The organism is Desemzia sp. AGC72 (assembly GCF_057334175.1).
Genome location: NZ_JBHFIG010000001.1, coordinates 1 through 57,671 on the forward strand (window position 1 = coordinate 1; position 57,671 = coordinate 57,671).

The 57,671-nt window shown below is 36.8% G+C and carries 50 protein-coding genes and 1 tRNA gene; 37 read left to right on the plus strand and 14 right to left on the minus strand.

What is annotated here, in order from left to right:
- Positions 1-211 precede the first annotated feature (211 nt).
- Positions 212-1,033 (plus strand): ZIP family metal transporter, encoded by an 822-nt coding sequence (locus tag ACE025_RS00005; RefSeq protein WP_485936183.1) that lies wholly within the window; start codon positions 212-214, stop codon positions 1,031-1,033.
- A 75-nt stretch (positions 1,034-1,108) separates the two neighbouring features.
- On the opposite strand, the gene mnmG is transcribed toward ACE025_RS00005, so the two are convergent.
- Both mnmG and mnmE read right to left on the minus strand, forming a co-directional pair.
- Positions 1,109-2,998 carry a tRNA uridine-5-carboxymethylaminomethyl(34) synthesis enzyme MnmG gene (gene mnmG, locus ACE025_RS00010; protein ID WP_485936185.1) on the minus strand — a complete coding sequence of 630 codons (1,890 nt, stop codon included), beginning with the start codon at positions 2,996-2,998 and terminating at the stop codon, positions 1,109-1,111.
- 50 nt (positions 2,999-3,048) lie between these two features.
- Positions 3,049-4,437 (minus strand): tRNA uridine-5-carboxymethylaminomethyl(34) synthesis GTPase MnmE, encoded by a 1,389-nt coding sequence (mnmE, locus tag ACE025_RS00015; protein ID WP_485936187.1) that lies wholly within the window; start codon positions 4,435-4,437, stop codon positions 3,049-3,051.
- 328 nt (positions 4,438-4,765) lie between these two features.
- On the opposite strand from mnmE, the gene treR reads away from it, so the two are divergent.
- Positions 4,766-5,479: a trehalose operon repressor gene (treR, locus tag ACE025_RS00020; protein ID WP_485936189.1), complete on the plus strand. Its 714-nt coding sequence runs from the start codon at positions 4,766-4,768 to the stop codon at positions 5,477-5,479.
- Between the two features lie 117 nt (positions 5,480-5,596).
- Here the strand turns inward: treR and treC are convergent, their stop codons facing one another.
- The 6 genes from treC to rpmH form a co-directional block, all read right to left on the minus strand.
- Positions 5,597-7,252, minus strand: a complete 1,656-nt coding sequence (treC, locus tag ACE025_RS00025) for an alpha,alpha-phosphotrehalase (protein ID WP_485936191.1) — start codon at positions 7,250-7,252, stop codon at positions 5,597-5,599.
- A 36-nt stretch (positions 7,253-7,288) separates the two neighbouring features.
- Positions 7,289-8,797 carry a PTS system trehalose-specific EIIBC component gene (gene treP, locus ACE025_RS00030; protein WP_485936193.1) on the minus strand — a complete coding sequence of 503 codons (1,509 nt, stop codon included), beginning with the start codon at positions 8,795-8,797 and terminating at the stop codon, positions 7,289-7,291.
- A gap of 327 nt (positions 8,798-9,124) precedes the next feature.
- A complete protein-coding gene (gene jag, locus ACE025_RS00035; RefSeq protein WP_485936195.1) occupies positions 9,125-9,916 on the minus strand; it encodes an RNA-binding cell elongation regulator Jag/EloR in 792 nt (263 codons plus the stop codon).
- Between the two features lie 58 nt (positions 9,917-9,974).
- The gene (gene yidC / locus ACE025_RS00040) at positions 9,975-10,820 is read right to left on the minus strand and encodes a membrane protein insertase YidC (protein ID WP_485936197.1); all 846 of its coding nucleotides are present in this window, start codon (positions 10,818-10,820) and stop codon (positions 9,975-9,977) included.
- A gap of 31 nt (positions 10,821-10,851) precedes the next feature.
- Positions 10,852-11,193: a ribonuclease P protein component gene (gene rnpA / locus ACE025_RS00045; RefSeq protein ID WP_485936199.1), complete on the minus strand. Its 342-nt coding sequence runs from the start codon at positions 11,191-11,193 to the stop codon at positions 10,852-10,854.
- Positions 11,194-11,301: 108 nt separating this feature from the next.
- On the minus strand, positions 11,302-11,436 hold the full coding sequence (gene rpmH / locus ACE025_RS00050) for a 50S ribosomal protein L34 (protein WP_007725519.1): 135 nt from the start codon (positions 11,434-11,436) through the stop codon (positions 11,302-11,304).
- A gap of 1,123 nt (positions 11,437-12,559) precedes the next feature.
- Here rpmH and dnaA point away from each other — a divergent pair.
- From dnaA to ACE025_RS00140, 18 genes are all read left to right on the plus strand, one after another.
- The gene (gene dnaA, locus ACE025_RS00055) at positions 12,560-13,897 is read left to right on the plus strand and encodes a chromosomal replication initiator protein DnaA (protein WP_485936201.1); all 1,338 of its coding nucleotides are present in this window, start codon (positions 12,560-12,562) and stop codon (positions 13,895-13,897) included.
- 172 nt (positions 13,898-14,069) lie between these two features.
- A complete protein-coding gene (gene dnaN, locus ACE025_RS00060) occupies positions 14,070-15,212 on the plus strand; it encodes a DNA polymerase III subunit beta (RefSeq protein WP_485936203.1) in 1,143 nt (380 codons plus the stop codon).
- A gap of 272 nt (positions 15,213-15,484) precedes the next feature.
- On the plus strand, positions 15,485-15,733 hold the full coding sequence (gene yaaA / locus ACE025_RS00065; protein WP_485936205.1) for a S4 domain-containing protein YaaA: 249 nt from the start codon (positions 15,485-15,487) through the stop codon (positions 15,731-15,733).
- Complete coding sequence (recF, locus tag ACE025_RS00070; RefSeq protein WP_485936207.1) at positions 15,733-16,854, plus strand: DNA replication/repair protein RecF; 1,122 nt, start codon at positions 15,733-15,735, stop codon at positions 16,852-16,854. The genes yaaA and recF overlap by 1 nt, the downstream gene beginning before the upstream one ends.
- 2 nt (positions 16,855-16,856) lie before the next feature.
- Positions 16,857-18,794, plus strand: coding sequence for a DNA topoisomerase (ATP-hydrolyzing) subunit B (gyrB, locus tag ACE025_RS00075; RefSeq protein WP_485936209.1), 1,938 nt, complete (start codon positions 16,857-16,859; stop codon positions 18,792-18,794).
- Positions 18,795-18,867: 73 nt separating this feature from the next.
- Positions 18,868-21,375, plus strand: a complete 2,508-nt coding sequence (gene gyrA / locus ACE025_RS00080) for a DNA gyrase subunit A (RefSeq protein WP_485936750.1) — start codon at positions 18,868-18,870, stop codon at positions 21,373-21,375.
- Between the two features lie 250 nt (positions 21,376-21,625).
- Positions 21,626-21,925 carry a 30S ribosomal protein S6 gene (gene rpsF, locus ACE025_RS00085; protein WP_485936211.1) on the plus strand — a complete coding sequence of 100 codons (300 nt, stop codon included), beginning with the start codon at positions 21,626-21,628 and terminating at the stop codon, positions 21,923-21,925.
- A 42-nt stretch (positions 21,926-21,967) separates the two neighbouring features.
- Complete coding sequence (gene ssb, locus ACE025_RS00090; protein ID WP_485936213.1) at positions 21,968-22,483, plus strand: single-stranded DNA-binding protein; 516 nt, start codon at positions 21,968-21,970, stop codon at positions 22,481-22,483.
- 27 nt (positions 22,484-22,510) lie between these two features.
- On the plus strand, positions 22,511-22,747 hold the full coding sequence (rpsR, locus tag ACE025_RS00095; protein ID WP_485936215.1) for a 30S ribosomal protein S18: 237 nt from the start codon (positions 22,511-22,513) through the stop codon (positions 22,745-22,747).
- 273 nt (positions 22,748-23,020) lie between these two features.
- The gene (locus ACE025_RS00100) at positions 23,021-25,054 is read left to right on the plus strand and encodes a DHH family phosphoesterase (protein WP_485936217.1); all 2,034 of its coding nucleotides are present in this window, start codon (positions 23,021-23,023) and stop codon (positions 25,052-25,054) included.
- Positions 25,051-25,503: a 50S ribosomal protein L9 gene (gene rplI, locus ACE025_RS00105; protein WP_485936219.1), complete on the plus strand. Its 453-nt coding sequence runs from the start codon at positions 25,051-25,053 to the stop codon at positions 25,501-25,503. The genes ACE025_RS00100 and rplI overlap by 4 nt, the downstream gene beginning before the upstream one ends.
- A 214-nt stretch (positions 25,504-25,717) precedes the next feature.
- Positions 25,718-27,100, plus strand: a complete 1,383-nt coding sequence (gene dnaB, locus ACE025_RS00110; RefSeq protein WP_485936221.1) for a replicative DNA helicase — start codon at positions 25,718-25,720, stop codon at positions 27,098-27,100.
- Positions 27,101-27,287: 187 nt separating this feature from the next.
- The gene (locus tag ACE025_RS00115) at positions 27,288-28,580 is read left to right on the plus strand and encodes an adenylosuccinate synthase (protein WP_485936223.1); all 1,293 of its coding nucleotides are present in this window, start codon (positions 27,288-27,290) and stop codon (positions 28,578-28,580) included.
- A gap of 349 nt (positions 28,581-28,929) precedes the next feature.
- The gene (locus ACE025_RS00120) at positions 28,930-29,136 is read left to right on the plus strand and encodes a hypothetical protein (RefSeq protein ID WP_485936225.1); all 207 of its coding nucleotides are present in this window, start codon (positions 28,930-28,932) and stop codon (positions 29,134-29,136) included.
- 71 nt (positions 29,137-29,207) lie between these two features.
- Positions 29,208-29,280, plus strand: a tRNA-Lys gene (locus ACE025_RS00125).
- A gap of 352 nt (positions 29,281-29,632) precedes the next feature.
- Positions 29,633-30,985 (plus strand): Trk system potassium transporter TrkA, encoded by a 1,353-nt coding sequence (trkA, locus tag ACE025_RS00130; protein ID WP_485936227.1) that lies wholly within the window; start codon positions 29,633-29,635, stop codon positions 30,983-30,985.
- Between the two features lie 13 nt (positions 30,986-30,998).
- Positions 30,999-32,450, plus strand: a complete 1,452-nt coding sequence (locus ACE025_RS00135) for a TrkH family potassium uptake protein (protein ID WP_485936229.1) — start codon at positions 30,999-31,001, stop codon at positions 32,448-32,450.
- Between the two features lie 281 nt (positions 32,451-32,731).
- The gene (locus ACE025_RS00140; protein WP_485936231.1) at positions 32,732-34,186 is read left to right on the plus strand and encodes an alpha-amylase; all 1,455 of its coding nucleotides are present in this window, start codon (positions 32,732-32,734) and stop codon (positions 34,184-34,186) included.
- 97 nt (positions 34,187-34,283) lie between these two features.
- Here the strand turns inward: ACE025_RS00140 and ACE025_RS00145 are convergent, their stop codons facing one another.
- Together ACE025_RS00145 and ACE025_RS00150 are read right to left on the minus strand one after the other, a co-directional pair.
- Entirely contained in the window at positions 34,284-34,748 is a 465-nt protein-coding gene (locus ACE025_RS00145; protein WP_485936233.1) for a YtxH domain-containing protein, read from the minus strand.
- A 36-nt stretch (positions 34,749-34,784) separates the two neighbouring features.
- Positions 34,785-35,216, minus strand: a complete 432-nt coding sequence (locus ACE025_RS00150) for a hypothetical protein (protein ID WP_485936235.1) — start codon at positions 35,214-35,216, stop codon at positions 34,785-34,787.
- A gap of 299 nt (positions 35,217-35,515) precedes the next feature.
- Here ACE025_RS00150 and ACE025_RS00155 point away from each other — a divergent pair, with 299 nt between their 5' ends.
- The 11 genes from ACE025_RS00155 to rlmH all read left to right on the plus strand — a co-directional run bounded on the left by ACE025_RS00155 (position 35,516) and on the right by rlmH (position 47,328).
- Positions 35,516-36,031, plus strand: a complete 516-nt coding sequence (locus ACE025_RS00155) for a PTS sugar transporter subunit IIA (RefSeq protein WP_485936237.1) — start codon at positions 35,516-35,518, stop codon at positions 36,029-36,031.
- Between the two features lie 175 nt (positions 36,032-36,206).
- Entirely contained in the window at positions 36,207-36,911 is a 705-nt protein-coding gene (gene yycF, locus ACE025_RS00160; RefSeq protein ID WP_092480409.1) for a response regulator YycF, read from the plus strand.
- 2 nt (positions 36,912-36,913) lie between these two features.
- Positions 36,914-38,752, plus strand: a complete 1,839-nt coding sequence (gene walK, locus ACE025_RS00165) for a cell wall metabolism sensor histidine kinase WalK (protein WP_485936239.1) — start codon at positions 36,914-36,916, stop codon at positions 38,750-38,752.
- Positions 38,749-40,059, plus strand: coding sequence for a YycH family regulatory protein (locus tag ACE025_RS00170; RefSeq protein WP_485936241.1), 1,311 nt, complete (start codon positions 38,749-38,751; stop codon positions 40,057-40,059). The genes walK and ACE025_RS00170 overlap by 4 nt, the downstream gene beginning before the upstream one ends.
- Positions 40,049-40,897, plus strand: coding sequence for a two-component system regulatory protein YycI (locus tag ACE025_RS00175; protein ID WP_485936243.1), 849 nt, complete (start codon positions 40,049-40,051; stop codon positions 40,895-40,897). Before ACE025_RS00170 ends, ACE025_RS00175 begins: the two co-directional genes overlap by 11 nt.
- Positions 40,898-41,019: 122 nt before the next feature.
- Positions 41,020-41,829, plus strand: coding sequence for an MBL fold metallo-hydrolase (locus tag ACE025_RS00180; RefSeq protein WP_485936245.1), 810 nt, complete (start codon positions 41,020-41,022; stop codon positions 41,827-41,829).
- 642 nt (positions 41,830-42,471) lie between these two features.
- Positions 42,472-43,248 (plus strand): YveK family protein, encoded by a 777-nt coding sequence (locus ACE025_RS00185; protein ID WP_485936247.1) that lies wholly within the window; start codon positions 42,472-42,474, stop codon positions 43,246-43,248.
- Entirely contained in the window at positions 43,241-43,945 is a 705-nt protein-coding gene (locus ACE025_RS00190) for a CpsD/CapB family tyrosine-protein kinase (RefSeq protein ID WP_485936249.1), read from the plus strand. Before ACE025_RS00185 ends, ACE025_RS00190 begins: the two co-directional genes overlap by 8 nt.
- Positions 43,946-43,989: 44 nt before the next feature.
- Complete coding sequence (locus ACE025_RS00195; RefSeq protein ID WP_485936251.1) at positions 43,990-44,955, plus strand: glycosyltransferase family 2 protein; 966 nt, start codon at positions 43,990-43,992, stop codon at positions 44,953-44,955.
- Between the two features lie 292 nt (positions 44,956-45,247).
- Positions 45,248-46,420: a S1C family serine protease gene (locus ACE025_RS00200; protein ID WP_485936253.1), complete on the plus strand. Its 1,173-nt coding sequence runs from the start codon at positions 45,248-45,250 to the stop codon at positions 46,418-46,420.
- A 428-nt stretch (positions 46,421-46,848) separates the two neighbouring features.
- The gene (rlmH, locus tag ACE025_RS00205; protein WP_485936255.1) at positions 46,849-47,328 is read left to right on the plus strand and encodes a 23S rRNA (pseudouridine(1915)-N(3))-methyltransferase RlmH; all 480 of its coding nucleotides are present in this window, start codon (positions 46,849-46,851) and stop codon (positions 47,326-47,328) included.
- 91 nt (positions 47,329-47,419) lie between these two features.
- Here rlmH and ACE025_RS00210 read toward each other — a convergent pair whose 3' ends face one another.
- From ACE025_RS00210 to ACE025_RS00225, 4 genes are all read right to left on the minus strand, one after another.
- Entirely contained in the window at positions 47,420-48,328 is a 909-nt protein-coding gene (locus ACE025_RS00210; RefSeq protein WP_485936257.1) for a UbiA family prenyltransferase, read from the minus strand.
- Positions 48,318-49,328: a polyprenyl synthetase family protein gene (locus ACE025_RS00215; protein WP_485936259.1), complete on the minus strand. Its 1,011-nt coding sequence runs from the start codon at positions 49,326-49,328 to the stop codon at positions 48,318-48,320. The genes ACE025_RS00210 and ACE025_RS00215 overlap by 11 nt, the downstream gene beginning before the upstream one ends.
- Positions 49,329-49,549: 221 nt before the next feature.
- Complete coding sequence (gene gloA / locus ACE025_RS00220; protein ID WP_485936261.1) at positions 49,550-49,930, minus strand: lactoylglutathione lyase; 381 nt, start codon at positions 49,928-49,930, stop codon at positions 49,550-49,552.
- Between the two features lie 364 nt (positions 49,931-50,294).
- The gene (locus ACE025_RS00225) at positions 50,295-50,717 is read right to left on the minus strand and encodes a hypothetical protein (RefSeq protein ID WP_485936263.1); all 423 of its coding nucleotides are present in this window, start codon (positions 50,715-50,717) and stop codon (positions 50,295-50,297) included.
- 176 nt (positions 50,718-50,893) lie between these two features.
- Between ACE025_RS00225 and ACE025_RS00230 the strand changes: the two genes are divergently transcribed.
- The 6 genes from ACE025_RS00230 (at position 50,894) to ACE025_RS00255 (ending at position 57,550) form a co-directional block, all read left to right on the plus strand.
- Entirely contained in the window at positions 50,894-51,271 is a 378-nt protein-coding gene (locus ACE025_RS00230) for a DUF2254 family protein (protein ID WP_485936265.1), read from the plus strand.
- 29 nt (positions 51,272-51,300) lie between these two features.
- Complete coding sequence (locus ACE025_RS00235; protein ID WP_485936752.1) at positions 51,301-51,981, plus strand: DUF2254 family protein; 681 nt, start codon at positions 51,301-51,303, stop codon at positions 51,979-51,981.
- 230 nt (positions 51,982-52,211) lie between these two features.
- Positions 52,212-53,006 carry a glutathione-dependent disulfide-bond oxidoreductase gene (gene yghU, locus ACE025_RS00240; protein WP_485936267.1) on the plus strand — a complete coding sequence of 265 codons (795 nt, stop codon included), beginning with the start codon at positions 52,212-52,214 and terminating at the stop codon, positions 53,004-53,006.
- Positions 53,007-53,243: 237 nt separating this feature from the next.
- Positions 53,244-54,386, plus strand: coding sequence for a glycosyltransferase (locus ACE025_RS00245; RefSeq protein WP_485936269.1), 1,143 nt, complete (start codon positions 53,244-53,246; stop codon positions 54,384-54,386).
- A 12-nt stretch (positions 54,387-54,398) separates the two neighbouring features.
- Positions 54,399-55,526 carry a UDP-galactopyranose mutase gene (glf, locus tag ACE025_RS00250; RefSeq protein WP_485936271.1) on the plus strand — a complete coding sequence of 376 codons (1,128 nt, stop codon included), beginning with the start codon at positions 54,399-54,401 and terminating at the stop codon, positions 55,524-55,526.
- Positions 55,527-55,582: 56 nt separating this feature from the next.
- Positions 55,583-57,550, plus strand: a complete 1,968-nt coding sequence (locus ACE025_RS00255; protein WP_485936273.1) for a glycoside hydrolase family 43 protein — start codon at positions 55,583-55,585, stop codon at positions 57,548-57,550.
- The last annotated feature ends 121 nt before the right edge of the window (positions 57,551-57,671 follow it).

Genomic DNA, 57,671 nt, shown 5'->3' on the forward strand with positions numbered 1-57,671 from the left:
AAGGCACATTGGTTGACTCTATTTCTCAAAAAAAATACGATAATGTATGAATACCCCTTTAGAACATTTTTAGTCAGTATAGCTTGCAAAAAGAGGCTGCTAAGTTTAAAATCAATTTTAGACAAGCCTAAAACTGATTTTAAGGTTCTTTCTACGAAACATTTAAATACTTAATAATATATGATCTACATTCAAGGAGGAATAAAAGAATATGGTTGAGACTTTTCAATCGTTCAGTCCTGTATTGCAAGCTTTCTTAGCCGGCTTGTTTACTTGGGGCTGTACCATTTTTGGTGCATCTTTTGTGTTTTTATTCAAAGAAGTTAACCGCAAGTTTTTAGACATCATGAACGGCTTTGCAGCTGGCGTTATGATTGCAGCTTCATTTTGGTCTTTACTAGCTCCATCTATTTCGTATGCGGAACAAAACGGCTACGGAACTTGGTCATGGGTTCCAGCAGTAGTAGGGTTTCTAGCAGGTGGACTATTTTTAAGATTGATTGACGTGGTCATCCCCCATTTGCATTTTAATGAGCCTATAGAAAACAGAGAAGGACCTAAAACTAAAGCATCCAAAAACCTGCTTTTGTTTTTAGCTGTTACGATCCACAATATTCCTGAAGGTCTAGCTGTCGGGGTAGCATTTGGAGCAGTTGTTTCCGGAGCTGCTAATGGAGATGCCTTTTTAAGTGCTCTAGGATTAGCTTTAGGTATCGGTATTCAAAATATCCCTGAAGGTTCTGCCTTATCTATGCCGATTCGAGCAGCTGGAAGCAGTCGCTGGAGAGCATTTAACCTTGGTCAGTTATCTGCCATCGTAGAACCGATAGCGGCAGTAATTGGTGCTATCGCAGTTATTACGATGACTGCCATCTTACCATATGCCTTAGCGTTCGCAGCAGGTGCAATGATTTTCGTTGTGGTCGAGCAATTGATTCCTGAATCCCAAACAAACGGCAACAAAGATATCGCTACACTTTCCTTACTAGTAGGATTTAGCGTCATGATGGTTCTGGATGTAGCCTTAGGATAAATTTTAAATATATAGACAAAAAAATACCGTCTCATTAAGAAGTCAATCCTTAATGAGACGGTATTTTTTGATGATTTATACTTTAGCAATTTTTCCTTGTTCCACGTAAACCATTAAAATAGAGATATCTGCTGGATTCACACCACTGATTCGGCTAGCTTGAGCAATCGTTTCTGGTTGAATTTTGATCAACTTTTCTTTTGCTTCATTTGCTAATCCATTGATTGCACGGTAGTCGATATTTTCTGGAATACGTTTGTTTTCCATTCTTTTTTGCTTGTCTACTTTATTAGCAGCTTTTGCAATGTACCCTTCGTATTTTACTTGAATGGAGACTTGTTCTTGTACGTCTTCCGGCAATTCAACATCATTGCCCGCAAATTGCATCAATTCTGAATAACTGATTTCTGGACGACGCAAGAAATCAATCGCTAAGATTCCATCTCTCAATGGAGCATGACCTTTTTCCGTTAAGAAACGTTGGATTTCTTCTGTAGGTTTCAAACGAATTTGACTTAATCGTTCTATTTCTCCTTCGATTTGAGCTTTTTTGATTAAGAATTTGTCATAACGTTCTTTCGTCACCAAACCGATATCGTACCCCATTTGAGTTAAACGCAAGTCTGCATTATCATGACGCAGCAACAATCTATATTCTGCACGAGATGTTAGTAAACGATACGGTTCGTTAGTGCCTTTAGTGACTAAGTCATCGATCATTACTCCGATGTATCCTTCGCTACGTTTCAACACTAGAGGTTCTTTTCCTTGGACTTTCAATGCTGCATTGATTCCAGCCATGATTCCTTGTCCGGCTGCTTCTTCATACCCAGAAGTTCCGTTCATTTGTCCAGCTGTAAATAAATTGTTTACTTTCTTCGTTTCCAATGACGGGCGCAATTGATAAGGCGTCACAACATCATACTCGATTGCATAGCCAGTTCGCATCATACGAGCGTTTTCTAAACCAACGATAGAATGGATGATTTCTTCTTGGACGTCTTCTGGAAGGGAAGTTGACAACCCTTGAACATACACTTCTTCCGTATTGCGTCCTTCTGGTTCTAAGAACAACTGATGACGAGGCTTGTCGCTGAAACGAACAATTTTATCTTCGATTGAAGGACAGTAACGAGCTCCCACTCCTTCAACGATACCAGTAAACATCGGTGCACGATGCAAGTTATTTTGAATGATCTCATGCGTTTTTTCATTCGTGTACGTTAAGAAACAAGACAATTGATCTTTCAAATAAGCTTCATTGGGTGTTTCGTAACTGAAATGATTAGCTTCTTCATCTCCTGGTTGTTCAGAAGTCACACTGTAATCAATTGTTGACGCGTTTACACGAGGAGGAGTTCCTGTTTTGAATCGGTTCAATTCAAAACCATGCTCCAATAGATTTTCTGATAATTTGATCGACGGTTGAGAGTTATTCGGTCCTGAAGAATACTTCAATTCACCAATAATGATTTCCCCGCGAGAAGATGTCCCGGCAGTCAATACTACAGCTCCCGCACGGTAAATAGCACCAGTATTTGTAATGATCCCTTGAACAGTACCATCCTCGATCACTAATTCTTCTGCGATCCCTTGTTTCAAGTCTAAATTTTCTTGTTGTTCGATTGTTTTTTTCATTTCATTTGCATACATGAATTTGTCTGCTTGAGCACGCAATGCTCTAACTGCAGGTCCTTTTGACGTATTCAACATACGCATTTGAATATACGTTTTGTCGATGTTGCGTCCCATTTCTCCACCTAAAGCATCAATCTCACGAACTACGACTCCTTTCGCCGGTCCCCCGATAGACGGATTACATGGCATATAAGCAACCATATCTAAGTTGATCGTAATCAACATAGTCTTTGAACCCATGCGCGCTGCTGCTAAAGCTGCTTCTGATCCTGCGTGTCCAGCTCCTACAACAATGACATCATAATATCCTGCTTCATACTGATTCATCTAAACATCCTCTCTTTGTAAACTGCTCATTCGTTCTTTTTATTCTTTTCTTATTTTCCTAAACAGAATTGAGAAAACAGTTGTGTCAACAATTCATCTTGCACACTATCTCCTGTGATTTCTCCTAACAGATCCCAGCAACGAGTCATATCGATTTGAACAAGGTCGACCGGCATGCCAGATTCCACTCCATCTATCACATCGTCTAACGCTGATTCTGCATCGTTTAATAACGCGATATGGCGCACATTCGATACATAAGTAGCATCTTTTTCGCCAGTATTGCCTGAGAAGAACAAGTCCGCAATTTTACTTTCCAATACATCTACTCCTGATTGAGTCAACACAGATGTCTTAACGATTGCGTCTTTTCCGACTAAGAACTCTAATTCTTCCAAATCTAATTTATTCGGTAAATCCATTTTATTTAAAATGATGATACGGTGGTTTTGATTCGTCGCTTCAATTAACGCTTTATCCTCATCAGTCAAAGGTTCATTTTGATTGAACACCAATAAGATCAAATCTGCGTCTACTAAAGCTTTACGGCTCCGCTCAACTCCGATTTTTTCAATAATGTCTTCTGTTTCGCGGATCCCGGCTGTATCGATCAATCTCAACGGTACACCTTTGACACTGACGTATTCTTCGATAACATCACGTGTCGTTCCGGCAATATCCGTTACGATTGCTTTTTCTTCCCTCAGCAAGTAGTTCAGCAAGCTGGATTTCCCAACATTTGGACGACCAATGATCGCCGTAGCTAAACCTTCTCTTAGAATTTTACCCTGACTGGCTGTTTCCAACAATTGTTGAACAGCAGCTTTAACTTGCTTAGCTTTTTCGATCAGCAAGATAGAAGTCATTTCTTCTACATCATCGTATTCAGGATAATCGATATTTACTTCTACTTGAGCCAGAGTATCTAAGATCTCTGAGCGCAAGTTACGGATCAAATTAGATAGATTTCCATCCAATTGCTGCAAAGCTACATACATTGCTTTATCTGTTTTTGCGCGAATCAAGTCCATAACGGCTTCCGCTTGAGACAAATCGATTCGACCGTTCAGGAAAGCACGTTTTGTAAATTCACCAGGTTCAGCTAAACGAGCGCCATTTTGCAAAACAATCTGCAATACTTGATTCACCGCTAATATCCCGCCATGACAGTTGATTTCAACTACATCTTCTCTGGTAAATGTTTTTGGTGCACGCATGATCGTCACCATTACTTCGTCTACTGTGTCGTTGGTTTTGGGATTCACGATATTCCCATAGTGAATCGTATGACTCGTTTGGTCTGCTAGTTGTTTCGACCCTAATTTGTAAACACGATCTGCAACAGCTATTGCTTCCTCACCGCTTAAACGGACAATACCAATAGCTCCTTCACCAGGAGGCGTTGAAATGGCTGCAATAGTATCAAATTCAAATGACAAACTCGTTCACTCCTTTAATTTTTTGCACGAAAAAAGTGCCCACTCCACCCCTTGATTTGAATTACTCAAATTAGAAATGGATAAAGCACTTTGACTACTTTTTATCCTTGGATAAATATATTTAATTGACTTGCCCGTAGAATCACTTTGTATTCTACATCCTTAAAGCATGATACAAGGTCTCTAACTTTTTGTCAATAAGATTGAAAAAGTTTTTCTCTTTTCTGGTCCAAGTTTTCTTTTTTATTCAAAACCAGTGATAATAAAGGATTTAGCAGCCTAAATGTGCTAAACTAAGAGGGAACGAAAGATTGAGAGGTTAACGAAAATGAATAAATTTAATGAAATTTATTTGGACCTTGAGGCAGCAATTTTAAATCAACGATATAAGCCAGGCGACTTGTTGCCTAGTGAAAACACATTAGCTGCAACTTATAGTGTTTCACGCGAAACGATTCGAAAAGCACTCGTTTTGCTGCTCGAAAGCGGCTATATTCAAAAACAGCAAGGAAAAGGATCCATCGTTTTAGACGTTAAAAGATTTAATTTTCCAGTCTCGGGTTTGACCAGCTATAAAGAGATCCAAGATACTCAACACATCAAAGGCAAAACGATTCTTACAAAAAATGAACGTCAGTTGATGCCTCAGCACATTATCCAGCAATTCAGCCTTCCAACTGATACACAAGTGTATTATATTGAACGCCAACGGCAAGTAAACGGCGAGTCAGTGATCTTAGACAAAGACTACTTGCTTACGTCTATCATCCCTGAAATCCCCGATAAAGAAGCGGAGAATTCATTATACAACTATATTGAGCATACACTAGGCTTAGTTATTGGATACGCTCAAAAAGAGTTTACTGTCGAACCGATCACAAAAGAAGACAAACTACTGATGGATTTGCACAATGACTCTCATGTCGTAGTTGTCAGAAGTTCCGTTTATTTAGAAGACACACGCTTTTTCCAATATACAGAATCAAGACACCGTCTGGACAAATTCCGGTTTGTAGATTTTGCGCGAAGAAGAACTCCATAAAAAAGATAACCCGCTCTTCACTCAACCGTAATTTTTGAGTGACAAACGGGTTTTATACGCAAAAATGCCCCGTGAAAAGTGGACTAAACTCCTCTCTTCACGGGGCATTGCTATACTCTATTTTCCAAACAAATAAGCGACTGTTTCAAAAGCTTGTAAAGTAATGGATGAACCTAATTCTCGTTCTTTTCCGTTACCGATCAAATACTTGCTGCTGCGGTTTTGGAATTCCTCAGGCACTTCAATAGTAACCGGCTCTTCATAGAAATGGTTCAGAACCAGTAATTCTTCACCTTCATACTCACGTACATAAGCGTATACGCTTGGATGATCCATTAAGATCCCTCGGTAGTTTCCTTCAGAAATAACTTTCATTTCCTTGCGCAAAGCAATCAAGCGCTTGTAGTACTCTATTATAGAACCTTCTGACAATTCTTTTTCCACATTGATCTCATGATAATTATCTGCAACTTTCAGCCACGGTTCGCCCGTTGTAAATCCTGCGTGAAGGTCATTCGACCATTGCATCGGAGTACGGCTGTTGTCACGAGATTTTTCTCGAACAATGTTCATGATTTCTTCGTGTCCCAAGCCTTTTTCTTTTAGTTCTTCATAGGCATTGATAGTTTCGACATCAACAAAATCCCTAATATCTGAGTAGTTGGGATTCGTCATCCCGATTTCTTCACCTTGATAGATGTAAGGCGTCCCTCTAAGCAAATGAATCGTTTGAGCTTGCAGTTTAGCTGAAGCTTCAAAATGATTCACAGGATCCCCGAATCGGCTGGTGGCTCTAGGCTGGTCGTGGTTATTCCAGAACAGTGCGTTCCATCCATTCCCTTTAGACATACCTTCTTGCCATTCATCCAATATCTTCTTCAATTCCATAAAATCGTAATCAATCTTAGTCCATTTTTCTCCGTTTTCGTAGTCTACTTTTAAGTGGTGGAAACTGAAGATCATAGACAACTCTTCATTTTCCGGATTAGAATACTGCACTCCATTTGCTACAGTTGTAGAAGACATTTCTCCAACTGTCATAATATTTTCATATCGACCAAACGTGCGTTGATTCAACTCATGCAAAAATTCGTGTGTAATTGGGCGGTCAGTATAACGACCCTTACCAACTCCGTCTTCTGCATCCAATAAAACTTCATCTTTTCCGATCAGGTTGATTACATCAAATCTAAATCCAGTAACGCCTTTTTCCAACCAGAAATTCACAATTTTAAACATTTCTTCGCGTACTTCAGGGTTGCGCCAATCTAAATCGGCTTGAGTCACATCAAAAAGATGAAGGTAATATTGATCTGTATCTCCGAATTTTGCCCACGCTGAACCTCCAAATTTGGAGACCCAGTTCGTAGGTAAACTGCCATCTTCTTTTGCTTTTCTTAAAATATAGTAATCTTGATATTTTTTTTCTCCAGCTAAAGCTTTTTGGAACCATTCATGTTCTGTGGAAGTATGGTTTAATACCATATCCAGCATAAGACCCATGCCATTTTCTTTCGCTTTTGATACCAACTCATCAAAATCAGCCATTGTTCCAAATAACGGGTCTATTTCTGTATAATTTGCAACATCATAACCATTATCGTTTTGTGGTGAAATAAAGAATGGGTTAAGCCATAGCATTTCTACACCTAGTCCTGCTAAATATGGGATTTTTTCAATAATTCCCCTTAGATCCCCTACTCCGTTTCCGTCCGAATCATGGAATGACTTTGGATAGATTTGATAAACGACTTTTTCATGCATGTTACTCACAGAATCCCTGCCTTCTTCTAGTTGATTAATTTTTTATTATGATCCCAATTTAGGTTGTGGTAAATCATCAATACCCATTTTTTGGAATCTCTTATTTTTACTGAATGCAAATGTCAATACGATTGGTACAACGATTGCGATAACCATACAAACCAGGAAAATTCCCCAGTATTGGTTTTGAATAGAAAGAATACCAGGTAGTCCACCAACACCGATAGAGTTTGCAGTTACATTAAAGATTGTTGATACTAGACCAGCAATGCCTGAGCCAATCATAGCTGCAAAGAACGGGTATGCGTATTTGATATTGATACCGAACATAGCAGGCTCAGTAACTCCCAGGTAACAAGAAATAGCAGCTGGAATCGAAATGTCGCGTTCTTCTTTGTTTTTACGATTGATGAAGATGATTGCTACTACAGCAGAACCTTGAGCAATATTAGACAATGCAATCATCGGCCATAAGTTTGTTCCGCCAAAGTCAGCTACCAACTGCAAGTCGATCGCATTCGTCATGTGATGCAATCCGGTAATAACAAGTGGTGCATAGAATGTTCCGAATAGTAGACCGAACAACCAGCTCAGTGAACCTGTTAAACCAGAATATACAATGTTTGAAATCCAGTCGCCAATTTGCCATCCGATTGGTCCTAAAACAGTGTGTGCAATCAATACAGTTGGCACTAGAGCAAACAATGGAACAAAAATCATTGAAATAGCTTGCGGGATGATTTTACGCAGCCCTAACTCCAAGTATGCCAATAAGAACCCTGCCAACATAGCCGGTATAACTTGAGCTTGGTACCCAATCATGTCGATTTGGAAGAATCCAAAGTCCCAGAATGGAATATCAGCTGCTGCTGTTCCCGGTACTGCATACGCGTTCAATAATTGCGGCGATACTAAGGTGATCCCTAATACGATACCAAGAATTTGAGTAGACCCCATTTTCTTAGCAATACTCCATGTGATTCCTACTGGTAAGAAGTGGAAGATCGCTTCACCGATCAGCCATAAGAAAGAGTTTACCCCGTTCCAGAACTGACTGACATTCACAATCGTGTTGTACATGGGTTCCCCGGCTGCATTGACTTGCGGAACACCATCTACTACCATTTGACCAAGCGACTCCATCGGAATAGCTTCTAAAATATTACGGAACCCTAAAATAAGCCCCCCAACAACGATAGCTGGAATAATTGGAGAAAAGACTTCTGCCAACACCGACATTGCACGTTGCAATGGATTTTGGTTTTTCTTACTAGCTTGTTTTACCTCGTCTTTTGATACTCCAGATTTACCAGAGATTTTTTCAAATTCATTGTAAAAAGTTGCTACTTCGTTCCCAATAATGACTTGATATTGTCCTGCTTGAGTAAAAGTTCCTTTTACTGCTGGAATTTTTTCAATCTTTTTGTTATCTGCTTTCGATGGATCATTCAATACGAAACGCATACGTGTTGCACAATGAGTAACGGCTGAAATATTTTCTGGACCACCGATATCTTCCAGCAACTGCTTTGCATCTTGCTTAAAATCTACCATGTTACTTCCTCCTCAAAAAATAATGTAATAAGTGCTTGAGAATATTTACTTGTATATACAAGTTCATTATAGCGCTTTTTTCAATTATTGCAAGCGTTTTAAATAATGGTGTCGTTTTTCACTTCAGGAATCAACAGAAGAACATGAGACAAGCAATTGACGAGACGAAAAAGAACAATAAAAGCTAAATAAAGCATGGCAAACTTCTACTATGGACTAATCTTTCTACCCAACCTCCTTCTTTGATTTAAATGTAGCTTTACAGCTCTCTTTATGCAAAAAAAAAGTCCCAATCAAAGTAAGTTCTTTGATTGGGACAGCTGTTCTTCAAATTTGTTTTTCTGATGGTTCGACCACTAAATAGCGATGAGGCTCTCGACCTTCTGAATGAGTCGTTACCCATGTATCTTGACTCAGATAAAAATGGATGACTTTTCTTTCAAAAGCCGGCATTGGTTCTAAAAATACCGGTTGATTAGTTTCCTTTACTTTGTCAGCTGTTCTTTCTGCTAACCGTTTTAGGATAGCTTCTCGTCGTTCTCGATAATCGCCGATATTCACTATAGCAGCCATTTTTGATTTTGCATGTCTATGGAGTAAAACTTGTGCTAAAGATTGCAATGCATTCAATACTTTTCCATGCTTTCCAATCAGCACTCCAGCTTTTTCAGCGTCTAAATGAAAGACTACTTGTTTATCTTGCTGTTCTACCTTAATGGAAGCAGGAGCACCTAATGTTTCAGCTATATTAGTCAGATAATCAGCTACTAAATCTATAGCTTCTTCATCATTTCTAGTTCCAGCTTCTTCATTGATTATTTCTTCTGCATTTTGTTCAGTCGTTTTGTTTTCTTCCAGATTATGAGAAAAATCAGGTATCTGCGATTCGTCTTCTTCTGCTGGTTCCAGTTCTATTGGTGCAGTAGGAGCTTGTTTTGCTTCAGTCGCAATATGTTTAGTGACCTTTACAACAGCATCTTTTTGACCAAATCCAAGAAACCCTTTCTTTCCTTCTTCAATAACTTCAATGGAAGCTTCTTCTCTCTTCACTCCTAAAGTACGTAAAGCTTTTTCGATTGCTTCTTCAACAGTAGGAGCTTTTGCGGTGTATTTATCCATTTCTATCCTCCGTTCAAAACTGTTAGATATTTATAATGAATGCATAACTGTTTAGAGATTATTTTTTCTTTACATTTCGTTTCGTTTTTTGAGCCAGTTTTAAAGCTCGTTGACGATCTTTTTCACGTTTTCTTTCAGCTTCTTCTTTTTCACGGCGTTCTCTTTTGATCTTGAATGGATTATTCAAAATCAGTGTTTGCAGAACAGAGAATCCATTACTTACTACGAAGTACAAGGATACTGCACTTGGCAAAGAGATACTGATGAATAAGATCATGACCGGCATCATATAAGTCATGATTGCCATAGTAGGATTTGATCCTTCTTGACTCATGCTTGATAATTTAGAAGTTGCCAAAGTTAAAATGGCTGCTAAGACAGGGAAAATAAAGTATGGATCTGGTGATCCCAGATTTGCCCATAGGAAATCTCCCGATCTCAAAACTTCGGTACGACTAATCGCTTGATACAATGCAATCAATACAGGCATTTGAACCAATAACGGTAAACATCCCGCTGCAGGATTGACTCCCGCTTCTTCATATAATTGAGAAGTTGCAGCACGTAATTTTTCTTGTGTTTCAGCATCTTTAGAAGAATGCTCTTCTTGTAAAGCTTTCAGCTGAGGTTGAACATCCGTCATTTTACGACTGCTCTTTGTTTGATAATAAGTAAGAGGCAACAGGATGATTCTAATGATCAAAGTAAAAGCAATGATCCCTATCCCGTAATTTCCGCCTAATAAATTAGACAACCAAATGATAACTTGTGAAAAATTATAGATTATATATCGATCCCAAAAACCTGTACTTTCACTATTTATCGGTCCTGTACCACATGCTGCTAGAACTACTGTTAATGCTAACATCCCTAGTAAAAGAAGTAATCGCTTACGCTTTTTCACGCTTTTTTCCTCCGCTCTTATAAAAAAATTGTTACTTGTCTAACATTTTAGCTAATTTTAGAACGTGAATTAAACTTTTCTTTATTTCACTCATAGACATATCTGCTGTAGGCTTACGCGCTATGATGATGAAATCTTTGTCTGTTCTCAAATCTACTTTCAGCTCTGTAAGGCTTTGACGGATTCGACGTTTGACATAATTTCTCGTCACGGCATTTCCTACTTTTTTTCCAACAGAGATACCTACTCTAAAATGAGGTTGATTTTCTTTAGTTAACACGTAAACAACAAATTGACGATTTGCTGTGGATTTCCCGTGATGAAAGACTTTTTGAAATTCAGCTTCTTTTTTTACACGATACGCTTTCCTCATGATATTCATACCTCATCTTTATAACACTTTTTATTGAATTTTTTTATTAAAAAAAAAATTTGAATTTAAAAAAATAGAAAAAAAAGACCACTGAGACGGTCAGTGATCTTATGCAGACAATACTTTTCTGCCTTTGCGGCGTCTACTTTGCAATACATTACGTCCATTTTTTGTACTCATACGTTTACGGAAACCATGTACTTTTTGACGTTTACGCTTTTTAGGTTGGTAAGTTCTTTTCATGCGTGTTACACCTCCTGAAAAACTATCTTTCTTAAAATGGGTTGGGAATTTATAAAGACAGTCTTGAACATTTTAATGATAAAAACCAGACTTGTCAAGCCACAATCACCCAATCTAAATCATTCACTAAAATATCATACCATAAATATAAAAAACATAAAACAACTTTTTGTTTTTTTCTTATATTTGTCATTTTTTTAAGTTTTTTAGGGATAAAACTAGAAAATGAATTAAATTCTCCCTTTCTTATGACTCTATCATCCCGCCATTGATCAATTGTCTTCCAGTTTAATATGTTATCTAAACTTCAGCTAAGAATAGTGTGGCAGATTTAACAGGTCCAAAAATTTATTTCTTAATAATATAGTAATATTTAAGTTTACATGTTAACTAGTTGATATTTTTTGGCTTCATTTCGATATTCGAACCAATATCAATGGTTTATTCTTCTTTAACAATCACTGCTTTGGTTTGTGTATCAATTAACAACCGGTTGTTTGTTGATACACAAACTTTTTTTTAGTAGAAAGGTTTATTCCATCTTTAAATCTCTATTTAATTTATACTATTAGCCTGACGAAAACTTCCTTTTAACTCCTTAAGTTATCCACAATGTAAATTTGTTATCCCCTTTTCTTTTTCCTGCCTTTTTTTCTATTTTCTTCTCCACTGGCTTTTCCCCTATTTATCCACAAACTAACAAGCTGTTCACCGTTTCTATCCACCCTCTTAGTTTCTCTGTGGATAACTCTTTAATCAATTGGTACATCAACAGTTTTTTTGGATTTTTATCCACAATGGACTTTGGATTAAAAATGGTATTTCAAGTTACCCACATTATTTTTTAGTCTTGTGGATAACTTTATACACTACCTTTGGATATATTTTCAACAGGTGGAAAGTACTTGTGGAAAACTTTTATTTATCGTGCTAAAATAAAACAGACACTCGTAAAAATAGAGTTGAGTGATGATGAATGAATATATCTATAAATTTGCTGGTTCTTTAAAAATAGTTTTCAACAAGCTAAAGAATAGAATTAAGAGGTACATTATCTTACTGAGTACAATTGCGATATAAATACAATTTTTGTCTAACGTTATAAATAAAGGGAGGATTTCGGTTGGATGAATTACATTCTTTATGGAACTACTTAAAAGAAAGATTTAAAGACTCACTTTCTAAAGTAAGTTATGATACTTGGATTGAATCTGCAAATCCTATCAGAGTAACAGATCAGCATTTAATTGTTGAAGTTCCTTCTTCATTGCACAAAGAATATTGGGAAAATAATCTGACAACTAGAATCGTAGAAAATATTTACGAATTTTCCGGTCAAGAATTGTCGCCTATTTTTGTGATAAAAAATGAAGAAGAAGCTATAGCAGCACAAAAAAAATCACCATCTTCAGGAATCGAACAGAAAAATCCATTTAAGAAAAATGCTTTTTTAAACGACAAATATACTTTTGATACATTTGTTATTGGAAAAGGCAATCAGATGGCTCACGCAGCAGCTCTTGTTGTAGCTGAAGAACCAGGAACTATATACAATCCGCTGTTCTTCTATGGAGGGGTTGGATTGGGGAAAACCCATTTGATGCATGCAATCGGGCACCAGATGTTACTATTAAATCCTGATGCTAAGGTGAAATACGTCAGTAGTGAAACCTTTGCGAACGATTTTATCAATTCGATCCAAAATAAAACGCAAGAGAAGTTTCGCCAGGAATATAGAAGTGTTGACTTGTTATTAGTAGATGATATTCAATTTTTTGCAGACAAAGAAGGAACACAAGAAGAATTTTTCCATACTTTCAATGCATTATATGATGATCGAAAACAAATCGTATTAACAAGTGATCGTTTGCCAAATGAGATTCCTAAACTTCAAGAAAGATTGGTATCCCGTTTTGCTTGGGGATTATCAGTTGACATCACGCCGCCAGATCTGGAAACTAGAATCGCGATTTTACGCAAAAAAGCTAATGCAGAAAGGCTCGAAATTCCTGACGATACATTAAGCTACATTGCTGGTCAGATCGATTCGAATATTCGAGAACTTGAAGGAGCATTAGTACGCGTACAAGCTTATGCAGCCATTGAAAGTCGTGAAATCACTACAAGTTTAGCTGCTGATGCATTGAAAAGCATGCTGCCTTCTTCAAAACCAACCACTATTACAATCAAAGATATTCAAGCAGCTGTCAGCAAATACTATCAAATTTCCATGATTGATTTAAAAGGTAAGAAGCGTGTAAAATCTATCGTATTGCCGCGTCAAATCGCGATGTACTTATCAAGAGAGTTGACATCTTCATCTTTACCTAAAATAGGTGCTGAATTTGGTGGGAAAGATCATACGACCGTTATTCATGCTTATGAAAAAATTGCTCAAGCTCTAACAACAAATGATCAATTAAAAAAAGAAATCAGTGAACTTAAAAAAACATTTAGCTGATTGTCCGCTGTGTATAACTCAATAAGTTTTCCCGAAACTTTCCACAGGTTATCAACATGTGGAAAACCTTATGCTTCTAAGCTTATTTTCTGTTTTCCACAATATCAACAAGCCCTACTACTATTACTAAAGTAATTACTCTATTAAAATTAAACAGTCGGAGGTTCAATTTATGAAATTTACAATCAATCGAAGTGCTTTTTTAAACAGCTTGGCTGATGTCCAAAGAGCTATTTCATCCAAAACGACTATTCCTATCCTAACGGGTGTTAAAATAATCGTTAACGATGACGGACTTACATTAACAGGTAGTGATTCGGATATTTCAATCGAAGCATTTATCCCTGTTGAAGATGAAAAAAACCAATTAGAGATAATGAAAACGGGAGGGATTATTTTACAAGCTCGTTTCTTTAATGAAATCGTTCGTAAATTACCAGATGATAAAATGACTATTGAAGTATTAGATCATTTCCAAACATTGATCACATCAGCGTCAGCTTCATTTACGATCAATGGACTAGATCCAAACAATTATCCCCATTTGCCTGTTATTGACAGTAAAGAGTCTTTTGTTTTGAATGTTAATTTATTCAAACAAGTAATCTCTCAAACAGTTATTGCAACATCAACTCATGAAAGCCGCCCAATATTAACTGGTGTTAATATCGTTATTGAAAACAATACATTGTCAGCTGTTGCTACTGATAGTCATCGTTTAAGCCAAAGAATCATTCCTTTGACGATGAGTGAAGAACAAGCACAACAAAAATACAAAATCATTATCCCTGGAAAAAGTTTGATCGAGTTATCAAAAATTCTTGAAGAGGATGCAGAAACTGCAGAAATGATGATTACAGAAAACCAAGTTTTATTTAAAACAGAAAACTTGTATTTCTACACTCGTTTACTGGAAGGTATTTATCCTGAAACTCAGCGATTAATTCCGGATACTAGTTCTACCAGCGTAGTATTTAATGCTACTTCATTGCTGGGATCAATCGAACGTGCCTCATTGTTGTCCCACGAAGGTAAAAATAATGTGGTCAAATTATCTGTTTCAAAAGATAAAGTCGAGATTTCTGGGAACTCTCCTGAAGTTGGAAATGTTCAAGAAGAGATCAACTTCCAATCTTTCCAAGGCGAAGAGATTGAATTATCGTTTAATCCAGATTATATGAAAGACGCACTGCGTACTTTTGGACAATCTGATATTTTAGTGAAATTTACGTCGCCGATCCGCCCATTTGTGATCGTACCTTCTGAAGATGGAAAAGAATTTGTTCAGTTGATTACACCTGTACGAACATTTTAAAAACTAACAGCAAAAAAACACTGTTTGAGACAATTCCTCTCAAACAGTGTTTTTTTGTGCAAGTGGTTTTATATAGGCAAATTTTCCGTTTCTAGCTATTTTTATGCTTTTTGGCGATTTCCATCGTTTTTAATAAAAATCGAAAGAAACGTGCTTATTTTAAGATAAATTTGTAAAATACTTAAAAAAAGAGTATAATAGTAGTAAGACATTAAGAGATATGCGTGGATTTTTACGTTCCACGCTTATTTTATTGAAAAGCAGGTGAAACGATGAAAGAAACAATTTTAATAGACGGAGATTTTATTACACTTGGTCAATTGTTAAAAAACGTTGACATCATTTCCAGTGGAGGTATGGCGAAGCATTTTTTAGCTGAAAATACCGTATATCTGGACAATGAATTGGAAGATCGCAGAGGAAAAAAAGTTTATCCAGGATCTGTCGTTGAAGTTCCGGGAGAAGGCACTTACTTTATCCAAAAAGAAACTTCAGAGGACACATCTGAGGAAACGCGCTAATGTTCATAAAAGATATGAAACTGACTAATTACCGCAATTACCAAGAGGCTGAAGTACAATTTTCAGATGGTATCAATGTTTTTTTAGGGGAAAACGCCCAAGGAAAAACCAACTTGATGGAAGCTATCTATGTTCTGGCCATGGCTAGAAGTCATCGAACTTCCAGTGATAAAGAATTGATACAATGGGAAAAAGATTTTGCGAAAATCAGCGGGAGAGTTCAAAAGAAAAATTCTTCTTTTCCGCTGGAAATTGTATTGTCTAAAAAAGGGAAACAAGCTCGATTAAACCATTTAGAACAAAAGAAATTGAGTTCTTATATTGGAAATTTAAATGTGATTTTATTTGCTCCAGAAGATTTGTCGTTGGTAAAAGGCTCGCCTTCTGTACGAAGAAAATTTGTAGATATGGAATTAGGTCAAATGAGTCCGGTGTATCTTCATCATTTAGTAGAGTATCAGCATGTTTTAAAATCTCGAAATTTATATTTGAAACAACTCAGTATGAAACAAGCTTCTGACTTAACATTTTTAGAGGTGTTAACTGAACAAGTGGCAGCCCATGGTGCTTCGATTTTAGCGGAGCGTTTTTTATTTGTGGAGCAATTGCAAAACTGGGCACAGCCTATCCACCAAGAAATCTCTAAGCAAAAAGAGGTATTAGAGATTCAGTACCATTCTAATATTCAGTTAGATGATCCTACCAATAAAGATTCTAATTATTTGAATCTAATGGACGCCTATAAAACAAATAAAACTAGAGAATTGGAACAGCGTACGACACTCACTGGACCTCATCGAGATGATTTGAAATTTTATGTGAATGAAAGAAATGTGCAAACTTATGGATCTCAAGGTCAGCAGCGTACCACAGCTCTCAGTGTAAAATTGGCAGAAATCAATTTGATGCAAGAAATGACCGGTGAGTATCCAGTGCTGCTATTGGATGATGTTTTATCAGAGTTGGATGACAGCAGACAAACACATTTATTAAAGGCGATTCAAAATAAAGTCCAAACTTTTTTAACGACCACAAGTCTAGACGGCATTGAGAAAAACCTTATCGAAGCTCCAAGAGTATTTAACATTGATTACGGACAAGTAGAAATGGAGAGTGAATAAGAGTGGCAGAGGAAACAAGAAGCAGAGATGATTTAGCGAAAGATTACAATGCGAGTCAAATTCAGGTATTAGAGGGGCTAGAAGCCGTACGTAAACGTCCCGGGATGTACATCGGCTCAACGAGCAGCGAAGGATTGCATCACTTAGTATGGGAAATCGTAGACAACTCAATTGATGAAGCTTTAGCTGGATTTGCTGATCAAATCAGCGTCACGATAGAAGTTGATGAAAGTATCACAGTTGAAGATAATGGACGTGGGATTCCAGTCGATATTCAAGAAAAAACTGGACGTCCTGCTGTTGAAACAGTATTTACGATCTTGCATGCTGGAGGGAAATTCGGCGGCGGAGGATACAAAGTTTCCGGCGGACTTCATGGGGTAGGATCGTCTGTAGTTAATGCGTTATCTTCAGCTTTAGACGTATATATTCACAAAGATAGAAAAAAATATCATTTATCATTTGCAAGAGGAAAAGTCACGAGTGAACTAGAAGTAGTTGGCGAAACAGATCGTCATGGGACTACTGTTCACTTCACGCCAGATCCTCAAATTTTTAAGGAAACTACTACTTTTGATTTTAATAAATTAGCTGTTCGTGTCCGGGAATTAGCATTCTTGAACCGCGGATTATTTATTTCGATCGAAGATAAACGTAATCCTGAACAAGAAAAACTTGAGTATTTTTACGAAGGCGGAATCAAGAGTTATGTTGAGTTTTTAAATGAAAACAAAGAAGTTTTATATCCTGAGCCTATTTTCTTAGAAGGCGAGCAGGATGGGATCACTGTTGAAGTAGCTATGCAGCATACAGATGGATATCATTCTAATCTGATGAGTTTTGCAAATAATATTCATACTTACGAAGGTGGAACTCACGAATCTGGGTTTAAAACAGCGTTAACTCGTGTAGTGAATGACTATGCGCGTAAAAATAAATTGATGAAAGACAACGAAGACAACTTAAGCGGAGATGACGTGAGAGAAGGCTTGACGGTTGTCGTTTCGATCAAACATCCGGATCCTCAATTTGAAGGACAAACAAAGACCAAATTAGGAAACTCTGAAGCGCGTACCATTACAGACCGCTTGTTCTCAACACACTTTGACCGGTTCTTGATGGAAAACCCTCAAGTTGCTAAAAAAATCGTGGACAAAGGGTTGCTTGCTGCAAAAGCACGTTTAGCAGCTAAACGCGCGCGCGAAGTAACACGTAAGAAGAGCGGATTAGAGATCAGTAATTTACCAGGCAAATTAGCAGACTGCTCAAGCAAAAATCCAGAGATCAGCGAATTGTTTATTGTTGAGGGAGATTCAGCTGGAGGTTCTGCGAAACAAGGCCGTTCACGTATTTTCCAAGCTATTTTACCGATTCGTGGGAAAATATTGAACGTTGAAAAAGCTTCATTAGACCGTATTTTAGCAAACGAAGAGATTCGTTCATTATTTACAGCTATGGGGACTGGTTTTGGAGAAGAATTTGATGTTGCTAAAGCTCGTTACCATAAATTAGTTATCATGACTGATGCGGACGTCGACGGAGCCCACATCCGGACATTGTTATTAACATTGTTCTATCGTTTCATGCGTCCAGTTGTTGAAGCGGGGTATGTCTATATCGCTCAACCTCCTTTATACCAAGTAAAACAAGGTAAAAAAGTGGCTTATTTAGATAGTGATGAAGAGTTGGAAAACTATTTGGCAAGTATTCCGGCAAGTCCTAGACCAGGTATCCAACGATACAAAGGTTTGGGAGAAATGGATGCTGAACAATTATGGGATACAACAATGAACCCAGAAAATAGAAGAATGCTGCGTGTAACGGTTGAAGATGCAGCAGATGCAGATAAAGTATTAGATATGTTAATGGGAGACCGCGTAGAACCAAGACGAGAATTTATTGAAGATAACGCTAAGTATGTTCAAAACTTAGACATTTAATCAAGGAGGATGAAAAAAATTGGTAGAAAATCAATATGATGGAAAAGTAGAAGACATTAATCTATCGAAAGAGATGCGTAAGTCTTTCCTTGATTATGCGATGAGTGTTATCGTAGCCAGAGCATTACCAGATGTTCGTGATGGATTAAAACCAGTACACCGCCGTATTTTATACGGAATGAGCGAACTGGGGGTAACGCCGGATAAAGCTTATAAAAAATCGGCTCGTATTGTAGGGGACGTTATGGGGAAATACCATCCGCATGGGGATAGCGCGATTTATGAATCAATGGTTCGGATGTCTCAAGACTTTAGTTACCGTACTCCTTTAGTAGATGGACATGGAAACTTCGGTTCTGTCGATGGTGATGGGGCGGCAGCTATGCGTTATACAGAAGCTCGATTGTCTAAAGTTGCTATGGAGATGCTGCGTGACTTGAATAAAGACACCGTTGATTTTATCGATAATTATGATGGATCAGAACGCGAACCTGAGATCTTGCCGGCTCGTTTTCCAAACTTGCTGGTAAATGGTGCAACAGGGATTGCAGTTGGTATGGCGACGAATATCCCGCCGCATAACTTAGCAGAAATTATATCAGCATTACAAATATTAATGGACAACTCTGAAGCTACAACAGCTGATTTGATGGAAGTTGTTCCAGGTCCCGATTTTCCAACAGGTGGATTGGTTATAGGGAAATCCGGTATCAGAAAAGCTTATGAAACTGGTAAAGGTTCGATTACTTTACGAGCTAAAGTAGATATCGAAATATTGAAAAACGGAAAAGAACGCATCATTGTTTCTGAAATTCCTTACATGGTAAATAAAGCGAGATTAGTAGCGAAGATTGCTGAATTAGCTCGTGATAAACGATTAGAAGGTATTACAGATCTAGGTGACGAGTCTGACCGTGACGGAATGCGTATCGTTATTGATGTGCGCAGAGATGTCAGTGCTAGTGTAGTTTTAAATAACTTGTACAAAATGACTTCTTTACAAACCTCTTTTGGATTCAATATGCTTGCTATTGTTAACGGAGAACCTAAAGTATTAGGTTTGAAGAGCATTCTGGAAGAATATTTAAAACATCAAGAAGTCGTTATCCGCAGAAGAACGGCTTTTGATAAACGAAAAGCAGAAGCAAGAGCTCATATTTTAGAAGGTTTGAGAATCGCGTTAGATCATATTGATGAGATCATCGCTATTATCCGTGGTTCACAAACAGCCGATTTAGCTAAAGAAACATTGATCAGTCGTTTTGGACTATCTGAAAAACAAGCTCAAGCTATTTTAGATATGCGTATGGTTCGTTTAACTGGTTTGGAACGTGAAAAAATCGAAGGTGAATACTTAGACTTATCTGCTTTAATTGCAGATTTGACTGATATATTGGCTAGACCTGAACGAGTTCACCAAATTATTAAAGAAGAGCTGGCTGAAGTCCAAGAAAAACATGGAGATGCACGCCGTACTGAACTATTGGTCGGAGAGTTGTTAAGTATTGAAGATGAGGACTTGATTGAGGAAGAAAACGTTGTGATTACATTGACGAATAAAGGATATGTAAAACGTTTGGCAAGTTCTGAATTCAAAATCCAAAACCGAGGCGGTCGAGGCGTTCAAGGTATGGGTGTAAACGACGATGATTTTATTGAAACATTGGTTTCGTGTTCAACACATGATACTTTGCTGTTCTTTACCAATAAAGGAAAAGTGTATCGTTCTAAAGCTTATGAAATTCCAGAATACGGGCGTACAGCTAAAGGTATCCCAGCTATCAATTTACTGGGAATAGATTCCGGTGAAAGCATCCAAGCTGTCATAAACGTTCGAGGAAAAGCTGAAGAAGGTCTATACCTATTCTTTACGACTCGAAAAGGAACAGTTAAGAGAACATCTGTTACTGAATTTGCAAATATCCGCAGCAACGGCTTGAGAGCTATCTCATTGAATGAAGATGATGAATTGATGAAAGTATCAGTAACGGATGGAAAACAAAATATCATTATTGGAACACACGAAGGATTAGCTGTCAGTTTCCATGAAAGTAAAGTAAGAAATATGGGACGTACAGCAAGAGGTGTGCGTGGTATCCGTGTAGCAGAAAATGATTTTGTTGTAGGAATGGATCTGCTGAAAGATAATTCTGAAGTATTGATCATTACTGAAAATGGATATGGTAAACGTACAGCTGCAAGCGAATATGCGATTCGTGGACGTGGAGGAAAAGGTGTTAAAACAGCTAATATTACAGAGAAAAATGGTAAATTAGTTGGATTGACTACTGTTAATGGAGAAGAAGACATCATGTTGATCACGAATTCTGGAATTATTATTCGTATAGGCGCAGGAACGATTTCTCAAACTGGTCGAGCAACATTAGGTGTTCGTCTAATGCGTTTAGCAGAAGGCGTCTTAGTTTCTTCAATGGCTAAAGTAGATCCAGAAGAAGAGGAAGAAGTAATTTCTGAATTGAATACAGATACTGAGGTTAGTCCAGAAGCTGCTGATACAGTTGAAATAGAAGTAGAAGATGCAGAAATTATCAATGAAATTGATAACGAAACAGAAGACTAATGGATCGTTAAAGATTAATTATTGACCACAGTAATTGTTAGGAAATTGAATAGATGCAAAAAGGTACTGGAGGAAAATTCCAGTACCTTTTTTTGACAAAAATAAAAAAATAAACATTCCAACAAAAATATTGACAATCTGTAAAAAAAACTATATACTAATTAGACGTGAGTAATCTACTCGTTAGAATACTCTCCTTGCTCTTTTTGCAAAAAAAAGAGCCAAAGTCCACAAGGAGGTGACAGTCAAGATGAGTCAAACAGCAAAATACGAAATTTTATACATTATCCGTCCTAATATCGATGAGGCTGAAAAAACAGCTTTAGTAGAACGCTTCGATAACATTTTAAAAGATAATGGTGCTGAGGTAACAGAATCTAAAGACTGGGCGAAACGTCGTTTAGCATACGAAATTAAAGGTTACAGAGAAGGTTTATACCGTCTCGTACATTTAACTTCTACAGATGCAGCGGCTATCAATGAATTTGATCGCTTAGCTAAGATTAATGAAAATATCTTACGCCATATGATCGTTAGAGAAGACGACTAATTTAATTGTTTCACGTGAAACAATTCGAAGGGAGCGGATGTAGTGATTAATAATGTTGTGTTAGTTGGAAGATTGACTAAAGATGCAGATTTACGATATACGTCTAATGGAACTGCTGTTGCTTCTTTTACAGTAGCTGTTAATAGACAATTCACTAATCAAAGTGGAGAACGCGAAGCAGACTTCATCAACTGTGTTGCTTGGAGAAAAACTGCTGAAACGTTAGCTAATTTCACTAAAAAAGGATCATTAGTTGGTGTAGAGGGTCGTATTCAAACACGGTCTTACGACAATCAACAAGGTCAAAAAGTTTATGTTACTGAAGTAGTAGTAGATAATTTTTCAATGCTTGAACCGAAATCTGTTACAGATCAACGACGAGTAGAGGATAATGGATCAACACCTGCTTCTAATAACTTTAATTCTTTTAATACTAATCAGAATAAATCACAATCCCAACAAACTCCTGCAAAAGACTATCAAAACTTTGGAAGCTCTGATCCTTTTGAATCAAGCGGACAACCTATTGATATCTCTGATGATGATTTACCGTTCTAATAATCGATAATTAAAGGAGGAAATGAAATGGCTCAACAACGCAGAGGCGGGAAAAAACGCCGTAAAGTTGATTTCTTTGCTGCTAATCACATTGAAAAAGTAGATTACAAAGATGTCGAACTTCTAAAAAGATTTATCTCAGAACGTGGTAAAATTTTACCTCGTCGTGTTACTGGAACATATGCTAAAAACCAACGTAAGTTGACTAAAGCTATCAAACGTGCACGTGTTATGGGATTATTACCATTCGTCACAGCTGAATAAAAAAAACTGTATTCAAAGACCGTGAGCTTACACCTTCACGGTCTTTTTAATTTTTGTAGGATTTTCAAATGTTTCATGTGAAACATTTAAGCTTTAATTCAAATACAAATAGTGTTTTACAACAAGCGAATTGAGATCGTAAAAGAGCAGCAGGTTGATTTCTAGAAGGCTTAGACTCCGTGGAGACTTTGGAAACGTTCTAGTATCTTAATTAGATAAATGGTAGAATAGAATGGAACGATAATCAGAGATGAAAAGGAAAAGGAGTTATAAATGAAAAGCAAACTAACAGATGAAAAACTCCCTCAATTTTTAAGAAACGAGAACATTAAGATGTCTGTAGGGATTTTGGTCTTAATGCAATTGGTTATTATTTTGTTAGGGTTTTTTTCTAATATCAGCATTGGGCTTGTGATGCTTATTATTTTTCTTGTTTTCTTATCTTTGCTTTATGTGTTTTCGCAAAGAATGATTGAAAAAATCAATAAGTATATTGAAGATCTTTCCTATCGTATTAAACGTGGGGAGCAGGAAGCATTAATCAAAATGCCTATTGGTATTATTCTATTTGATGAAGAGTATAAAGTTCAATGGACAAACCCATATTTTCAATCCCATATAGGATATCAAGAAGAAGTACTAGGGAAGAAGATTGAAGAAATCGATGTAGAATTGAACCAATTGATCCAAAAAAGTTATGCAGACAATGCATCCACTATCGTGTGGGGAGATAAGAGTTATCGAATTATTATTCAAGAAGACATCAAAGTGATTTATTTGATGGATATTTCTGAATATAGTCAAATCAAGAAAAGGTACCAAGATGAAAAATTTGTTTTAGGCAATATTTTTGTGGATAACTATGATGAAATCGTACAAGGAATGACAGATAGAAACATATCCAGTATCAATACCTTTATTACTACTCAACTATCTAATTGGGCGAAGCAACATAAAATTTACTTGAAGCGTGTTTCTGAAGATCGTTTTATCGTATTTATGCACCGTAAATCTTTAGAACGCATGGAAAAAGAAAATTTTAGTATACTCGATCAGATACGAGAAAAAACGTCTAAACAAAATATCCCATTAACGTTGAGTATTGGAGTTGCTTATACTGAAGCAGATAAAGAGGATGAAAATTTGGATGAATTAGCCAGCTTGGCTCAAAGCAATTTAGATTTAGCTTTAGGTCGTGGGGGAGATCAAGCAGTAATCAAATCTCTTTCAGGTGAAATGCGGTATTACGGCGGGAAAACAAATCCAATGGAAAAGAGAACGCGTGTTCGTTCCCGTATGATTAGTCAAGCTTTGCAAGAGTTAATGAAACAAGCTGACCAAGTAGTTATTATGGGGCATGTAAATCCAGATATGGATGCTATAGGTTCTGCTTTAGGAATTAGGCGAATTGCTCAAATGAATAATAAGGAAGCTTGGGTAGTTGTCGAACCTAAACAATACAGTCATGATATTGGAAAATTGTTAGAAGTAATAGAAACAGATAATCAAATTAGCCGCTATATTATTACACCTGAAGTTGCTGAAGAAATGATGACTGAAAATACGCTTATTATTCTTGTCGATTTCCATCGACCATCTATGGCAATTGCTCCGAGTTTATTAAAGCATAAAAATAGAGTAGTTGTTATTGACCACCATCGACGAGGAGAAGAATTTCCACATAATCCAGCATTGGTTTATATAGAGCCTTACGCTTCGTCGACAGCGGAATTGGTCACAGAGTTATTTGAATATCAATCTCAAGAAGCAGAGGCGATAACTAAGCTTGAAGCTACAGCTATGCTGGGTGGAATCGTAGTAGATACAAAGAGTTTTTCTTTACGTACAGGATCTAGAACATTTGATGCTGCAAGTTACCTTCGTTCGTGCGGAGCAGATGCTGTACTCATTCAACGATTATTAAAAGAAGATGCTGATACGTATTTGATGCGCAGTCATCTGATAGAATCAATGGAATTTGTCACAGACAATATAGCAGTTGTTACTGGAGAAGAAAACAAAAAGTATGATACAGTAGTAGCAGCGCAAACTGCGGATACGATGCTTTCTATGACTAATGTAGATGCTGCTTTCGTTGTCTTCAAACGACAAGATGATCGTGTAGGCATCAGTGCTCGAAGCTTAGGTGAAATAAATGTTCAAGTGATCATGGAAGAATTAGGCGGCGGGGGGCACTTATCTAATGCGGCTACTCAATTAGAAAATATTTTAGTCAGTGAAGCAAAAACTTTACTTCATGAAGCTATATTAGCTCATTATTCGACCAAGGAGGATGTAACAATATGAAAGTAATTTTTCTGCAAGATGTTAAAGGAAAAGGAAAAAAAGGAGAAGTAAAAGAAGTTCCGAATGGATATGCTTCTAACTTTCTTTTCAAAAAGGGATTGGCTAAAGAAGCAACTCCTTCTAGTGTAAGTGAATTAAAAGGGAAGAAAAAAGCTCAAGAAAAACAAGAAGCTGAAGTTTTAGAGGAAGCAAAAGAGTTGAAAGTTTTTCTAGAAAAAGAAGAGAACGCTATTGAGATTAAATCAAAAGCAGCTGATGATGGACGTTTATTTGGATCAGTAACAACAAAACAAATTGCTTCTGCAGCTAAAAGCCAGCTGAATGTTGAATTAGATAAAAGAAAGATCGAATTAAATGTTCCGATGCGTTCGCTGGGAACTCAAACAATGGACGTTAAAATCCATCCTGAAGTTGTAGCAGAAATCACTGTTCGAGTAGTACCTGAATAAGAAACGGAATAAATAATTGTAAGACTAAGCTAGCCTAAATCATATTTTGGCTAGCTTAGTTTGTCTTGTGGCAAAATAGTTAAGTTGTAAAAAAAAACTGAACAAGTGTTCGCTGTATTAAATTGTATTCTTAATTCTTTTGAGTTAGAATAATGACAGAAAACATCGGATAGGAAATAAGATTTCTTATGTGTTTGAAAGGAAGTAGAAAAACTTGGCAAATGAAGCATTCCAAGACCGTTTACCACCACAAAGTATTGAAGCTGAACAAGCTGTATTAGGATCGATCTTTTTAGATGCTGATACATTAGTAGGAGCTTTAGAGTTTATTGAAGCGAAAGATTTTTATCGACGCGGGCATCAGTTGATTTTCCAAGTGATGATGGATTTGAATGATGAAAATGAAGCTATTGATATCGTTACCGTTACAAATGCGTTGGAATCAAAAAATCAATTAGAAGATGTTGGTGGGATTCCTTACTTAGCGGACTTAGCGGTTGCAGTACCTACTGCAGCTAATATGGAGTATTACGCGAAAATTGTTGAACAAAAATCTATTTTAAGAAATCTGATCCATACAGCTACAGAAATTGTGGCTAAAGGATATGAAGAATCTGATGAGGTTGCTTCGATTTTAGATGATGCTGAAAGAAGTATCTTAGAAGTTTCTGAAAGACGAAGCAGGACTGGTTTTTTGTCCATTTCAGACGTCTTGAATTCTACGGTGGCTCAAATAGATCAGTTGTATCAAAATAATGAAGAAATTACAGGTTTGCCGACTGGTTATAAATTATTGGATAAGATGACCGCTGGATTGCAAAAAGAAGAATTGATCATCCTTGCAGCCAGACCGGCTGTTGGGAAAACGGCATTTGCTTTGAATATTGCGCAGAATGTCGGAACAAAAACAGATGAAACTGTAGCTATTTTCAGTTTGGAAATGGGTGCTGAATCACTTGTTAACCGTATGTTGTGTTCTGAAGGCAGCATAGATGCCAGTCATTTAAGAACGGGTAATCTAACAGAAGAAGAGTGGCAAAGTTTGATTATTGCTATGGGGAGTTTGTCTAAGGCGAGTATTTATATTGATGATACCCCAGGTATACGTGTAGCAGAAATCAGAGCAAAATGTCGACGATTAAAACAAGAAAAAGGCAATTTGGGACTTATTTTAATTGATTACCTTCAATTGATCGAAGGGACAGGCAAAGAAAGCCGTCAGCAAGAAGTATCGGAGATTTCTCGTCAATTGAAAAAATTGGCTAAAGAATTGAAAGTTCCTGTTATTGCTTTATCTCAATTATCTCGTGGAGTAGAACAAAGACAAGATAAAAGACCTGTTTTAAGTGATATTCGAGAATCCGGATCTATTGAACAGGATGCAGATATTGTAGCCTTTCTTTACCGTGATGATTATTACGATCGAGAAGGACAAGAGAATGATGAAGATAATGAAGCAGATGAAGACAATGTTATCGAGGTCATTATTGAAAAAAACAGAAGTGGAGCCAGAGGGACGGTCAAGTTATTGTTTATTAAAGAATACAATAAATTTTCTTCCTTATCGTACTACCCTGAAGGTGCTATCTCACAATAATAGAAAGCTTATAAACGAATATGTAAGTTCGTTTATAAGCTTTTTTTATTTTGTTTATTTAAAAATAGTTCGTCTTTGAATGTTTTTTTTGTATAAAAAAAAGTTAATATTCGTTTTTTTATTGAATAGTATCTTCTTTCTTGGTACACTACTAAAGGATTTTTAAAAATATGAATGAGGTGTTTATATGTCTTCTGTAGTAGTGGTTGGTACGCAATGGGGCGATGAAGGTAAAGGGAAAATTACAGATTTCTTAAGTGAAAATGCTGAAGTGATTGCTCGTTATCAAGGTGGAGATAATGCAGGACACACCATTGTATTTGGTGGAGTAACATATAAACTTCATCTGATACCTTCTGGAATTTTCTCTTCGAAAAAAATCAGCGTAATAGGAAATGGAGTAGTTGTGAATCCTAAAGCTCTTATTAAAGAGTTGGCTTATTTGCATGAAAGAGGAATAAGTACAGATAACTTACGGATATCAGATCGTGCTCATGTCATACTGCCTTATCATATTCAGTTAGATCAATTGCAAGAAGAATCTAAAGGCGACAACAAGATTGGAACTACTATCAAAGGAATCGGTCCAGCTTATATGGACAAAGTTTCACGTGTAGGAATCCGTATTGCTGATTTATTAGATAAAGAATTATTTGAGGAACAATTGCGCAGAAATTTAGAAGAGAAAAATCGTATGTTTACTAAAATGTACGACTCAACAGAGATTGCTTTTGAAGACGTCTTTGAAGAGTACTATCAATATGGTCAAGAGATCAAACAATACGTGACAGATACTTCGGTGATTTTGAACGAGGCATTAGATGCAGGAAAAAATGTGTTATTTGAAGGCGCGCAAGGGGTTATGTTGGACATTGATCAAGGGACATATCCATTTGTGACTTCTTCTAATCCTGTAGCAGGCGGAGTTACTATAGGAAGCGGAGTCGGTCCATCAAAAGTCAATAAAGTAGTTGGTGTATGTAAAGCTTATACGTCTCGTGTAGGAGACGGTCCCTTCCCTACTGAGCTGCATGATGAAATCGGCCAAAGAATTCGAGATATCGGAAAAGAATACGGTACAACAACTGGACGTCCGCGTCGTATTGGATGGTTTGATGCTGTGGTGATGCGTCATTCAAAACGCGTTTCAGGTATTACGAATCTGTCTTTAAACTCTATCGATGTGTTAAGTGGCTTGGACACTGTTAAAATTTGTACAGCTTATGAGCGCAATGGCGAAAAAATCTTACATTATCCAGCAAGCCTAAAAGAGCTGTCAGAATGCACACCAATTTATGAAGAATTACCAGGTTGGGATGAAGACATTACTAACTGTCGTTCTTTAGAAGAATTGCCAGAAAATGCTCGTAATTATGTAAAACGTATCTCTGATTTGGTCGGTGTTCGTATTTCTACTTTCTCAGTAGGACCAGGTCGTGAACAAACGAATATTTTAGAAGATATTTGGTCTGAAGGATAAGATAATAGGAATAAAAACAAATTCTTTTATTAATATTATGGATTATCGAATATTTTGACCTTAAATAAAATTGCAAGTGTATTTTATTTAAGGTTGATTTGCTAGCAAGCTTCTACTTAGTAAAGGGGTGCTGCTGTTGAAAATCACAAAATATTTGATTGTCTGTATAGCGTTTTTTTCAATTTTTATGACAAGCTGTTCGAACGAAGCAAGCTCTTCTGGTAATAAAATCATAGTGCAAAAGCGCGTGGGAGAAGAAAATCAATACGAGTTATTTAAAGAAATAACGTATAATGATGTCGTAAAAAAACAGCGGAATTACTAGAAGATGTAAGATGGAGTCGTATTAATGACACAGACTCCTCATTACAAATTTCAATTTGAAGACAATAATCAATTGATTGGTTCGAATTATGATTTATGGATCAGTCCAGATAAGGATCAAGTTGAGCTTGTGATAGAAAATCAAGAAAAATATATTCAACTCAATAAGAATCAATCTGCTGAATTAGTTGAGTTTATTACAGAATCTCAACTAATGAATAGCAATGAATAAGTTTAGACTTAATCAAAAAAATTGCATCACAGTAAAAAAATATGTTATAATTTTTTTACTGTGATACGAATGGGTTGTTAGCTCAGTTGGCAGAGCAGCTGACTCTTAATCAGCGGGTCGAGGGTTCGAGCCCCCCACAGCCCATATATTGGATAGCCAAATCCATGAGATAGTTATACGTTAATGCGAAAGCATATAAAAACGTATGCTATCTTTTTTTTATTTTAAAAGTTTATAAGTCATAAATCGAGATAAGAAATTCTTTTTTAGAGTTCAATTAAGTAAATAGGAATCTCGTAATAAGTACAGAATTAAAATTTATATTATTTCCCAGGAAATAATATTTCATAGAATCATTGTATTTTCTACTCGTTCTGCTAGAATACATCTGTTGACCACTTTTATATTTGTTTGAAATAGTAATTATTTAAAAGCACATACCATTACCAATTATCGTTGCAGTTATAGTGCAATTGTATTAGGAGGAATAATACTTATGAATATTATCATTGCTGGAGGCGGAAAAGTTGGAGAAGTTTTATGCTCTGAACTTTCGTCTGAGGGGAATGACATTATATTGATGGAAAAAAATAGTAAAAGATTGAACGCCCTAATTAGTAAGTATGATATAACAGGCATAGTTGGAAATGGAGCTAGTTATGATCTGCAAATGGAAGCTAGTGTTCCAAAATGTGATATATTCATTGCCGTAACTTCACAAGATGAAATCAATATTATGTCGGCAACTATTGCTAAAAAGTTAGGAGCCAAATATACAATTGCTCGAGTGAGAAATCCTGAATATACAAAACACCTTGATTTTGTAAGAGAAAGTCTCGGGATTACAATGATGATTACTCCTGAACTAGAATCAGCAAAAGATATTATGAAAGTAATCAAATATCCTACTGCATTAAGTGTAGAATCATTTGCTAATAACCGAGTGAATCTAGTAGAGCTAAAAATCAAGACCAATAGTCCTTTACGAGATATGAGTTTAAAGAATTTCAGAACACGTTATGGGAATATCTTAGTCGCTATTATTCAACGGGGCGATGAAGTGCTCATTCCTTCTGGAGATGATTTTTTAAGAGAAGGAGATCATGTTTTTGTTGTCAGCTCTTTGAAAGAAGTGAATAAATTTTATAAGCTGATTGGAGATAATCGAGCTAAAATGAAATCAGTTTTGATTGTAGGTGGAGGACGTATCACGTACTATCTGATCAATATGTTGAAAGAATATAAAATGGATATAAAAGTTATTGAAAATGATCCGGAAAAAGCTAGAGAGTTAAGTGATGTTTTTCCTGGCATTATGGTCATTCACGGAGATGGTACGGACCAAGAGTTTTTAGAAGAAGAACGTTTAGAAGCGTACGATGTTTTTATCAGCTTAACGGGTGTTGATGAAGAAAACATCATTACTTCTTTATATGCTTCTCAAAAAAATGTGAAGAAAATCGTTACGAAGGTGAATAGAACACTGTTGCTGAAAATATTTGGAACGATGGGATTACAAACAGTAATCACTCCAAAGAGAGTGATTACTAATAGTATTTTACAATTTGTCCGTTCATTAACGAATACTTCTGTTTCGAATGTAGAGGCACTGTTCCGTTTAGCAGACAATCAAGTCGAAGCTCTCCAATTTAAAGTGAAAGAGACTAGCCGTGTCATAAACAAGCAGTTAGAAATTTTACCGATAAAAAATCACTTGTTGATTGCATATATCATTAGAGGGAAGAAACTGATCGTTCCAGGTGGACAAGACGTGATTAAACCAAATGACCACGTTATTGTGATCACAAAAGAAAAAAAATATGATGATATAGACGATATTTTAAAATAAAGGAGAAACATAATTGAATTTTAACATGGTAAAATATACGATTGGGAGACTATTGCAAGTAGAAGCAATATTATTAGTCGCTCCGTTAGCAGTCAGTATCATTTATCAAGAAGAATGGAAATATTCGTTTAGTTTTTTATCTATTAGTTTGCTATTACTGACTATTGGCTACTTACTAAGCAGTAAAAAACCGATTAAAAAGAACATGTTTGCTAAGGAAGGGTTTATAATTGTTTCTTTATCATGGATCTTGCTATCATTTTTCGGTTCACTTCCGTTTGTGATAAACGGAGATATACCTAGATTGATTGATGCTTTTTTTGAAACCAGCAGTGGTTTTACAACTACTGGATCAAGCATTTTGACTGATGTAGAAGCTTTAGCTCAGTCTTCTTTATTTTGGAGGAGTTTTACTCATTTGATTGGTGGAATGGGAATATTAGTATTTGCTTTAGCAATATTGCCTCAAATAGAGTCTGAATCTGTACACATCATGAAAGCTGAAGTTCCAGGGCCAGTTTTTGGTAAGCTAGTTTCAAAACTCTCATCTTCAGCGCGTATTTTATATAAAATCTATTTGATTTTGACTGCTGTAGTAGTGATTTTGCTCCTTTTTGGAGGAATGACCTTTTTTGATGCCTTATTGCATGCCTTTGGCGCAGCTGGTACTGGAGGATTCGGTATCAAAAATGGAAGTATTGCTTCTTACGATAGTGCGTATATAGATTATGTATTGAGTTTTTCAATGTTGATTTTCGGTGTGAATTTTAACTTATTTTACTTAGTGCTGATAGGGCAAATCAAAGAAGTGCTTAAAAGTGAAGAATTGAGATGGTACATAGGCATTGTTTTAGCAGCCGTAACGTTGATTTGTCTAAATCTTTTTTCTCACTATGATTCTTTCTGGAGAATGCTCCGTGATACCTTTTTCTCAGTTTCATCCATTATCACTACTACTGGTTTTTCTACAGCTGATTTTGGCAGTTGGCCTGTATTTTCTCAAACAATTTTACTTATCTTAATGTTTTTTGGAGCAAGTGCCGGTTCTACAGCAGGAGGTTTAAAGATTTCCAGAGTAGCTATTTTATGGAAAACAGCTGTTTCTGAGTTCAAACGAAATGCTAATCCGAATAGAATAGTAACTATCAAGTATGAAGGGAAACCTTTAGATAAAGAAGTTAAACATAGTGTAACGAATTACTTTGTTATTTACATGATCATCTTTTTTGCTTTGTTATTGTTGATCAGTATTGATGCACCTGACTTTACATCTGCTTTCAGTGCCATAACAGCAACTTTCAATAATATCGGTCCAGGTTTAGGAGCTGTTGGGCCGTTAGCCAGTTATGCTCATGTTAGTGATTTTTCTAAACTGATTTTATCATTTGCTATGATAGCAGGAAGGTTGGAAATTTTTCCTATCTTGATATTATTTAACCGAAATACATGGCGGAAGCATATATAAGCTATAAAGGAGCGGGAGAAAATGTTTAGTCCTGCTCCTATAAACCAAAATACCGAACGAGAAATTCATTTTCTCGTTCGGTATTTTGGTTTTAGACTTATAGAGCTGCTTTTCGGAAGCAGATATTTGGCTATATCCTACAGAAATTTGTTATTTTCCCGTCCTCCTTTAAGCTTTAAAATTGCTATTAAACCAACAAAGTTTTATGATTTACTTATATATATTTTTTTAACACTATGAATAGGTATGAATTCGGTTGAATTTATTTAGGGGGAAGAACGATGGTTATAAATGGAACAATGATGCAATATTTTGAATGGTATATTGATGCTGACGGAAAACATTGGCAACGTTTGAAAGAAGATGCTGCACATTTACACGATATTGGTATCACAGCTGTCTGGATTCCACCTGTCTTTAAAGGGGTAACACACAATGATGAAGGTTACGGTGTTTACGACTTATATGATCTAGGTGAATTTGATCAAAAAGGTGGAGTCCGTACGAAATATGGTACTAAACAAGAATTGTTAGATGCCATAGAAGAACTTCATAAGTATGGAATTCAAGTTTATGCAGATGTGGTATTGAACCATAAAGGCGGCGCAGACGAATCAGAGCGCTTTATGGCTATTGAAGTAGCTGAAGATGATCGAAATAAAGAAATATCAGAGCCCTATGAAATTGAAGGATGGACAAAATTTACTTTTCCAGGCAGACAAGGAAAATACTCCGATTTTACTTGGAATTATCATCACTTCAGCGGTATTGATTATGATCAGATAAATGATAAAAAAAGTATTTTCCGTATCGCTGAAGATGGTAAAAGTTGGGCAGATGATTCAGCAGTTGCTAATGAATTTGGAAATTATGACTATTTGATGTTTGCAGATATTGATTATGATAATACAGATGTTGTCAATGAAATCAAAAGTTGGGCCAGCTGGTTTATTAAAGAAACAGGAGTAGATGGGTTTAGATTAGATGCTGTGAAACATATCCATGCGGACTTCATAAACGATTTTGTTAGTGGGATACGAGAAGAATTTGGTGAAGATTTTTTTGTAGTAGCAGAATATTGGGATCAAAAATACGGACATTTGAAAGAATACTTAAATACGCTCGATGAGCATATTAGTTTATTCGATGTCTCGCTGCACTACAAATTATCTAATGCATCTAAAGAAGGTAATGCATATGATTTGAGACCCCTATTTGATGAAACATTGATGAAAAAAAGACCAACTTCTGCAGTGACATTTGTTGATAACCATGATTCGCAACCGTCACAATCGTTAGAATCTTATGTAGAGCCTTGGTTCAAACCATTAGCTTATAGTATTATACTGTTGAGAGAATATGGTTATCCGACAGTCTTCTACGGTGACTACTATGGATTAAAAGGAGATAACCCAATCGATGGACAACCAGAGATATTGGATAAGTTGATTTATATTAGAAAAAACTATGCTTATGGCGAACAAATTGATTATATCGATCATGCAAACTGTATCGGTTGGACAAGATCAGGAGATGAAGATCATCCAGATGGATTAGCTGTTGTATTATCTAACAGTGAAGAAGGTTTCAAAGAAATGTCCTTCGGTGAAGAAAGAGCTGGAGAAATCTTTTATGATTACTTAGGTCATCGCCAAGACGAAGTCACTTTAGATGAGAATGGCGTAGGAGTCTTCCCAGTAAATGCTGGCTCAGTTTCAGCATGGGTAAAAAAATAAACGACTAATCGTTTATTTTTTTATCTGAATAGATAACAATAAAAGCACTGTAACACCAATATGATTGGTATTACAGTGCTTTTAACTGTTAAGTGATTTATAAGGAATTGTTTGGATTATGCTGATCAAGCGGATCTACCGCAGGATGCTCAGCTGTTGGTAAAACATCTGGTTCTACAGGCGGAACTGGTATATCTCCGGCTCCCACAGGATCTGGATGAGTAAGTCCGCTATGCGGAGGAACTAGATCTGTTGGTTCAGGAGGCATAACGTCTGCTTTTTCTTGATGTGGATGGTATAAATCATTTTCAATATCAGCAATCGTTTCGCTCAATTCAGGATCTGGATTTGCATAATCCATTTCCTCTCCTACTTCCTCATAAGTTTGTTTGAACTCATCAGCTAATTCATTTACTCTATCCATGGCTTTGTCTTTCAGATCTAAACCTTGTTCTTTTAAATCTTCTCTTAATTCTTTTCCTGATTTAGGGGCGAAAAGTAAAGCTGTTGCTGCTGCCGCTAATCCTACGATCAATGTTTTTCCCATACTGCTGTTTCCCATAATATGACCCTCTTTTCATTAATAATTAATTGTCTGTTATTTTTTACGTCTTTTTTCAAACATGATTTGAGCAGTTTTTCCTGCTTTAACTAGAGCCGGGAAAGTTCTTTTAGTGGTCTTCCCAGGAGATTTCACAAATTGATTTTTTAGTTCTGTTCCAGAAATTTTTAAGTGATTTACCGAATCACTGAATTCTGAAGTTGTTGATGAGAATTCTTCGATATACTGTTGTTTGTTTGTAACGTCTTGAATCATCGATTCAGCACGATTTTGGATATTAGTAACTTTCGTATTGATTGCGTTTATATCATTGTTAAATCGATCAACTGTATGATTAACATCCAATACGACAGTATTTACTTCATCCATTAAACTGCTGATGCGCTTTTTCATTATCAACCCGCCAACAACAAGACCGATAATAGCTAATACGACAATAGCTATGGCAATATAAAATCCAATAGACATAGTTGAAATTGACCTCCTATCCGTATATTTTGAACATATTATGAAGGCAAGTGGATCTAAAATCAAGTAAACCACTTGCGCTTATTTTGATATCGTTGTTTCTAAATGAGAAAACCCTTTATTCTAAGATTAGTCTATCATTTATCTTAATTTTCTCCAAACAAAAACAGTTGCGCAAATGTGAATACAGTTACGATATCATGAGGAAAAGTTAGGAAAAGTGTAGTAATAACCCTGTATTTGTTTTACAATACAAAAAGATAAGTTAAATAGAATAGAGATAGTTGGAGGAAAATAAGTTGACGCAAGCAAACAATTCAATTCATGTTGACGATCAACAAAAGTGGGACAGGTTCCAGCTTGTAACTGTTGCTGATGGAGAAATTATTCGCTTGGAAGAAGTTCCAGATCCTGTTTTTTCAGAAAAAATGGTAGGTGAAGGATTCGCTGTTATTCCGACATCAGAACAAGTCGTTGCTCCTGTCAGCGGCGTTTTGTATCAAGTCGCAGACACTTTACATGCGTATGTGATCGAAACAGACGAGGACGTAGAAGTCTTAGTGCATATTGGTATCAATACGATCAGTCTGCAAGGAAAAGGATTCCATTCTGATTTAAAAAAAGGAATGCTTGTTTCTAAAGGAGACGTATTAGCTACTTTTAGTCGGGCTTACTTTGAAGAAAATGAGATTCCTTTAGTTATACCAGTAGTGGTCATCAAAGGTATGGACGATGAGGCTACAGCGAAAATGAATTACACAAAAGACGGTCTTGCTGGAGAAACTGTGGCAATGTGTGTGTCTAGAGAAGAATAAGACTAGATGTTCTAATGAAAGCTGCACCTGTTAAAAATGGTGTGGCCTTTTTAACCATTCTGGATTATGAAAAGATTGTTACCCTTTTTGCACTTCTTTTCTAGATTATGTATAATGAAAGTTAGGAAAAAGCGTTTTTTACAGATAAATACTCGTATATTGAGGAGGGCAGAAGATGAAAAAAATATTGGTTGTAGACGATGAAAAACCAATCTCGGATATTATTAAATTTAATTTAACTAAAGAAGGTTATGATGTTTATACTGCTTATGATGGAGAAGAAGCCGTTGAAAAAGCGGAAGAAATTGTCCCAGATTTAATTGTATTAGATTTAATGTTGCCAAAAATGGACGGCTTAGAAGTATGTAGAGAAGTACGCAAAAATCATGATATGCCAATTATAATGGTAACAGCGAAAGATGCTGAAATCGATAAAGTATTGGGCTTGGAGCTCGGGGCTGATGACTATGTGACAAAACCCTTCTCAAATCGAGAACTAGTCGCACGTGTCAAAGCTAACTTGAGAAGACAGCATACGAGAGCACCTCAAGTTGAAGAAGAGGTTTCAAATGATATCGAAGTAGGAGCGTTAGTGATTCACCCTGATGCCTATATTGTGTCAAAACGTGGAGAAACTATTGAATTGACTCACCGCGAGTTCGAGTTACTGCATTACTTAGCCAATCATTTAGGACAAGTAATGACTAGAGAACACTTATTGCAAACTGTATGGGGCTATGATTACTTTGGTGATGTCCGTACAGTGGATGTAACAGTTAGACGATTAAGAGAAAAAATCGAAGACAAACCAAGTCATCCAACGTGGTTGATTACTAGACGTGGTGTTGGTTATTATTTAAGAAACCCTGAACAGGAGTAATTATGAAAAAAAGAATTCAATTTTTCCAGTCTATCAATTTTAAAATTGTCTTTATTTTTATTCTTCTGTTGACAATAACGCTAGAGATTATAGGCGCTAACTTTGTAACACAATTAGAAAATCAATTAGTAGACAACTTTAAAGAAGATCGTCGGATTCAAGTTGATTTCTTAGAAAATACCTTGCAGCCTATTTTGCTAGATAAGGAAAATAAGGACAAAGAAGCCAGTATTGCTAATTTATTAAGAGATTTTTCTGGTAGTGGAGTTATTGAGGTACAAGTTATTGACCCAGAATACTATATTATCGGTACAAGCGACAACACGCAGCAATCATTGATTGGGAGAAAATCCACAGATCCGGATATTCACCAATCGTTGTTGCTTGGAAATAATGTGACCAGCCAATATTTAGACCCCTTAACCAACGACCGCAGATGGAAGTTGGTTTCTCCTATTTATATAGGAAATTCTAAAGATGTTTTAGGTGTCATTATGTTGGAAACGAATATTGAAACGATTTACGAGCAAGTGAATGAGATCAGTATTATTTTCATTAATTCTGCTTTGATTGCGATCGCTTTAGTCATTATACTGACTCAGTTTGTTTCTCGTGCCATCACTAAACCCATTTCAGAGATGAAGCAGCAGACGATCCAAATTGCTGAAGGAGATTACTCTGGACAGTTAAAGGTTCATGGGGAAGATGAATTGGGGCAGTTATCGAGTGCAATCAATGAATTGTCTACTCGAGTCGAAGAAGCGCAAGAAACAACTGAAGCTGAACGGCGACGATTGGATAGTGTTCTTACTCATATGACGGATGGTGTTATAGCAACTGATCGGCGAGGTAAAGTAGTGATCATAAATGAGAAAGCCCAAGAAATGTTAAACATTTCCCAGGAAATAGCGTTAGGGCAATCTATTACAGAAGTCTTGAATAATGAAATGACTTTGAGGCAATTACTAGAAGTAGAAGAAGAAATTTTGTTTGATTTTTCGACAAATGAAACACCGTTGATATTGCGTGGAGGATTTTCTTTGATTCAACGAGAATCTGGATTTATTAGCGGACTTGTTTGTGTACTGCACGATGTAACGGAACAAGAAAAAATCGAGCGTGAGCGAAAAGAGTTTGTATCTAATGTGTCTCATGAATTGCGTACACCTTTAACGAGTATGCGAAGCTATTTAGAAGCTTTGAACGATGGGGCATGGAAAGATGAAGAGATTGCTCCGCAGTTCTTGAAAGTTACTCAAGAAGAAACCAATCGTATGATTCGAATGGTTCAAGACTTGTTAGATTTATCAAGGATGGATTCAGGAAAAGCTAATCTGCAGTTGGAATTGATCAATTTAAATGAACTGTTTCATCATGTATTAGATCGCTTTGAAATGATGCTTAGTACGTCAATAGATAATCCTGTAAAAGATTACAGTATTGTAAGAGAAATTACAAAACAGGAAATATGGATAGAGGCAGATGCAGATAAAATCATGCAAGTAATGGACAATATTTTAAATAATGCATTTAAATATTCTCCGGATGGCGGAGTGATTACATGCCGCTTAGTAAAGACGCATAATAATGTTGTTTTAAGCATCTCAGATCAAGGTATGGGTATTCCGAAAAAAGATTTAACGCATGTGTTTGATCGATTCTTCCGTGTAGACAAAGCAAGAGCCCGATCTATGGGTGGAACTGGTTTAGGATTAGCGATATCAAAAGAAGTAATCCAACATCATGGCGGAAAGATCTGGGCAGATAGTATTGAAGGAAAAGGGACTACATTCTATATTTCACTCCCTTATGTTCCGTATGAAGAAGGTGATTGGGAATGAATTGGACGTTAATCAGAAAAATTACACTGACTGTTCTAATCGCGCTCAGTTTGTTTTTGACGGTGCTTATATGGAGAAATCCAGATGGTTATGTTGTTCAAACGGATACCCCTGAAACGTCAGTGGTCTCTTCTGTCACGTTTGATCGGCAATTGAGTTCTGTGTTCGGTACGACAGAAGTGGTATATCACACGAATCAAACAAACCTTCTAACTAAAGATCCAACTGTTTTAGGGACATTACCTTCTGTTTTCCAAGAATGGGAAATAAATGATATAGCTGACCCAATCACATTGAATGGAGACAATTATATAGAAGCCGCTTCTAAATCTAAAACGGTTGAATTTATTTTTCCCAGCAGTATTCCTTTTGGTGTGTATCAAGAAACATTTTCTTTTTTACCTCGAGAATATGAGAATCGGACATTTAACAGGGTATATATTTCTATAGATAATCCGCAAAGTGTTTACTTTTACAACACCCACTCCATGCTGTTTTACGAGGCAGAGGCATCAAATATAGATTTGGATCTTTTAACACAAGTATTGAATGATGATAAAGTCGAATATTTACAGGCTGAGTCGGTTTCTTTGAAAGAACATATTGTATATCTTCCAGTAGAGTCATTTGAAATACCGGTGTTGAATTATTTAGTTGAAGAACAACCGAATAGTTTATTCATTGAGCGGTTATTTGAAGATACATCTGAAATCCAAACGGTGATCAATGATAATTTGTCTCGTTATTATGACTATTTCAGCGAATTAAGTATTGATAATGAAAAAGACATGCTGACGTATACGCGTCCTTCTGTGACAAATGAGGGAGTCAGTTTGACCACTACAGTGCTGAATAGTTTTAATAAACTTATTCAATATGAGCATTGGCCAAATGATGTGTATTATTACGGGTATTCTGCAGTGACTAAGGAAGTAGAGTTTCGACGGTATATTAAAGGATATCCAATATTTGGAGAACCGGATTACGGTGGAACCTTCATCACAGTTGCAGATAATAACGTGATCAGTTTAGAAATGCCGACAATCGTTGCACAAACTCCCATCTCAGATAATCAGTCAGCTGAAAAAATGTATTCTCTGCAAAATATAGAGGAAGTATTATCCAATGCTGGACATGACTTAGATACCATTGACGATATCAAAGTAGGTTATATATGGAATTACAGCAGTGAATCCAACCGCGTGGTGACCTTGATACCTAGCTGGTATGTTGAGATCAATGGAAATTGGATGAGCTTGCAATCAGTCGTAAATGTAGATAAAGGAGGTGCGGATGATGGATTTTAAAAAAATTGAAATCATCTTTATCATAACCTTTCTTATTCTGAATGGATACTTGTTGTATCGAGTATTAGACAATTACGAAAATGGTTTTACAGGCAGTGCAGCAACTCAAATCAACTTGGTACAAGAAATGAAAGACGAGAATATTGATTTGCCGGATTTTGAAGACGAAGAACACGATGTTCCTTATGTTCAAGCTGCAGCCAATAATTTGTTAGAAGAAAATACTGATCAATTAACCAAACAGACTGGTGTCATTGAAGAAAATGGTTCTTTGTATGCTAGTATCTTGTCTGACCCGATTCAATTATCAGACGGTGAAGAGCTGACAACCAAAGACATTGCAACATTGACCGAATTTGTTTTAAGTGATGCGATTTTATTTGGAGACCAATACCAATTTATACGGTATATTCCATCTACTCGACAAATCATTTATGCTCAAATAGCGAATAACATTCCAATCGTTGATGGAACTTCAAATATCATTTTCCATTTAAACGGCAAAAAAGAGATCATTTCTTATGAACAAAAATATGCTGGTCCAGTTACCGTTCAGGGGCAGAGCAGAAAATTGATCACAGACCAAGATGCAGTTGAAATACTTTACCAAAATAGCGAAATACCTTCAGGATCTAAAGTGCGCAAGCCATTGTTGATTTATAACAGAACTTTGCATTTGGAAGACCTGAGTATGTATGTTCCAGTATGGCTGGTAGAAGTGGTAACCAGCACGGATACATTAGTTAAAAAAGTAGATGCTGTAAACGGAAATATCATTCAAGAGACATCTGCGGAAACACCGATTCAACCAAATCAAGAAAGTAAATCAAAAGAGTAACAGATCTTGTCAGAGTTGCATTTACATTTATTCTTATTCTTGCTAGAGTGAGAATGGATGTAAATGATTGTATTTATTTGATGCAATTGCGAAATAAAAGATAAAAGGGACGAGGGTTCAAAATGGCGATACAAACAGAAGGATTAAAAATTAGCATTCTAGCGAGTGGAAGCTCTGGGAATGTTACCTATATTGAATCCGATAAAAAAAAGCTGCTTGTCGATTGTGGACTGAGTGGTAAAAAAGCGACCGCATTGTTAAGCCAAATTGGCCGTACTCCACAAGATCTAGATGGCATCTTAGTGACTCATGAACATAGAGATCATGTTCATGGTGTGGGTGTCTTGGCGAGGAAATACGATTTAGACATTTACGCAAACGAAAAAACCTGGTCAGCGATGGCACCTATTCTTGGAAATATCAAAACGGAACAAAAACACCTTTTTGAAATGGGAAAAACGATGACGATAGGCGATATAGACATTGAAAGTTTTGGTGTTTCTCACGATGCGATAGCGCCCCAATTTTACAGTTTCCATAAAGACAACAAGTCTTTCGTGATGTTAACGGATACGGGTTATGTCAGTGATCGTATGCGTGGTGTAGTTGCCAATGCAGATGCTTATTTATTTGAAAGCAACCATGATTTAGATATGCTGCGCATGGGCAGATATCCTTGGAGTTTGAAACAACGTATTCTAGGCGATAAAGGCCATTTGTCTAACGAAGATGGAGCATTGGCATTGTGTGATGTGATTGGAGACAACACTAAACGGATCTATTTAGGCCATTTAAGTAGAGACAACAATATGAAAGCTATCGCTCATGATACAGTAGAGAGTATTTTAAGAGAAAAAGGTAAAGGCGTTGGCGAAACGTTTACTTTATTTGATACAGATCCTGATGAGCCTTCATTATTGTTCTCTATATAAAGTATAAAACAAATAAAAGCGAACAGCTCTGTGATACAACTGAGCTGTTCGCTTTTTTGTCACATATTCAAAATAAAATAAAATTTTACATGGGCTTCTAGTTTAATTTTAAAATAAACCATGGTAGAATTTTGTCAATCCTGTAAGACAGCCGCTATTCTTTATCAGTATAGTTTCTGGCATTCACTCAGTTGGATAGTCTTATACCTTTTCCTCATATATTTTTCTGCAAGCAAGTTTTACACCTCTTTATGCATTTAACACTCACACATTACCCTGTCTAGTATCACAATGGTGCTGCAAATGAAAAGTCTATGGTATTTTTGTTTACCCTACTTTCATATACAAGAAGTCTGTCTTCTATCCTTTATTTGTTTCCCCAAAGAGTATTTCCAAGAATGAAGTATACACTAAAGTACTCAATCTTGTCCCTCGACCCAATAAAGCACCTAACATCTTTTTACGGTACACGGTGCGCCGTTACATTCTTGGAATACTCTTTTAAAATATAAACGTTTTAAATGTTGTAATCACCATAAAATCACATCCCTATTACCATCTCTTTATGATGAATGAAAGCTTATATACTTACTCACTCTTTATTTGTAACGAAAGTCACTTGTTAAAATAGGAGGAATTTAAATGAATAGAGTTATTGGAGTCATTGAGTTAGGACGCTTAATCAAACAAAAATGGTATTGGATCTTATTATTTTTATTGATCGAAATTAGTTCTGCTCATGTTTTAACTACTTATGTTATCGTGCCTCAGTATAGTGCGGAAACAAAAATATTGGTCAGCAGACCTGTCAATTCTGCTCAAGCTATGGAATTGGGGGATATTGAGACAAATATCCAAATGATCAATACTTATCGGGACATCATCCAAGATCCGATTGTGTTAGATAAAGTTCGAGATGAGCTGGGCAATACGCTTTCTGAAGAGGAATTGAAAGGAAAAATGGAAGTCATTACGCAAACAGATTCACAAATTTTTAGTATTCAAGTAGTAGATGCAGACCCAGGACGTGCAGCTTTGATTGCAGATACGATTGCAACGATTTTTAAAGAGAATGTAGGAACAGTGATCAATATAGACAATGCAGCTATTCTGTCACCAGCGCGTATCCCTACGGCCCCTATTTCACCACATTATTTGTTTAATATCGTTATTGGTGCCTTAATGGGATCGATATTCGGTTTAGGATTTATTCTGGTTCGGAATCTAGCAGACAAAAAAGTCCATGACGAAAATTTTGCTGCTGAACATTTAGGCTGGCTGCCATTAGGTTCTATTTCCAGAATAAGCAAAAAAGAATTGGTTCAAATGAATGACTTTATCCAATCTATTGATGAAACAAAAAAAGAATCTTCTACAGAAGTAAAACGAATTGCTGGAAAGGAGCCTACTCATGTTTAATCATAAAAAAACTTCACATAAGGAAAAACTCAATAGTCTGATCACATTGGTGAAACCAAGTTCAATTATTTCGGAGGAATTTAGAACGCTGAGAACAAATATCCAATTTTCAATGGTGGATAAACAACTCAGTACGTTGATGTTTACTTCTGCCGCACCAGGAGAAGGAAAGACTACAGTAGCGTCAAATGTGGCTGTTGTATTCGCTTCTCAAGGTAAGAGAGTATTGCTGATTGATGCAGATATGCGAAATCCTAGTGTCCACAGACTGTTCAATTTTGTAAACCATAGAGGATTGACAAATTTATTGACGGAAAATAAAACGAGTATTCAAGATGTTGTTCATCGTACGACCAAAAAGAATCTGTTTGTATTGACGTGCGGTTTGATTCCTCCTAATCCTTCCGAACTCTTAGCTTCTAAACGAATGGACCAGCTGATTGAAAACATGAAGAAGCATTTTGACTTGATTATTTTTGATTTACCGCCTATTTTAGCAGTAACAGATGCTCAAGTTATGGCTAATAAAACAGACGGCACTGTCTTTGTCATTCGCGATGGTGTAGCAGAAAAAAATAATTTGTATAAAGCAAAAGAATTGTTGGATCACGTTCATGCCAATGTTATTGGAGTCGTTTATAATGATAAAAAAAGAGAAGAAAATCCAGCTTATCAATATTATGGAATAGAAGAATAAAATGAATGGTTTGAATCGGGTGAACCTGTAGGGAGGTAAGATCAGTGATTTCAATTATCGTGACTATTTATAATTCTGAAAAGTATTTGGTGAGGTGTTTAAACAGCTTACGATATCAAACGTATCACCGTCTGGAAATTATATTAATAGACGATGGTTCAACCGATTCAAGCAAATCTATTTGTGAAAAGTACCGAAAGCTGGACAAGCGTTTTCGTCTGATCAATACCAACCAAGTTGGGCTGTCTGCAGTCCGCAACGTGGGCATTTTAGCAGCTAAAGGTGATTGCATTGGTTTTGTTCATCCAGCTGATTGGGTGGAAGAAGTTATGTTTGAGCAATTGATGACCACAATGGCAATCCATGAAGCTGATATTGCAGCTTGTAAGTATGTAGAAGAAACAAGAGATGAATTGATCTTTCCTCCAGGCCCAGAGAATATGAGGTTTTTATCTGCAGAGGAATCTATCCGCTTGCTGCTGCTGCAAAATCGAACAGAAAGTTTTTTGTGCAACAAACTGTTTTCGATTAAATTATTTACAAAAGAGCCAGTGATTAGGTTTGATCAAGATATTCATTTGTATGAGGATTTTGATGTCTGTTGTCAGCTGTTTTTAAAAAGTCATTCTATCATATACGTATCAGAACCTCGTTACCATTATATGTCCGAAAATCACCAATGGGAAAGCGCTAAGGTTGAAAATTATTACTCTGGATCCGCAGCTCTGCTTAAAGCGTTGGAACGACTTGAATCTCAGTCGATTCAATTAGATTTACTGTGGTTGATAAAAGAAATGTATTTGCGTTTAAATTTATATTTAATGATGGTCTTGTATGAACACAGGCCTAAGGATAAACATCGGCTAAAAGAGATAAAACGCAGCTTATATCGATTCAAACTTTCAGAGATCAATGACATGGCTCTTAAAAGGCTTATTATGGTCGCGCGCATGAACCTTTCAGCAGGATACTATATGTGGGAAAATTCAGATATCAGCAAAACGAATTAGGTAAATAAATAGATCCCTAAAAAACACAACAGATGCTGTTGTGTTTTTTTATTGCATTTTGATATAAGAGTTTATATGTTATAAAAAAAGCAATTTATGATAGAATAAAAAAGAAAAGTGGATAATTTATCTAAATTGTTTCATATAAAATTCAAAAATATTAGATAAACTGAAACCATAGCAAAGTGGAATATAGGTTAATGACTTTCTCTTTATTTATTAAAAATCATTGTAAGAAGTATAGAGATTAATCAGTCCATGCGGAAAATAATAATAAGAGGTGAAATTGGAAATGAAGAAATTGTCAACAAATTTAACTAGAAGTTTATTTGTCGGTGTAGCAACATTAACGCTTGCTGGTTGTCAAACTACTAATGAAGGAACTGAATCCGCTTCTCCTAACCAAAATGAAACAGAAACAAGTGAAGTACGAGTAGAAGTCACTTCAGATATTACAGAAGCTGTAGAGAAGGTAGAAGGCGCTGTCGTTTCAGTCATTAATATGCAACAACAAAATACAGAAGGATTCAATGGTTTGTTTGGAACTACAGAAGCCATACAAGAAGATGACCAATTGCAAACTGCTGGAGAAGGTAGTGGGGTTATTTATAAAACAGATGGAGACAGCTCTTATGTCGTTACCAACAATCACGTTATCGAAGGATCAGATGCAATAGAAGTCTTGATGAAAGATGGTACTAAGGTAGAGGCTGAGTTAGTAGGAGCAGATTCTTGGACAGATTTGGCTGTTTTGAAAATATCTTCTGAAAATGTGACAACTGTTGCGGAATTTGGAGATTCTGATCTATTGAATGTCGGAGAACCGGCTATTGCTATTGGATCTCCATTAGGAACCAATTACGCTTCTTCTGTAACTTCGGGAATCATTTCGGCTAAAAATAGAAGTGTTCCAACTGATATTGATGGTGATGGAGCTGCAGACTGGGAGATGACAGCCATTCAAACTGATGCAGCAATCAACCCAGGAAATTCTGGTGGAGCGTTAGTCAATATCGCTGGTCAAGTCATCGGAATCAATTCAATGAAAATTTCTTCAGATACTGTTGAAGGAATGGGATTTGCTATTCCAAGCAATGAGGTCGTTAAAATTATCGCAGAATTGGAAGCAAATGGTGAAGTGGTTCGTCCGGTATTGGGAGTCAGCTTATTGGACTTGAGCCAAATTTCTGAACAACAACAATCTGCTGTTCTTAAATTACCGAATGACGTGAACTCCGGTGTAGTAGTAGCACAAGTAGAAGCAGGCTCTGCTGCTGAAAAAGGCGGTCTGGAACAATACGATGTAATTGTAGGTTTTAATGGAGAAGAAATCACAAACACGATAGAATTGCGTCAAGCGATCTACTCAACAGAAGTTGGGGAAGAGGTAGAGATCGAAGTTTACCGTGGCGGAGAATTAATGACTGTTAATGTGACGATGACTTCTTCTGATGATATGATGTAAAAAAGTTGTTTTAAGTAACATAAAAAAACGCTGATGAGGAATAAACTCATCAGCGTTTTTTTATGCGGAAAATAAAGAATAGTTTTCAGAATCAATGCAAAGTAAAGCTCGCTTTTTGTGGATAACTTTTGTAAAATAAAGAAAAAGCTACTATTTTCAAGGTGGAAAAGTTATCCACAAATTTATTAATGGATGTGCACAACTAGTATAAATATTATTTATATCGGTTGTTAATGCTGAATAATCAAGGTTTCGAAATGAAAAAAACTAAAAAATGCATAAAAATCATCTGTGGATAAATCAGGAAAAATAGTTATCCACAAAACTACATTTAGTGATGAACATATTTTCGGGCACTAGATACAGTTTTTAAATTGTGGATATGTGGATAACTATTGTGGATAACATGTGGTCAAAGGGGGATAACTGTGAATATCAAAATTATCAGTGTTGGAAAGTTGAAAGAAAAATATTTAAAAATGGGTATCGAAGAATACTCTAAAAGGTTAAGTGCATATTGCAAGTTAGAATTGGTAGAAGTTCCTGACGAAAAAGCACCCGAAAAACTGAGTGAAGCGGAAATGATCCAAGTGAAAGAAAAAGAAGGAGAACGAATCCTTTCAAAAATACCCGATCAAGCGTATGTCTTTGCTTTAGCGATTGAAGGGAAGCAGCGGACTTCTGAATCTTTCTCTAAAGAAATCGAACAGTTAGGGATTCAAGGAAAAAGCAATCTCGTCTTTGTTATAGGCGGGTCTTTAGGTCTAAGTAAAGCCGTTATGGATCGAAGCAATACTCAAATTTCATTTGGAAAAATGACATTACCGCATCAATTGATGCGACTAGTGCTGATCGAACAAATCTATCGTGGGTTTAGAATTATGAAGAATGAACCGTATCATAAGTAACACAAAAAAATGAGTGATGAAGACTGAAAGATAAAATCTTTCACTTCATCACTCATTTTTTATTTCCTCATAAACGTTGTAGAAGGGGTAATCAAATGTCCAACAAAGTTCCAATAAACAAAGTTATAATGATGGGAACTGGAATGACAGCTGAGTTGATAATGGTTGTTATGAAGGTTGTTTTTTTGTCTTGTTCTTTCATGAAGATGCGGATATTTTTTAAGACATACGGGAAAGTCAATAAAGACAATGCCACAAGTCTTGGGAAAGTCCCGAAAAGAAGTGATAAGATAATCGCGATGTAAGCAGCATAATAAAAGTACTTGAAGACAACGAGTGCTTTTTCTACGCCGATATGATAAGGAAGAGTAAATCGGTTATCTTCAATATCTTCTTCCAAGTCGCAAATGTTATTAGCTAGTGAAACGGTCATAACCGTAATGGATGTTGGTATGGACGCGATGATGAGTTGGACCATGGTTATCCAATCCAGTTGAATGACATCGTACGCGTTGAGATAGACCATGGCTGTAAAGATGCCAAATCCCATTGCCAACCCGACGAAGAATTCACCATAGGGCGTACTATTGATTGGAACAGGACCCATAGTATAAAGTGCTCCGATCAACATACCTCCAAAGCCGATATAGAACAAGAAAAGAGATGTTTGAAGAACTAAGTACAGACCGATTACCAGAGCAACAATACCAGAAATCCAATAGGCTAAACGAACATTTTTGAGCGGAATATTTTCTTTACCTACCACCATTTCTTGAGCATAGTCCGCATTTTTATTGTCTGCGATGTAATAATCCAAGTAGTTGTCGCGGATATTGACAGCTAAGTGAAAAAGGATAGCTGTAAGTAATCCTAATAGTGAAAATCCTAAATGAAAAGTGTCATAATTATACCAAGCATATAAAATACCAATAAAAGCTGGGAAAAAACTAGTAGTGGTGGATTCCATTTGAGCAAGCAAGATATATTGTTTAAGTGTCATAGTGATCTCCTTTTAAAAACTCTCTTGTGAGTAGTGATTTAGTCAATGAATACAATAGGTCTTTTTCAGGATGACTTGGAAGTGCATCAATTGATGCTAAAGCTTCATCAATGTATTTCTTCGCAATATCGTATGCACGTTCGATGCAATCATTCTCGTGTAATAAAGAGACTAAAGCAGCTAGATCACTGTTTGATAAGTCTTCACCCTTTTTTAAAAGAGGAAGAAAGGCTTCATCTGCTTCTATGCCTAAAATGAGCGGAAGGGTATAAATACCTTGTTTAACATCGTTTAAAACTGGCTTTGATAGGTTTTCGGGAGTTTGGGTATAGTCCAGAATATCATCTAACATTTGAAAAGCGATCCCAATATTTTGACCAATCGACCGACTTTGTTCGATGACTTCAGGAATGCATCCTCCAAAGTAAGCACCTTCGTAACAACTTAATTCAAACAGTTGTGCTGTCTTTCCTTTGATGCTTTTTAAATAGTCTTCATAAGTAATATCTGTATTGTAAGCATTTGTCATTTGATTTATTTCGCCTAACAATACTTGTTTCATCGAGAGTGTATTTAATTTGATTATTTCAATAGAGTCCGTCGCGTCCGCTAGTAAATCAAAATACATTGAAATCAATAAATCGCCTGTATAAACAGCCACATCATTACCATGTTTTGATTGGACTGTTTCAATGCCGCGACGCAATTTTGACTCGTCTATGATGTCATCATGAATGAGAGTGGCTAAATGAAGCACCTCAGTAGATGCAGCGGCAGCGATGATTTTTTTATGCGTATCTGGAATGGCGCTGCCTAATCGTGAAAAAAGCAAAAAATAGGCAGGTCTGAGTAATTTTCCTTGGTTCTCTACCAGATCAATAACTGTCTTTTCAATTTCCATATTTTCAATGGCTGTTTTTTCTATAATCAATTCAAGACATTCTATTAAAAGGGCTTGGATACTAGGGAATTTGTTCCACATTGGATGAGTTTTAACCATACCGATCTCCTTTATGAACCGCTGAAACTGACGCGCTGGTTCTTATGTTATGTTTTTATGTGCACTTAATATCTCTGTTTAATCAGTATACTTTAAAAATTGTAAAGTTATACAAAAAAGCATTCAGCAACCTTGTTGAAGCTAGTACGACAAGAAAAACTAAAAAAAAAGTAAGCATATTGGCAATAACCAACATGCTTACATTTAAAATAGTCGAAAAATTATTTTGCGCGCTTTACTTCAATTCTATAGCCATCAGGATCTGTCACAAAGAAATAGGTAGGTGTGCCGCCTGAAAGTCCTCTTAAGTCACCGGTTTTGTAAGCAGAAGCTTTACAAACTTCATGCATTTTTTCCAAGTCATCGACAGTCACGCCTAAATGACTAAAACCATCTCCTACATTATACGGCTCAGCATCGTAGTTGTAAGTTAGTTCAATTTGTACAGAAGAACCGGGAGAATTCAAATAAACTAAATCAAATTTATTTTCAGGGAATTCTCTGCGGCTGGCAACTTCAAAATCGAATAAATTAGTATAAAAATCTAAAGTAGCTTCAAGATCTCTGACACGCAGGCAAATTTCAACAAGTTGTTGGTTCATAATAATATCATCCTCCAATAGTTTCTTACTATATTCTAGCATGAATAAATCATATAGGCACGCCCAGGTTATTTTCTATGGTGTTTGAAGAGCATTATCATGGGTGTGGTATCAAAATACAAAAGCAGAAGTAAGAAAAAAAGCGATATCTTTTTTCATCGATTCGTTTAAAGACACAGCCGATGATTACTTTGCAGAACAAAAATAATCAGACAAGATAAACTAGACCGCAATATCGCACCAAAACCATTTCAATTGCAACCTATATTGTTGTGGATTATAAAAAATAAAACTACATAAAAAAAGCCTCCATCAGTTTTCAGCAACGAAAACTGATAGAGGCTTCTTTTTATGAGAAAATCGTTCAAATATAAGACTCGAGTACCTTTTTGAAATCTTGATTAACAGCGGAATTAAATACTTTATTCAGCAATATTTTTTTCTGGTCACTAAGTACAAGAATTGGGTAATAATTTACCAAGAGACTTCTTCTCACTCTTATTTTTTGGTATTCGATATGACTGATCTGCTCTTTTGGGATAGAAAGTACCTGCCCTTTATGATTCAGCACGATCCCATTTTCATAGATGGAGAATTCTTCGCTTTGTTTAAATAGAAGCAAATACAACCCAAAGAGAGTAAACAAGCCTCCCATCACCATTAAAAACATTTTTGCATAGATAAAATTTGCACCGATCAAAAACAGGATTCCTAAAAGAATAAATACAAAGCCGTTTTTATTGTTATCGGTTCTTCCCATGTATAAAAGTTCACCAAAATCACCCAAATCGATTCCTCCTGATTGGTTTTTTAAATATATTTTAATTTTGTTCGGCGAATTATATCAGTGTCAAATAAGATGGATTTACTAACAAAAAAAGAAAAACTGCATAGAATTTAAAGTTTGAACCGTTCTATGGTAATATTTTTAAAACATGAAAATAAGGAGAAAAGGGGGATTGTATGCGTGACAAATGGAACTTGCGAAAAGAAGACCGACAAAATTGGATGGTCTTCGTAGAAAGTATTTTGATTTCCTTATTCTTATCGATGGTCGTTATTTTGCTGGACACAAGAACGATACCTCTATTGGACAATTTCCCTGAGTGGGTTTTGACGAATGTTGATATCGCAGTAGAAGTACTGAGTGCGTTAGTAGGAACGTTGCTTGCGGTTGCGACTTTTACATTTTCTGCCATGTTAACAATCGCGTCACTATATTCTTCAAATTTTAGTCCACGTATAGTCGAAAACTATCTGCTGAATAAAGTTGCTTTGCGTACACTGGGGATTTTTCTAGGTGGCTTTGTTTACTCGATTTCTTATACGAATATACTATAGAAGCTGATACGAATGCTTATATCGATTATATTCGTTTTGAAAAATTACAAGACATTTGCGAACAGTATCAAGCAGTTTGTGTGACTCAAGTAAGGATGGGAACATTCATAAGTCGGTACGAACCTATAGCTGTTGTTTATACGAATCAAAAAGTAGAAGACGAAAACCGGCTGGTCCGTCAGATAAACCAAACAATGGCATACAACACAGAACCATCCGCCATTTTTGACCCTTATTATTCACGAATCAAAATGGTAGATGTTGCACTTCGAGCGATTTCTCCAGCAATCAACGATCCCAATACAGCTATTCATGTACTGCATTATAAATCTTTACTAGAAGCGAAGTTAGCTGGTTTATCTGGTCGTTATGCTGTTCTCGGAGAGATTGCAGGGGAACAACCTAAAAACAGTACTGATACGATGCAGCAGTATGAGGGCTGTATTTTATATGAATATAATGACTTCTTAGCTGATTTGCATAAAGGTTACTGGCAGTTGGTCCAATATATGAAAGAAGATATTTCGTGTATGACTGCTATTTTTGAGGGATTATTGGTCGTTGCGTATGCGGCTCATGAAGAAAATTTGAGTGATGTGAAGAAATACAGTCAATATGTTTACGAGAAAACTCATGAAAATTTCCCGTTGTCATTTGATCAAAAACTTATCGAAGAAAAACACCAAGCTGTTTTAAATGTCAGAAAATAGTCATTTAGTTTAACAGCAACATTTGCAACTGAAATTCAGCAGATGAAAAAACATACCATAAGAACAAGAAAACTTTGTCTAAAGCATAATAGGTGCTTTTTAACGAAGTTTTTTTCTACGGTTAACACCAAACTTTGAGGCAATCGATAAATGAATGACTTAAAATTTGAGTCTGTCGATGTAGAAGTAGTATGATGAGATTATGAAAAAATTTTATGAGGAGTGATAAGATGACAGCTTATGAATTACCGAAAGTATGGAAATGGGAAGAAGAGAATTCTAATAGAACTGGAAATCGTCCAACAGCAGGCAGTCGATTTGAACAAACATTGCCTGTAGGAGATGCTCCGTTCCAACTTTATTCATTAGGAACACCTAATGGCATCAAAGTTACGATCATGTTGGAAGAGTTGAAAGAATTGGGCGTAGAAGGCGCAGATTATGATATCTATACCATCAATATTGGAGAAGGCGACCAATTTGGCTCAGATTTCGTTGAAATCAACCCGAACTCTAAGATTCCAGCTCTAGTCGACCAAAGCCAAAACCGAAGTCCTCGTGTAAAAATCTTCGAATCAGGCTCTATTCTCCTTTACTTAGCGGAGAAATTTGGACAACTGATTCCGACAGATATCCAAGGCCGTACAGAAACCCTTAATTGGTTATTTTGGCAAATCGGATCAGGTCCATATGTTGGAGGCGGATTCGGACACTTTTTCGCTTATGCTCCAGAACCGATGAAATATCCGATCGACCGCTTTACGATGGAAACAAAACGCCAATTAGATTTGCTGGATAAAACCTTAGCAGAGCGTCCTTATATAGCTGGTAACACTTATACCATTGCAGATATTGCGATATGGTCTTGGTATGGTCGTTTAGCTCTAGGGAAATTGTATGAAGGCTCTTATGAATTCTTGAATCTGGATGAATATACTCATTTATTGGAGTGGGCAAAGCGGATTAATAAACGTCCAGGTGTTCAAAAAGGTCTGAAAGTAGAGTATCAATCGATTGATGAATAAAGTGTTATTCTGTCAAGGTGTGACTAGCCTTGACATTCACGAATACTACCTCTAAAAGTCGCAACATACTCATTGCAAGTGTTAAAATTTTTCATCACTAGTTAGGCTGTGCTAAACTGTATCTATGTCATTCGTAAACTCTATTATTTATTCTTTAGCTGGAATTATATGTGAGCATCTGCGGATGGCTCTTTTTTTAAAAAAATATAACTATTTTTTATTAAAGGAGATTATGCTATGGATATGTCGATTTTCTCACAATTACGATGGGACTTCGTCTACCAAAGGCCTCAACACCTTATCGCAAGGATGACGAAGGAATACCGCACCTTTTATTTTGAAGAGCCGGAAGACATCGGAAACTACAATTCAAATGAAAACACGCCCGCAAATTACCATCATTACATCAGTGAAGAAGGCGTAAATGTTATCGTGCCTTTACTGAAAGCTGGAGATATGGATAGTGCTCCTTTATTGGAGAAAATTGTCAAACAAGTACATCAAGACTTTAGTATCGAACAAGATATTTTTTGGTACTACACGCCCATGGCTATGGAATATACCTCTTTTTTTAATCCAAAAATTACTATCTACGATTGCATGGATCAATTAGCAGCATTTAAGTACGCACCTCAAAACCTCATTTCGTTGGAGAAGGAGCTTTTCAAAAAAGCAGATCTTATATTCACAGGCGGAAAAAGCCTTTATAAAGCAAAAAAAGAACATCATGATTTTGTTCATTGTTTCCCGAGTAGTATCGACCAAAGTCATTTTAAAAGAGCGGCAGCGGATCTCCCAGATCCCGAAGATCAAAAAGACATCCCTCACCCGAGAGCAGGATTTTATGGAGTAGTAGATGAACGATTTGATATAGATTTACTGAAAGAACTGTCTGCTCATCTCCCTGACTGGAATTTTGTTATTGTAGGCCCTATTTTAAAAATCGACCTTGCCACCCTCCCTCAAGCTGAAAACATTCATTATTTAGGAATAAAAAAATACGCTGAACTGCCCTCTTATTTAGCGAACTGGGATGCAGCAATCATGCCATTTGCTCTTAATGAGTCGACCAAATACATCAGTCCGACGAAGACACCTGAGTATTTGGCTGCCGGTAAAAAGGTGGTTTCGACAGCGGTTCATGATGTGGTGCATCCTTACGAAGATCTCAATCTTGTAAGCATCGCAAGAACCAGTAAGGAATTTGCAGAACATGTGAAAAACACACTGGATAAAAGTCCTCAGTGGGAAGAAGAAGTTGAAGCGTACCTCAAGGACTTTTCATGGGATGATACTTGTAAGCAAATGAACAAACTCATCACAGAAAAGATAGCAGAAAAAAATGAGGTTCTTGAAGAAAAGGCAGTAGAGAAAGAATAGGGGGAGAACAGAATGGAAAAATACGATTATGTCATTGTAGGTGCTGGTCTGTTTGGCGCCACTTTCGCGTATGAAGCGGAAAAAAGAGGGAAAAAGTGTCTAGTGATCGATCGAAGAAATCATTTAGGCGGGAATATTTACTGTGAAAATATTGAAGGCATCAATGTGCATAAATACGGCGCCCATATTTTCCATACGAGTTCAAAGTATATCTGGGATTACGTAAACCAGTTTGTAGAGTTTAATCGGTATACAAATTCCCCTGTTGCGAACTATAAAGGAGAAATATACAACTTGCCTTTTAACATGAATACCTTCAACAAGTTATGGGGAGTCATTTATCCAGAAGAAGCGAAAGCAAAAATAGAAGAACAGAGAAAAGCAGCGAATATCACAAAACCGAGTAATTTGGAAGAGCAGGCGATTTCTCTTGTTGGGACAGATATCTACGAGAAATTAGTCAAGGGATACACGGAAAAACAATGGGGAAGAAAAGCAACAGAACTGCCGGCGTTTATTATTAATCGACTCCCAGTGAGATTTACGTACGATAATAATTATTTCAACGATTCTTACCAAGGCATCCCTATAGGTGGATACAATGTGATCATTGATAAGATGTTAGAGGGGATTGATACAGAGTTAGAGACGGATTACTTTAAAGAAAAAGAAAGATTGGATAATCTTGCGGATAAGATCATTTTTACAGGTATGATCGATGAATACTACGATTATCGATTTGGCAGTTTGGAGTATAGAAGCTTGAAATTTGAACATGAAATATTAGATTTACCAAATTACCAAGGGAATGCAGTCGTGAATTATACAGACAGCGAGACTCCTTATACGAGAATCATTGAGCACAAACATTTCGAATTTGGCACCCAAGAAAAAACGGTCATTACGAAAGAGTACCCGAAAGAATGGGGAAAAGAGGATGAACCTTACTATCCTGTAAACGATGAAAAAAATTCCGCTTTATACAAGAAATATAAACAGCTGGCGGACCAAGAAGAAAATGTGATTTTCGGCGGAAGATTAGCAACGTATAAATACTATGACATGCATCATATTATTAGTCAGTCTTTAAAGACAGTTGCAAAGGAACTAGGGTCTCGCCCATTAGTTAGTCCTGGCTGATTGAGTCGTTGGTACCTGCGAAAACATGAATACCCTATAAAAAAGGATGTGTCACAATGGTTGAATCATTACCTTTATACGGTACCCGTTTTTACCAAAATCCTCTGCGAGATGGTGAAGGAAAGGTACACACAAACCCAGATCCCTACGTATTGAAATTTCAGGGGCGTTACTATTGTTATGCCACTGACTACCATGGCATCAAAGTGAGTGTCTCGCGCGATTTGGTTCAATGGGATCAATTAGGGTACGCTGTTCAAGAAGAAGGGCGTAAGAATTACTGGGCCCCTTGCGTTGTTTTTGATGGAGGGAAGTTTTATCTGTATTATTCCAACACACCAGTTGAAGCTCCGGAAACGCAAAACGAGTGGCTGCGTATGGCGGTAGGAAGCAAACCGGAAGGCCCTTTTCGTTATGAAAAAACGCTGTTCAGAAAGTTCTCCGTCGATGCGGATGTCGTGAAAGATAAGGTCTCTAACTACTATCTCTTCTACAGTACCCTTGACGTGACGGACAGTGCACTTGAAAATACCGGCAGCAGCATCCTTGTGGATCGGCTGCCGAGTTTTGATGAGGTGGAAGGAGAAGCTCAAGCGGTAGTCTTGCCTACCTTGGAAGAAGAGATGTTGGACTGGGTCAGTGTAGAAGAAGCCCAAGATTGGTCGATCGTAGAGGGGGCCACTTACGCAGAGCACCATGAGAAAGCCTATCTGATTTATTCAGCTAATATCTATGCGAGCGAAAATTATTACATCGGCTACGCTCTGGCAGATAAGGATGGGCCTATCCATCAACTGAAGTGGGAGAAGTATCCCAACAATTATACTTACTATCCGTTGGTGAAAGCCAGCCAGCACGTGGAAGGAACTGGTCATACTGCATTGATAAAGGCGCCGAACAACGTAGACTTCTGGCTCTTTTACCACGGGCAAGAGACAGGAGGAACGTGGTCTCCCGAAGAGGATCATCGGACGCTGCGAATGGACCGTTTGTTCTTTGATGGTGACGCTTTGATGACTTATGCTCCTTCTGCCAACGAACAGCCAGCACCTGGACTGCCTGATTTGCAAGAATTTTTTGAGGGAGAAACAAAGTTAGTAGTCGAATCCGGAGAACATACCATTTTAGATGAAGGTTGGCTCACCGCAAAAACGCCTTTCATCGCGCTCTATGAGAAGGAGTACCAATACTATCATCTTGAGCTGGACCTTACGGCAAAGCCAGCTAATCTTGGCAGCAAAGACGGTGCTGTGATTGCCTACCGAAGTGAGGATCACTACACAAGTGTCTATTTGAGGAATGGGACATCGGTCTTGGCAGTAGAACAGGTGAAGAATGGTATCCATTCTATTCTGGCCACTTTTCCGTTAAAGGATTTTGATGCAACGGTGAATCAACACCTTGAAGTTGTCCGGAGATTTGCTGATTACGAGCTGTACTTGAACGGCGCTTATATCGGTCGAGTGCTTCTTGATGAACAGCCGGCTCGTGTAGGGATTTGTTCGGGATATACAACGACGGTATTCCATTATTTCGCAGTAACAGAAATGATTGATCTTTTTGACGGGCAGATGCGTTTGATCGGAAACTTTTTTGCTTCTGATGTGCCGGTCCTTATCAACTCTCTCAATCAGCTGGCATCTTTTCGAAAAAAACCTGTCACTCTAACAACGAAACTCAAAAAGGACTACCAGTACAGTCTAACGTATACTTTGCCGAATGAGGAGAGTAGAGTAACTTGCTGCTTGCAGTTGGGGGAGGAGAAACTTGAAATTCAATTGGAGCCTACAAAGATCACCATTCCAAAACTCCAGCTACAGCTTTCTTTTCCTTTGGCCAAAAACGATAAGAGTACGGTAACTTTTTTAGTGGTGGATGAAACGGTTATACTGCTGTTCAAGAACAAAACCTACCAGTTTCCGATACCATTGGGACAAGATGACATATCTTGTCAGTTTGTTTTGAAAAAAGCCGCACTCGATGCTTGGGAATTGGTGAAATTGGTTCAACCAAATGGGAAGTGATACTGAAAAATGCATCAAAAAAAGGGGTTGGGAAATAACTCCCAACTCCTTCATTTTTACGGATATTGGTTTCGTAAACGTGCTCAAAAAGGCAGTCCCGACGTCCACTTCACGAATAATG

Excerpts from the sequence above, each read along its gene's own strand:
- ACE025_RS00005 (WP_485936183.1), top strand. The coding sequence starts at position 212 with ATGGTTGAGACTTTTCAATCGTTCAGTCCTGTATTGCAAGCTTTCTTA.
- mnmG (WP_485936185.1), bottom strand. The coding sequence starts at position 2,998 with ATGAATCAGTATGAAGCAGGATATTATGATGTCATTGTTGTAGGAGCT.
- treR (WP_485936189.1), top strand. The coding sequence starts at position 4,766 with ATGAATAAATTTAATGAAATTTATTTGGACCTTGAGGCAGCAATTTTA.
- treP (WP_485936193.1), bottom strand. The coding sequence starts at position 8,797 with ATGGTAGATTTTAAGCAAGATGCAAAGCAGTTGCTGGAAGATATCGGT.
- jag (WP_485936195.1), bottom strand. The coding sequence starts at position 9,916 with ATGGATAAATACACCGCAAAAGCTCCTACTGTTGAAGAAGCAATCGAA.
- rnpA (WP_485936199.1), bottom strand. The coding sequence starts at position 11,193 with ATGAGGAAAGCGTATCGTGTAAAAAAAGAAGCTGAATTTCAAAAAGTC.
- rpmH (WP_007725519.1), bottom strand. The coding sequence starts at position 11,436 with ATGAAAAGAACTTACCAACCTAAAAAGCGTAAACGTCAAAAAGTACAT.
- dnaN (WP_485936203.1), top strand. The coding sequence starts at position 14,070 with ATGAAATTTACAATCAATCGAAGTGCTTTTTTAAACAGCTTGGCTGAT.
- yaaA (WP_485936205.1), top strand. The coding sequence starts at position 15,485 with ATGAAAGAAACAATTTTAATAGACGGAGATTTTATTACACTTGGTCAA.
- recF (WP_485936207.1), top strand. The coding sequence starts at position 15,733 with ATGTTCATAAAAGATATGAAACTGACTAATTACCGCAATTACCAAGAG.
- gyrA (WP_485936750.1), top strand. The coding sequence starts at position 18,868 with ATGCGTAAGTCTTTCCTTGATTATGCGATGAGTGTTATCGTAGCCAGA.
- rpsF (WP_485936211.1), top strand. The coding sequence starts at position 21,626 with ATGAGTCAAACAGCAAAATACGAAATTTTATACATTATCCGTCCTAAT.
- rpsR (WP_485936215.1), top strand. The coding sequence starts at position 22,511 with ATGGCTCAACAACGCAGAGGCGGGAAAAAACGCCGTAAAGTTGATTTC.
- ACE025_RS00100 (WP_485936217.1), top strand. The coding sequence starts at position 23,021 with ATGAAAAGCAAACTAACAGATGAAAAACTCCCTCAATTTTTAAGAAAC.
- rplI (WP_485936219.1), top strand. The coding sequence starts at position 25,051 with ATGAAAGTAATTTTTCTGCAAGATGTTAAAGGAAAAGGAAAAAAAGGA.
- ACE025_RS00115 (WP_485936223.1), top strand. The coding sequence starts at position 27,288 with ATGTCTTCTGTAGTAGTGGTTGGTACGCAATGGGGCGATGAAGGTAAA.
- ACE025_RS00120 (WP_485936225.1), top strand. The coding sequence starts at position 28,930 with ATGACACAGACTCCTCATTACAAATTTCAATTTGAAGACAATAATCAA.
- trkA (WP_485936227.1), top strand. The coding sequence starts at position 29,633 with ATGAATATTATCATTGCTGGAGGCGGAAAAGTTGGAGAAGTTTTATGC.
- ACE025_RS00140 (WP_485936231.1), top strand. The coding sequence starts at position 32,732 with ATGGTTATAAATGGAACAATGATGCAATATTTTGAATGGTATATTGAT.
- ACE025_RS00145 (WP_485936233.1), bottom strand. The coding sequence starts at position 34,748 with ATGGGAAACAGCAGTATGGGAAAAACATTGATCGTAGGATTAGCGGCA.
- ACE025_RS00150 (WP_485936235.1), bottom strand. The coding sequence starts at position 35,216 with ATGTCTATTGGATTTTATATTGCCATAGCTATTGTCGTATTAGCTATT.
- yycF (WP_092480409.1), top strand. The coding sequence starts at position 36,207 with ATGAAAAAAATATTGGTTGTAGACGATGAAAAACCAATCTCGGATATT.
- walK (WP_485936239.1), top strand. The coding sequence starts at position 36,914 with ATGAAAAAAAGAATTCAATTTTTCCAGTCTATCAATTTTAAAATTGTC.
- ACE025_RS00170 (WP_485936241.1), top strand. The coding sequence starts at position 38,749 with ATGAATTGGACGTTAATCAGAAAAATTACACTGACTGTTCTAATCGCG.
- ACE025_RS00175 (WP_485936243.1), top strand. The coding sequence starts at position 40,049 with ATGGATTTTAAAAAAATTGAAATCATCTTTATCATAACCTTTCTTATT.
- ACE025_RS00180 (WP_485936245.1), top strand. The coding sequence starts at position 41,020 with ATGGCGATACAAACAGAAGGATTAAAAATTAGCATTCTAGCGAGTGGA.
- ACE025_RS00185 (WP_485936247.1), top strand. The coding sequence starts at position 42,472 with ATGAATAGAGTTATTGGAGTCATTGAGTTAGGACGCTTAATCAAACAA.
- ACE025_RS00190 (WP_485936249.1), top strand. The coding sequence starts at position 43,241 with ATGTTTAATCATAAAAAAACTTCACATAAGGAAAAACTCAATAGTCTG.
- ACE025_RS00200 (WP_485936253.1), top strand. The coding sequence starts at position 45,248 with ATGAAGAAATTGTCAACAAATTTAACTAGAAGTTTATTTGTCGGTGTA.
- ACE025_RS00210 (WP_485936257.1), bottom strand. The coding sequence starts at position 48,328 with ATGACACTTAAACAATATATCTTGCTTGCTCAAATGGAATCCACCACT.
- ACE025_RS00215 (WP_485936259.1), bottom strand. The coding sequence starts at position 49,328 with ATGGTTAAAACTCATCCAATGTGGAACAAATTCCCTAGTATCCAAGCC.
- gloA (WP_485936261.1), bottom strand. The coding sequence starts at position 49,930 with ATGAACCAACAACTTGTTGAAATTTGCCTGCGTGTCAGAGATCTTGAA.
- ACE025_RS00230 (WP_485936265.1), top strand. The coding sequence starts at position 50,894 with ATGCGTGACAAATGGAACTTGCGAAAAGAAGACCGACAAAATTGGATG.
- yghU (WP_485936267.1), top strand. The coding sequence starts at position 52,212 with ATGACAGCTTATGAATTACCGAAAGTATGGAAATGGGAAGAAGAGAAT.
- ACE025_RS00245 (WP_485936269.1), top strand. The coding sequence starts at position 53,244 with ATGGATATGTCGATTTTCTCACAATTACGATGGGACTTCGTCTACCAA.
- glf (WP_485936271.1), top strand. The coding sequence starts at position 54,399 with ATGGAAAAATACGATTATGTCATTGTAGGTGCTGGTCTGTTTGGCGCC.
- ACE025_RS00255 (WP_485936273.1), top strand. The coding sequence starts at position 55,583 with ATGGTTGAATCATTACCTTTATACGGTACCCGTTTTTACCAAAATCCT.